The sequence below is a fragment of the Tropicimonas sp. IMCC6043 genome, assembly GCF_004146235.1.
In the GTDB taxonomy this organism is placed as follows: Bacteria; Pseudomonadota; Alphaproteobacteria; order Rhodobacterales; family Rhodobacteraceae; genus Tropicimonas.
The window spans coordinates 281,985-338,643 of the sequence record NZ_SELO01000003.1 but is presented as its reverse complement, the minus strand read 5'-3'; the positions used below and the strand labels follow the sequence as shown (position 1 = coordinate 338,643).

Genomic DNA, 56,659 nt, shown 5'->3' with positions numbered 1-56,659 from the left:
GGGCGGCAAAGACGCAATGGGCGCCCGCGTTGGTCGGGATCGCGCCGGCCGAGGCGTTGGCATCGTAATACCAGCGGAAGCCGTCATCCGGGAGCCCGTCGACATAGGCATAGACACATCCTGTCTGGTGGCGGGACAAGTGGCGCACCGGCGCCTCGACCATCCGGGCGACGGAGGAACGGCGTCCGTCGGCACCGATGGTGATATCTGCGGATACGCTGTAGCTCCTTCCGCTCGTGGATTTCAGCTCCACGCCGATGACACGGCCGGTTTCCGGGTCGCGCTGGAGGCCGCGGAGCGCGGTTTCATAGCGGATCTCGGCCCCGGCGGCGCGGGCGGAGGCGACCAGTGCGGCGTCGAGAACCGTCCGGCGCGGCGCGAGGAGGAAATCGACGCCGTGGCTTGGGCGGATGTCTAGTGGGAGGGATTGCCCGCCGTAGTGGAAGGTGGTCTTGCGGACCTTCGGCGTGCCGGCGGCGAGGAGCCCATCCACGAGGCCCCAGCGTGTCAGCTGCATCACCGCGCCGCGCATCAGAGCGTGGGTGGACATCGTGTCGGTGCCGGCGGCGTCCCTGTCAACGACCAGAACTTTCATCCCCGCGCGAGCGAGTAGCATCGCAGTGGCTGCGCCGGCACATCGGGCGCCGACGATCAGGGCGTCGAAATGGTCGGTTTGCTGGCGATTGGTCATTGTCTTTCTCCTGTTTCAGGCGGCGGCGCGGCCGGACCGGTCGAGATGCTGCGCGATCAGCGCGCCGATCTCGATCGCGTCCTGTCCGACGCCGTCGATGAAGGTTGAGTTGCGGCGCCGCATGAACGGCAGGCCGAGCGTGAAGAGGCCGGGGCAGGGGGTCACGCCGCCGGATTGAAGGATTTCGCCATGCCGGTCGAGCACCGGCACTTTCAGCCATGGGTAGTCGCGGCGGAACCCTGTCGCCCAGACGATGGAGCGGATCCCCCTTGCGCGCAGATCGAGCGCGGTATCGCCGGCGCGGTTGGGTGCAACGGCAGGTTCCGCCGGCACGGGCGGGGACGCCACGATGCCGTAGCTATTGATGAACGCGTCGACGCGCGCGAGGGTGCGGTTGCGACGGGTCTCGGCGGCGGCCATGTCGGCGGCGAGCGTGCCGGCGAAATGCGCGGCGGTGCCGTCAAGCCCGGCAAGCCGGCCGGTCACCCGCACGCCCAGCCGCGCCAGCGTCATCAGGTCGATGTCGCGCGGTGGCGTGCTGCCGACAAGTTGCAGCGATGGCTGGCGCAGCGCCTGTGCGCCGGGCACGCTCGGGTCGCGCGCCTCCGTCAGGCTGCCGCAGCGGTCCAGCCAGGCAAGGATGTCGCGCCCGCGATAGCGGCGCGGCAGCCGCGTGTGGGAGCCGGCGGCGAGGGTAACGGGGCGGCCGGAGCGGTGGATCTCTTCGGCCAGTTGCACGCCGGTGGCCGAGGCGCCGACCACCAGCACGCCGCCGTTCGGAAGCTGCGCAGGGTGGACGTAGTCCGCGGTCGTCACCTGGGTGAGGCCGCCAGACGCGGCTCTTGCGAAACCCGGCACCGCCGGGCGGTCGCAGGCGCCTGTGGCGATGACGACGGACCGGGCGGTCCACGTGCCGTTTTGCGTCGCGACCATGTAGCCGCGCGCGGTCTCGCGCAGCGACCTGACCGCGGCGAATTCCTCGACCGGCGCGGTAAAGGAGCGGGCGTAGCGGCTCAGCATGCCGATCAACTCGTCCTTGTGCATGAAGCCTTCGGGGTCGCGGCCGTCGTATTGCCATCCGGGCAGGCGGGTCATCCAGTTGGGTGTCAGCAGGTGCAGCGAGGCCCAGCGTTCCGCCCGCCAGCGTTGGCCGATGGCGCCACGGTCGAGCACCACGTGGTCGATCCCGCGATCGGTCAGGCAGCGGCTCATGGCGAGCCCGGCCTGTCCGGCGCCGATGATCAGGACGTCTGTGTTGCGGGTCATGCGGGGCTCCGTGAGGGTCAGCCGGAGAGAAGTCCGGCGAGGAAGTTGTTGAAACGGCTTGTTTTGCGGGCGGTCGCCCGAGATGCGCTGCGCTGCATCTCGATCCGGGCGAGGTGATTGCTTTTGGTGAAGCGGGCCATGTCGACGTATGGCTCAGAGAATCCAGCCGTCGCGGCGGTCTGGCAGGATGGCCGGGATTCCGAGGACGCGACCGAGTGAGCGGGAGAGGCGCGATCCGGCCGAAGGTGCCGAGACACCGGCGCGTGCGACGGTGGGGCGGGAACGAGAGCGAGACGGCTTGGGAGACATCGGGAAATCCTTGGGGTTTAAGGGAAGCGGCGGGGAGACCCGCCGCTTCCGACCGGTCAGGCCTCGATCGCGACTTCGACGCGCGTGCCATTGGTGAGCATGTCGAAGACGGCGGAGCGGGCGACGGACTGCTGGACGACCTTCTCGAGCTGTTCGGCGGAGGCATCGCCCTTGATCTTCACGGTGGCCCGGATGCCCTGGTAGCCGTTCCGGACCTCGTCATTCAGGCCGAGGAGGCCCTGAAGGTCGATATCGCCCTCGACGATGGTCTCGACCGACTCGAGGTCGATCTGGCGAACCGACGCGATATTGCCGACACCGGCCGTCAGGCAGGCTGCGAGCGCTGAGAGAAGATACTCGACCGGGGTGGGGGCCTTGTCCGCGCCGCAAAGAACGGCGGGATGGTCACCCTCGATCACGAAATCCTTCTCGCGGCTCTGCTCCTCGCCGGCACCGAAATAGCCGTTGATGGCGGCGCGGCTGTGGGTGCCGCTGACCCATTCGCCCCTGGCGCGGAACTGGAACTTCGCGGCGGCGGGCATATCCTTCACCACGCCGATGGTGGCGAGAAGGGTGGGAACGTTGACGCCGTTCTTGGCGATCTTGGCGGGCCTTTCCAGGGTGGCGGTGTTCATCTGATTGGTATCCTGTGTGATGTTTTCGTTTGGGTTTGGCGGCCGGTCTCGACTGGCCATGACCGGAGTTCTAGGGGCCCTGCGTTTCAGTTTTCGGTCAGGAAAAGGGCCACCGTGTATCAAGTGTTTCGAATGAAGGTCGCGCCGTAACAGGCTGAAATCATAAAAAATCCCGCCGATTTTCTCGGCGGGATCGAGGCGGGCCCGGGAGAGGCCGTGGGAAGGATGATGTCTGCTCAGCGGGGGTGCAACCAACCGGGCAGGAAGGAATACGCATCGCGGGTCATATCTGCGTCGAAAGCCACCGAGACACTGTTCAGCGCCGCCTGCAGCTTCCCAGAGTTGAAGGCGTCAAAGGTCTCGGTTGCCCCGCCAATATGGCTTCCGGCGACGAATATCTGCGGAATGGTTGGCGCTCTGGTGATCTCGCGCAGGGCGGCCCGATAGCGCGTTCCCTTGTTGTCCTTCTGGAAGGCGGCCGAGTCGAGGTCGACGCTCAGATAGGGGATTCCGGCTTCGGCGAACATGTTGCGCACAGACCAGCTGAACTCGCACCATTCCAGCGCGAAGATCACGACCGGGTTGGAGGCGACGATCTCCTCGATCTCGGCGACGAGCGACGGCTCTGCCGCCGGCGCAGGCGCCGCTGCCGGGGCAGGGGCCGGCGCGGTCACGTCGAAGCGGTAGTTCGGCGTGGAGCGCGAGAGCGCGATCTCTTCCGCGGTCATCTCCTCGGGCACGTCGGCGAAGAGCGGCGTCGAGAGATACCGCTCGCCGGTATCGGGAAGCATGGCCAGGATCTTCGATCCTTTCGGCGCGGTCTTGGCGATTTCCAGAGCCGCGGCAAAGGTCGCTCCGGCGGAGGTGCCGCAGAAGATGCCCTCCTTCGCAGCCAGGTCGCGCGCGCATTGCAGCGCCGCCTCGCCCGGCACCGGGCAGAAGCTGTCAATATGACCGGCATCCAGCACCTGTTGCGCCAGTTGCGAGATGAAATCGGGCGACCAGCCCTGCATCAGGTGCGGGCGGAAATTCGGGTGGCTGCCGGTCGCGGCGCCGTCCGGGCCGAAGCTCTGGGCGATGCCGGAGTTGAGGAGTTGCGAATTGTCCGGTTCGGCGGCGACGATGCGGGTCCTGGGGCTACGCTTCTTCAGCACGCGGGCGACACCGTTCATCGTGCCGCCGGTGCCAAAGCCGGAGACCCAGTAGTCGAGCCCGTCCTCGCCGAAATCCTCTAGGATCTCGACCGCTGTGGTGCGGGCGTGGATCTCGGAATTCGCCGGGTTGTCGAACTGACGGGTCCAGAACCAGCCGTGCTGCTCGGCGAGTTCCTTGGCCTTGGCGACCATGCCGGACCCCTTTTCGGAGGCCGGCGTCAGCACGACCTTCGCGCCGAGAAAGCGCATCAGCTTGCGGCGCTCGACCGAGAAGCTCTCGGCCATGACCAGCACCAGCGGATAGCCCTTCTGTGCGCAGACCATGGCGAGGCCGATGCCGGTATTGCCTGAGGTCGCCTCGACCACGGTCTGGCCGGGCTTGAGCTCTCCGGCCTTCTCCGCCGCCTCGATCACGCCGAGCGCCAGTCGGTCCTTGACCGAGCCGAGCGGGTTGAACGCCTCGCATTTGACATAGAGTTCAACCCCTTCCGGGGCGATGTTGTTGATACGAACGACGGGCGTATTGCCGATCGTGTCGAGGATCGAGGATTTGATGCCGGGCATGGAAAAGGTCCTTATGGGGTGTCGGGAAGTCGGGTCAGCGGACCGCGGAGGTGAAGGATGACTCCGGCGGCGTGGCGATCCGGTGGGGTGTGCGGAAGTGGCGGCGGCCCATCGTCGGTGCGGCCACGCCGCGGCGGGGAAGGATCACGTCCATTGCCGCGTCGATCGTGTAGGCGCTTCGGGCGTCAATCTTGCTGTGGGCGGTCATGGGTGTTTCCCTTCCTCTTGGTATCCATCGACGATGGTGTCGTCTGTCGATGGCATCACACTGCGCCCCGTCCTTTGCGGTTTCATTTCCGTTTTCGGGCAGCTGTGTTTCGAAGGCTTCAGCCAGAGAACGCCAAGGTTTCTTTCCAGTTTGCTGAAATATATTGGTTTTTCAGGAAGGGCTGGCCGCGGGCGAATTTCGGTGCTGTTACAATTGAAACGTTTCGCACGCGCCGTGAAAACGCGCTGAAACAACCGGGGGCTACGTGAGAATCATGAACCAACACCGCGCGACTCCCAACACTCCTGATGACATTGATGGCGGCTTCTTCCGGGAGGCCATGGAGGCACTTTCCGATGGCGTCGCGGTGTTCGATGCCGACCGGCGCCTCGTCGCCTGGAACGAGCGTTTCGGCGAGATGATGGAACCGATCCGCGAACGGATCGTTCCCGGCCTTCGCTGGGAAGACATGCTGCAGGCCTGTGTCGCCAGCGGCGTTTACGCCGATGCCGCGGATCGGGAACGGGAATGGCAGGCGAATATCGGCAGCGACGCGACGGGGGAGATGGAGATTCCGCTGTCGGACGGTTCCGTCCATGGCGTCCGCTACAACCCGACCGAGTCGGGCGGTTTCGTTCAGGTCCGCCGGGACGTCACCGCCACGCGGCGTGACAGCCGCTCGCTTCAGGACAGCGAGGCGCTCCTGCGCAACATCCTCGACACCAACCCGATGCCGGTGATCATGGCGCGGCTGCGCGATGGTCGGATCGTCTATCGCTCTCCAACGGCACGGGCGCTCTTCGGCGACACGGTCTTCGCGCAGGAGCACTATATCTCGCCCGCCGACCGCGACGCCTATGTCCGCACCCTGCGCCGCGAAGGGACGGTCGATGCACAGCGCATGATGTTCCGCGTTGCCGACGGAACGCCGGTGCCGATGTCGATCAACGGGCGGCTGACACAGTATCGCGGGGAGGCCTGTGTCGTCTCAACGCTGGTCGACCTGCGACCGCATGCGGAACGCGAGGCCATCATCCGCAAGGTTGTGGAGCATTGCCCGGCCCCGATCCTGATGACCGAGGCGGAGAGTGGGCGGGTCTTGTTCCGAAGCCCCGAGATCGACCGTCTCTTCGGCACCAACGAGAACACGCATGAGTTCTACGTCGATCCGGCCGACCGCGCGGGTTTCCTCGAAGCGCTGCGCCGGGATGGCACCGTGAGCGATTACAAGGCACGTTTTCGCGGCGCAGACGGAGCGCCGTTCTGGGGCGCAATCTCGGCCCGAATGTTCGAATATGAAGGGCGCGACGTGATCGTGTCCTACTCTCGTGACCTCACTTCCCAACTGGCACAAGAGCTTGACCTGTCACAGCGACGGGAGCGAATGTTCCAGAATGACAAGCTCTCGGCTCTCGGTGGCATGCTCGCGAACGTGTCGCACGCGCTGAATAACCCGCTTTCGGTGGTTATTGGACATGCGCTGATGCTGCGAGAGGAGAGCGACGACCCCGAGGTAATCCGTCAGGCGACGCGGATCGGAACCGCCGCCGAGAGATGCAGCGACATCGTCAAGACATACTTGACGGTGTCGCGCCAGGAACCGGTGGAACTGGGCGCCGCGGATGTCAACGAGATCGTCACGACGGCGCTGGAGTTTACCCGCCAGGGCCTGGACGAGGCCGGTTACTCCGTCACCACGCGGCTGGCGGAGGACGTCCCGGCAGTCCGGGCCGATCCCGACCAGATGGCGCAGGTGGTCATCAACCTCATCGAGAATGCGCAGGCGGCATTTGCCGATACGGGGCGCGTCGGGAACATCACTGTGACGACCGGCAGCACGGCGTCCGGCTGCGTCCGAATCGTGGTTGAAGATGACGGGCCCGGCGTCTCGAAGGACATCGCCGGGAAGATCTTCGATCCCTTTTTCACGACGCGCGGCGTCGGCGACGGAAAGGGGATCGGCCTGACATGGTGTAATCGTGTCGTCCAGACCCACAATGGCCGGATCTCGCTCGACCCCGCCCACCGCCAGGGCGCGCGCTTCGTGATCGAGATTCCGGCGCTGGACCAAGTGGCCGATGAGGAGGGGGCGCAGGCGAAAGAGCGGCCCGCCGCCAGGATCCTCGTGGTCGATGACGAGGCCGACGTTGCGGACCTGAACGGCGAGGTGCTGGAACGCGTTGGCTATGACGTAACGGTAGCCTATTCTGGCACCGAAGCGGTTGACGCCATTTCACGTCAGCCCTTTGACTGCATCGTGAGCGACCTGAACATGCCCGATATCGACGGGCGGGGCGTTCTCGACCATATCAGGCGGGTTCGCGCGGACGCGGAGCCGAAAACGGGGTTCCTGACCGGGGACACGATGGGCCGGGCCTCGCAGGCGTTCCTGCGCGAAGCAGGCCGGCCCTATATCGAGAAGCCGGTCTCGCCACAGGAATTGCGGGATTTCGTCGCCGGAATTCTCGCCGAAGGAGGCAGGCGATGACGGAAGGTTCGAACCCAAGGATCCTGGTCTGCGACGACGAAACCGATCTTTGCGAGATGCTGTCGGAATATCTCGGCAAGCGGGGCTTCGATGTCGTTGCTGCCCATGACCCGTCCCAGATGCGAGCCAGGCTGGCGGAGGAGGACGTGGACCTGATCCTGCTCGACGTGAACATGCCGGGCGAGGACGGCCTGACAGCGCTGCGCACGCTGCGGGCTGACAGTCGGGTCCCCGTGGTGATGCTGACCGCGGCCGGAGAGACGATCGACCGGATTGTCGGCCTCGAGATGGGGGCCGACGACTACCTCGGAAAGCCGGTCGACCTGCGGGAACTGGAGGCACGTATCAAGGCAGTGCTGCGCCGGGCGCCGTCGCAGGTCGAGGCTCCGGTGGCGATACCCGAGGGCGGGCGCGCAACCGTGCCCTTCGGTCCGTTCACCCTCGATATCGACGCCGCCAAGCTCTTTCGCGAGAGTGGCGAGGAGGTGACGCTGACGGCGATGGAATTCCGCCTCCTCAAGCTATTCGCCGAGAACCGTGCGCGGGTGCTCAACCGGGACCAGATCCTCGAACAGGCGCATGACCGCTCCTGGGACCCGTTCGACCGGAGTATCGACATCCGCATTTCGCGGCTCAGACGAAAGATCGAGACCAACCCGCAGAAACCGAGCCTTATCCGAACGGTCCGCGGGATAGGCTACGTCTTTGACCCCGAATAGCGGCGGCGGCGGTCACCGTTGTGGATGATATCGCCGGCGCAGCGGTGGTTTGAACGGACGATGGTCGGCGTGAGGTGCGGTCGGCCTTTGCCGCAAGAACCTGGATTGAGATGGCGCAGGAAGCCGGGTGCGGTGCTCGATTGAATACTCGCGGCCCGCGCCCCATCAGATGGTTGTCGACCTCTCAACACGCATCCAATGGTTCGCGGCGCGAACTGACATTCTCTCAGCCAACGTCGTCATGAAAGCCTGCCGTAGACCCGACGAATAATCGCGTCCCATCCTTGCTGCCCGTCAGGTCGTCAGCAGCATCAGAACGCAGAACGATTGAGAAACCGCGGCTTCAACCAGATCGGGCCGGACTTCCATTCATTTTGAGACCCCCGTAATCATGGAAACGATCTCGTTCTTGTCCGTCTGTGACGTCTCGCGGATGCCGATCTGCTGACCGCGCCGCAGCACGCATATCCGGTCCGACAGGCGAAACACCTGATCGAGGCTGTGCGAGATGATGAAGATCGCGAGGTTGCGGGCCTTGAGCGTTTCGATGGTGGCTTCCACCCTCGCAGTTTCCGCTACGCCGAGCGCGGCGGTTGGTTCGTCGAGCAGGATGATTTTCTTCGCCCAATGCGTGGCGCGCGCGATGGCGACGCCTTGGCGCTGCCCGCCCGAAAGGTCGCGGATCGTGGCCGAGGCGGACGGTATCCGCACGTCGAGTTCCTTCACCAGCGTATCGGTCTCGGCAATCATCCTCTTTCGGTCGAGCAGCCGCAGCGGCCCTTTGACTGGCTCGCGGCCGAGGAAGAGGTTCATGTAGACGGTTTGCTGATCGGCGAGCGCCAGGTCCTGATACACCACCTCGATGCCCCGCTCGCGGGCAACGGAGGCATCGGGGAAATCGGCCGGCTGGCCGTCGAGCAGCATGTCGCCGGAGGTCGGCGTGTAGACGCCCGAGATCATCTTGATCAGGGTCGACTTGCCGGCGCCGTTGTCACCGACGAGGGCCACCACTTCGCCCGCATGGATATCGAGCGAGAAATCCTGAATGGCGGTGACACCACCGAAAGACTTGCGAATGTTCTTGAGTTGCAGGACGGGGGTCATCGCGTGGCCTTCCGGATATGGGGCCAAGGTTCCGCCTGGCCGAAGATGTTTTCGATCGAAACCACACGCGGCTGACCCTGCGACACGCCTTCGATACCGACGGAATAGGCCCGCGTCACAAATGCCTGGCCGCGGAACCCGAAGACGACCGTGTCCCCAGTCGAGGGCGGGCGCGCGCCCGATGCATCGATCATGCCATAGTAGTCGATCGCCGAGGGGGGAGGGATCTCGACGCTCCTGAGGTCGCTGACCTCGACGGTCGGCGACGGGGAGACGAGGGCCTTGATGTCGTAGTCCGGAAAGACCGGATCGACGTAAAGACCTCCGCCGAAGCAATAGGCGCGGCCGCCGTGCAGGTGGCTGACCTCGCTCAGGTAGAGCACAGCCGGGCGTTCCGGCAGGTCTTCCACCGCGTGCAGCGGCGTCGTTCCGTGCAGGCCGTTTCCGGGTTCGACCTGCGTGGCGCCGGCCGCTGCCAACGCCTCCAGCGTGACGAGCGACGTCGTTCCGGGGGCGTTGATCTCGAAATCCTCGAAGCCGGCCTGGCGCAGGGCGTCCGCCGTACGCTGCAATGTCGCGAGGTTTGGCGTGTGCCGGATCCGGCGGGTCTCGTGATCGTAGAGTTGCGCAGGGAAAGTGGTGATGCCGCCAAAGCGCGCACCGCGCAGATCGGTGATCCTACGCGCGGCAGCGACGGCCTCCTCGGCCGGGAAGCCTCCTTCGTGACCGCGATAGAAGGTATCGCCCGCGGTCTGGACCCGGGCGAGCAGCGACTGTTCCCGTCCGGCGGCATGGGCAGCATTGGCGGCCTCTGCTGCCTTTTCCTCGGAGAACACGGTCCAGAAATCGGGCGCAAGGTCGCGCGCAGCGACATCCGCTTCCGCACGCGGCACCTGGACGAGATGGCCCAGGTGACCGACCTTGAGGCCCGCGTTGTGGCAGGCGATCGCGCAGGCCATGTCGACGGCAACCGCGCGGTCGATGCCACCCGCCATCACGGCGCGGCAGAAACCGGAGTTGCGGCTCACCTGTTTGGTCATCGCCAGAACGGTCAGCCCCAGCCTGTCGGCCTCGGTCCGGATCAGGCGGGCGTTTTCGCGCACGGCATCCAGATCGAGGACGTAGGAGTTTGCCGGGATCTCTCCGTTCCTGTGCAGCGCCTGCGCGGCAAGGACGAACTCGGAATTGCGGCGACGAAGGACATCGAGAAACATGACTGGCTCCTTTTCAGCGATTGGGATCGCGCAGAGAGACGGCAACGGCCGCGAGAACGATCAGCCCCTTGATGATCATCTGCCACGAGACGGAGAGCCCCATGAGGATCAGGCCGTTCGACAACATTCCCATCATCAGGCTTCCCACCAGCGCGCCAGGAATCGTTCCGCGGCCGCCGCTGAGGGCTGTGCCGCCGACGATGACCGCCGCGATGACCGTCATCAGGTCGCTTTCTCCCAGGGTGTATCGGGCCGCCTGGAGACGGCCGGCATAGAGCAGCCCGGCAAGGCCCGCGCAGGCACCGGAGACCACCAGCACCGAGAGGCGGAGCCGCGCCACCCGGATGCCCGACACGAGCGCGGCGCGAGGATTGTCGCCGGTGGCGAGAATGTGGGCGCCGTAGCGCGTTTCGCGGAAGACAAGATGGCCGATCAGGAGCGCCAGAACGGTCCAGATCACCAGCGAAGGAATCCCGAGCAACTTGCCGCCGCCAAAGATGCCGATGAAGGTATCCGCGGTCACCGGGATCGACTGAAGGTTGGAGAGTTCGCGCGCGATTCCGGCCACGACGCCCATCGTTGCAAGGGTTACGAGGAAGGAGGGCAGGCGGACATAGGCGACGATGGCACCGTTGACGAAGCCCACCGCCATACCCGTGGCCAGCCCGGCGGCAACGCCGACCGGCCAAACCGTGACCCGCATCACCATCGCGGCCACGATGGCCGACAGGGCGACGGCGGCGCCGAAGGACAGGTCGATTTCACCTGCCGCAAGAACGAAGACCAGGCCAACGGCAAGCACGGTCGCGGGCGCTGTCTGGAGAACGATGTTGGTCAGGTTCTGGGCCGAGAGGAAGCCACGATCCCAGAGCATGACAGCGAAGAAGAGGAAGATGAGCACGAAACCCGCGTAGACGATAAGTCCTTGCAGAACGGCCCGGTTGGGGAGGGAAATAGACATGGCGCAGGTCCGTATGCGGGTCGAGGGATCGGGCTGCGCCGGGCGGTGACCCGGCGCAGCGGGGAGGGGGTCAGTTCAGCGCATCGACCACCGACTGCGGCGGGTCGACGTTGAGAGACGCGCGCCAGCCGTCGACGAGGTTGTCGCGGTCCACGATCCCCGCGCCCACCACAAGGAGGGGGGCGACAGGCTGCTCGAGCAGCGACGCGGCCCCGGCCCGGGCTGCTGCAACGCCGATGCCGTAGGCCTCATCGGCGATCAGTGCGGCCACCGATCCGCCACGGGCCATGTCGAGGGCGGCGGGTTCGTTCAGGTCGATGGACACGATCTTCACGTCCTCGCGGCCCAGCTGGCGAAGGACGGCCAGCACACCGAGGGCGGGTTCCGTCCAGGGAACGTAGATACCGTCTATCTCAGGATGCTGAGTGAGCATCGCGTTCGCGATGTCCTCGATACGGGCAGGGTCCGCCATACCGGCCTTGGCAACGATCTCAAGTTCCGGGAACCGCTGTTCGATGTTCCACACGAAGGCCTGGTCACGCTGGTTGGTGACCTGGAAATCGGCGTCGTGGAAGATGTAGCCGATCTTGCCCGCGCCCTGCAGCGCCGTGTTCATGGCCTCGGCGGTGCGCGCACCAATTGCGGCGCGATCCGAGGTCACCGTCGTCACGAAGTCCGTGCCCTGGGTCAGGCCGGCGGGCGCGTTGTCAATGAAGACCAGCCGCGTTCCACTCTGGGCAACCTTGCCGTAGGTCGCGCGGCCGGCGCCCTCGTCGACCGGAAGCGAGATCAGGATGGAGGGTTTGAGGGTCAGAACCGTTTCGACATCCGCGGCCTGCCGCGCCGCGTCGAAGCCCGCGTTGGTTTCGGCGACGACCTCGATGCCGAGGCGCTCGAACTCGTCCCGGGCGCCGCGCGAGACTGCGGACGACCAGTCATAGAGCTCGTGCCAGGCGAAGGCGGCCGAGTGGTTGCCAGCGATCAGAGCCTGCACATCGGCCTCGGACAATATCAGCTCGTCGACTGGGGTCGCGGGTTCGCCATTGGGCCCGGAGGTTACCGGCTCTTCTGCCGAGGCGCCGAAGCCGAAGGCGAATGTGCTGCACAGGGCGAGAGGAAGGAGGAGTTTGTGTGACATGGAAGCCATCCGGTTGCGAGAGGGTTGCAGGAGGGTGCCGCGCCCGGAACGGTCCGGACGCGGCCAGGGAGGAACCTATTGCAGCGCGTCGAGAACCGATTTCGGCGCATCGAGATGAAGCGAGGTGTTCCAGCCTTCATTGACGTTCTCGGCCGTGACCGAAACGGCTGGCGCGACCACGAAGGGCGGGGTTTCCAGACCCAAAACGGCACGGCCTCCGGCGGCAGCCATTGCGCGGCCAAGTTCGTAGGCCTCGTCGGCGACGATTCCGACGACATTGCCGCCCTTGACCATGTCGAGCGCGATCGGCTCGGAAAGGTCGAGCGTCACGATCCGGGTCGTCTTATTGCCGTTTGCGCGAAGCGCCGCCAGCACGCCTTCTGCCGGACCAGCCCAGGTCACGTAGATGCCGCCGAGATCGGGGTTCTGGAGCAGCATGGCGTTGGCGATCTCTTCGGCCCGTGCCGGATCGCTGATGCCGGCTTCGGCAACGATCGTCATGTCCGGGTAGTCGGTTTCGATCGTGGTCTTGAAAGCGTTGTCGCGTTGGTTGGTGACGTAGTAGGCCGCGTCGTGGTAGATCCAGCCGACCTCACCCGTGCCTTCCATCGCGGTCGCGAGCGTGTCGGCGGCCTGCTTGCCCATCTGGAAAAGATCATCAGTCACGATGGCCGCGTAATCCGAGGGGTGTTCGTAGCCCGAGGGTAGGTTTGACAGGAAGACGAGCTTGACGCCCGCGGCGCTGGCCTTTTCGAAAGCCACTGCCGACGAAACCGGGTCGAGCGGCAGCGAGAGCATGATGTCGGGCTTCAGGGCGAGGGCGGTTTCAATGTCGGCCAACTGGCGCGCGCTGTCGAAACCGGCCGAAGTGGTTGCAACGACCTCGATGCCGAGCCGAGCGAACTCGTCGGAGGCGCCCGCTGTAACCGCATTCACGAAATCTGACTGATCGTGCCAGAGAAGAGCCGCCTTCAGGCCGCGGCCCTGGAGTTCGCTTGCCTGTGCCTCGTCCAGGGTGACTGAGGAGGAGGGCGTTGCCGCTTCGCCCGACGGCCCGACGGTCTGCGCCGAAACGGGCATGGCCAGGAACGCGAGCACCGAAAGCGACGCGAGCAGGTTTCGAGATGTGCAAGTCATGGTCTTTCTCCCTGATGAGGCCCCGGTTTTACGTGGGCCGGATTCCGCAAGTCAGCGCGATGAAGGTGGCAAAGGCGACGATCCCGTCGAAGTAGTCCTTGAGCGGAACGCGTTCGTAGTTGGTGTGGCAGATGCTGATGTCGCCCGGAGCGCAGTAAACGGCCGGGATTCCGAGCCTGTCGGTCAGGAAAGGAAGCTCCGACCAGAACGGTGCGCCTTCGATCCCGCCGCGGTCCGCGCGGACAGCGGCGATCGATGCGGAGAGGCGCTGTACCAGGTCGTGATCCGGTGCGATGCCTGCGGGAGAACCACCAAGCGGGTGGTCCCGTCCGGCGGGAAATCTGATCTCGACATCGATGCCGGCAGGAACGGCTGACCGGACGACGGCTTCAAGATCGGCTGTTGCGGCGTCAAGGCTGTCGCCGGGCAGAAGCTTGCCGATCAGCGAAAGGCGGCTTTCACCCGGCACGGCGATCAGGCCCCCCGCCGCAAGCGACGTCACCAATGTGAAGGCGCGTCCGAGAAGCGGGTGCTCCCTTGAAGCGGCCAGTTGGTCGGAGTGATCCCAGATCGCTTGCAGCACCTGGTGGGCAGCCTTCAGCGCATCGCGCCCAAGTTCCGGGCGACCGAAATAGGCGGACTCGCCCGTGAGTGTGATATCCGCGATGTAGAAGCCGATCTGGACCGGAAGCACCTGCAACCGGGTCGGTTCGACATAGATGGCAAGGTCCGGACGCGCGATCCGACCCTCGAGGGCCGCGTCTGTCCAATGGCGCATACCCGCGCTGATACCACTGCCGGCCTCACCGCTTTCCTCGTCGCCGACGAAGGCGAACGAAACGCTGCCCTCGAGCGCAATCCCGGCCCTGTCGAGGAGATCGAGCGCGGCGAGCGATGTGCAGATGCCTGCCTTCAGGTCGGCAGAGCCGCGCCCCCAGAGCTCTCCGTCAATGATGGCTGCCCCGAACGGGTCTTCCTGCGGCTGTCCGGCCCAATGGGCGCTCCAGTCAGCGGGGTGAACGACATCGGTATGCCCCACAAAGAGAAGGTCCGCGCCGGTCCCGGATCCCTGCCTGCGCCCGGTGATGTTGGGGCGACCGACCCGAAACTCCTCCGTTTCTGGCGAAAGGCGCAACCGCTCCATCTCTGGCCGGAGCATTTCGACCATCGCTGCCTCCGATCCGGTCACGGACGCGGCGCGCACCGCCTGTGCCAGCAGGTCGGTCGCGGCCTGTGTGTCGAGATGCGGGCGGAGACGGGCGGCGAGGGAGTCTGGCGTTGTCATTCCACCGCCTCCGCGAGTTTCCCCTGCTTCGGAGTGGGAAGTGTCACGACCGCACCCGGCGCGGACTTCGCGAAGAGTTCCGTGTGCAACTCGGTAAGGCCGATCGCCACGGCACCACTGAGCGCCGCGTGGCTGCCCAAAAGGCCCGTCTCCACGCGGATCGGGAATGGGAAACAACGCTTGAGCTGCGCCTTGATGCCTTTGAGGATCTCGGGACGCGCGCCGATCGAGCCACCCAGAAGCACGAGTTCCGGGGCGACTACGGCGCCGAGTGCCGCCACGGCGCGGGCGAGTTGCCGCGACAGGTCGTCAAGCACGCTCCGAGCAGCTTTGTCGCCGGCCTCCGCAGCGTGAAAGATCTCCGGCACCAGCAGGTCTTTTCCTGTCGCCTTGCGGTAGGCTTCGCGGATTCCATGCGTGGCCGAAACGCGTTCGAAGGCGCCCACCCGCAGCGACTCCTCTTCGAACGGGTCGGCGCCGAACGGCAGGTAGCCCAACTCGCCGGCCGCCCCCGTCCCGCCGCGCAGGAGGCCACCGTTCAGGATCAACCCGGCGCCGATGCCCGTGCCCAGTGCGATAAGGGCAACCTGATCAATGCCCTGCGCCGCGCCCAGCCAATGCTCTCCGAGAACCGCAAGATTGACGTCGTTCTCTAGCAGCGTCTGCGTGCCGGTGGCCGCGGCCACGGCCGAGCGAAAGTCGATCTGGTCGATCCCCGCGATATTGGGCGCGAAGTTTATTCGACCTGATTTCTGATCCGGCACGCCCGGGCAGCCGACTACGGTCTGCCGCACCTTGGAGCGATCCACGCCGGCCTCAAGGACGGCCTGTTCGACAAGCTCTCCGATCTGGGCGGCAACGGAATGCCCACCCTTGGAATGGGTGGGCGCGACCACTTCGGAAACAAGGGTGCCGGCGAGATCCACGATCGCAACGCGCACCTTGGTTCCTCCGAGGTCGACTGCCGCCATGAATGCGCTGTCGTTGACCAACTCGTAGGTCGTTGCCGATCGGCCGACATGGCCCGAAGTCCTGCCGGTTTCCCGGACCCAGCCATCCGCTTCAAGAATGCGCACCAGTTCAGAGACGGTCTGCTTGGAGAGCCCGGTCTGTTTGGAGATGGATGCCCGCGAGATCGGCCCGCAATGGATGATGCTCTGCATCACGGAATACAGCGACACTTGCCTGGAAAACGAGGGCTGCAGAGTCGGATCCATGAATCACCTATTAGTTCGTTCTGTTACCGAACAAATAGATCCAATCGGGTTCTGTCAAGACTCTTGGATCGATCTGGCTGTGTCAGAACGCATTCCGTTGAGCGGGGCGGTGTGGTCTCCTGGCGTCTCGTGATTCCGGATCGTGATCCCTTCAAACGCCTTCCGACCGGCCCGCGGATCGTCCTTCCGGCGGTCAAAACGGCTGTGCGCTTCCCTCTTTGACTGTTGGAAGTCGAGGAACTGCTGGATGATCGAGGATCGATGCCAGCCACGAGTCGGCAGGCACTGGTGCCGGTGCTCACGTCCAATGCTTGCGTCCGAGATCCGCAAAAACGCGCCGCGTTTTCATTCATATCCCTGACGGCTTCGGTCTCTCGACGAGATTTCCGCGAAGATAATTGTCGCGCGGCCTTCCTTGTGGCTGGCCTTCAACCAAGAGGGCAAGGCACTGGAGAGGCTCGGGAAAAAGACTTGGGACAAGTAAGCGGCGCTTAAAGAGGTCAGCGCGGATGATTGGCGAGAAACCGGCCGCTGGCAAAGCAACCGGAGGCGATAGCGCACCTGCCAATCCAAAGACGAGAGCACCCGACGAAACGCGTCCGGTGGCGCGAGTTCTGCAGATCCTCGTCGTCCGCGCCGGCTGGCCCCAACTTGGCGAAGCTCAACGGGCAGGCCCGCCTTGTGCATTCGGACATGAGTTCGAGTTGGTTGGTCGGCACCTCTCAGGTGCTGTGTTTACCCGCCGGCATGCTCGGCCAGTGCCGCGGCGCTGTCGTGCTCCGGCACGTCGCCGATCTCGGCCATGCGTGCATCGAGTTTGGCGAGCATGTCGGCGAAGACGTCCGCATAGGCCGGGTCGCCGGCGAGGTTGAACAACTCGAGCGGGTCTTTCTCGCAATCGAACAGTTCCCACTCGGGCGGTTCGTCGGGACCGTGCGCGCCGGGCTGGCCGAGATCGGAATTGTACCAGTAGATCAACTTGTAGCGATGTGTCCGCAGACCGTAATGCGCCCAGGCGTTGTGATGCTCGTCCTTGTGCATCCAGTAGCGGTGATAGGCGGCATCGGGCCAGTCCTCCGGCGTCCGTGCCTCAAGGATCGGCCTCATTGAACGGCCCTGCATGTAGGAGGGCGCCGGCAGGCCGGCATAGTCGAGGAAGGTCGGGGCGAAATCCACGTTGGTGGCGATTTCGGTGCAGGTGGTGCCGGGCTGGATCGCCTTCGGATAGCGGATGAGGAAGGGCATCTGCAGCGACTCCTCGTACATGAACCGCTTGTCGAACCAGCCATGCTCACCCAGGAAGAAACCCTGGTCGGAGGTGTAGATGACGATCGTGTTTTCCGAGAGGCCCTGTTCGTCCAGCCAGTCGAGCATCCGGCCGACATTCTCATCGATTGCGTTGATCGTCGCGAGATACCGCTTGAGATATCTCTGGTATTTGAACAGTGCGAGTTCTTCCTCAGTTTCGAAGGTGAAATTCTCGCCGGTATGTTTGTCGATCAGCACCATCCCGCGCGGGTCCTCGGGGTGCGGGACGCGGCGCGTGGACCAGTAAGGCACGCTCAGCTCGCCGACTTCCGAGCCGCCTTCGGGCTGGACAAGGCCGAGATCGGTATAGGTCATGTCCATCCGCACGCGCATCCGCGCGGCCTCGGCGGCGCGTGCGCGGTTCTCGTAGGTGTCGTTATAGGTCTCGGGCACCTTGATGTCCCGGCCCGCGAACATGTCCCTGTCGCGCGGATGCGGCTCAAACGGGCGGTGCGGCGCCTTGTGGTGGCACATCAGGAAGAAGGGGCGGTCGGGGTCACGCTCTTCCAGCCATTTGAGGCTCTTGTCGGTGATAACGTCGGTGGCATAGCCCGGCTCGACGATCTCCTCGCCCATCTCGATCATCACCGGATCGAAATAGACGCCTTGCCCCGGCACGACCGACCAGAAATCGAAACCTGTTGGCTCATGCGGCTTGCCTTCGCCGAGGTGCCACTTGCCGATCATCGCCGTCTGGTAGCCGTCGCGGCGCAGGTGCTTGGCCACGTTCGGCCAGCGATTGTCGATATGGGTGTCAAGCGTGGTGACGCCGTTCACATGGTTATAGGTGCCCGTGAGGATGGTCGCGCGCGAGGGCGTGCAGATGGAGTTCGTCACGTAGCAGTGGTCGAGCCGCATGCCTTCATTCGCGATGCGGTCGAGGTTGGGTGTTTTGTTCAGTCCGTGTCCATAGGCCGAGATCGCCTTCGATGCATGATCGTCCGACATGATGAAGAGGATATTTGGTCTCATCGGAGGCTCCGTCCCTGAGGGTCCCGTGGCAAAATCGTTGACCCATTTCTCAAATATGGTAGTAACAAAATCAAATACGGGATTCAAGCATGTCCGGATCGACAAAGAGGGTAATCGCGATACTGGAGGCCATGAGGGTCACCGGCGCCAGCGAGTCCGATGGCGGCATGACGGCACAGGAGGTGATCGAACGCTCCGGGCTGCCGGCCTCGACGGGCTATCGCATCCTCACCGAGTTGCAGGACATGGGCCTCGTGCACCGCACGGCGCACCGCAAGCTGCTGGCGAACTTCGTTTTCGAGCGCCGGCTGTCCGGCACGGTGCTGGACCCGGAGCAACTGGCGCTCGCATGTTCACGTCTGTCCGACAGGCTTAGATCGGCGGCGGAAGCCGTCGTTCTCAGCGGACAGAACATCCTGTGGCATATCGTCGAGCAGCACCCCGAACAGGCGATCCGTCTGCGTGCCTATCCCGGCTTCACGCGCACGGCCCACGAGCTCGACTCGATTTCGCGGCTGGCGCTGGCCCATGTCCCTCTGTCGGTGCTGGAGCGGTCCTGGGACATGCACGCGTTCTACACCACGGGGATCGACCGGCGGCCGCTCGACCCGGAGGGAGCGCGCGAGATGCTCGCCTCGGTCGATCCGCGCGAGATGCAGTTCGACATGATGGGGAACTCGAAGGGGGTCCGACGCTTCTGTGTCGCGATCCATGATACCCAAGGTGGACTGGCCTGCCTGCTGACGGTGGCCGAGGCCGCCACGCCGGTACGCGACGAGGCCGCCCATATCGAGGAAATTCGCGCGCTTCTGGAGGAGCAGAAGCGCTGCATCGAAGAGCCCGTAGACCAGGCGGCGTTATCCGGCTGATCCGTGGGCGCACTTGGCGTTTCACAAGGGAGGAAACCATGAAGCTCAAATCACTCGCACTGGCAACCGCAGCGGCAATGATCGCCGTTCCGGCCATTGCCGAAGACCTTGTCCTGTCCATTGGGTCGCGCGGCTACGGTCCTGCCGTGGAGCGCAACCTGGCGCGGTATGCCGAAGCGAACCCGGACATCAACATCGAATGGAACAAGGTGTCGGACGTTCCGGGCGAAACGCGCAAGCTCTACGTCACCGGACTGACCGCCAAGAGCCCGACGCCGGATGTCTATGCGCTCGACGTGATCTGGGCGGGCGAGTTCGCCCAGCGTGGCTGGCTGGAGCCGCTGAACGGACTGCTGTCCGATGAGACCATCGCGACCTTCAACCCGTCGCTGCTTTCGGCCTCCACGGTCGATGGCGAGGTTCATGCGCTTCCGCTCTATGCCGACGGCATCCATTTCTTCTATCGCACCGACTTGCTGGAGAAATACGGGCTGGACGTGCCGCAGACCTGGGAGGAGGTCCTCGCCGCCTCCGAGGTGATCGCCGATGGCGAAAAGAACCCGCAATTCTACGGCTTTGTGTCCATGTGGGCCAAGATCGAAGGGTTGTTCATGAACTGGCTGGCCTTCGTCAATGGCAACGGCGGCGGCATGTTCGACGCCGACGGAAACCTTGCGGTGAACCAGCCGGCCAACATCGAGGCCACGCAGTTCATGGTGGACCTGTTGAACGAGCACCGGGCGGCACCGGACTCGATCCTCAACATGAAGCCCGACGATGCCCGGACGCTGTTCCAGCAGGGGCGCGCCGCCTTCCTGATGGTGCAGGACTTCGTCTACGCCCCGCTTTCGGCCGATGACAGCCCTGTCGCCGACAAGTTCGACTTCACGCGGGTGCCGTATTTCGAAGGGCACGCGGACGCCAACAGCACCACGATGGGCGGCTGGTTCCTCGGGATCAACCCGAACTCCGAGAACAAGGAGACCGCGGCGAAGTTCCTCGAATTCTTCACCGCCTATGACCAGCAGCTCGCCGCAGCCATCGACGACAACCGTGCTCCCACCATCCCCGCGGTTTACGAGAACCCGGACATGGCCGGGGCCGAGGTGCTGGCCAAATTCGGCTCCAACTACGATTTCGGTGTTGTTCGCCCGTCCGCGGAGACCGGCAGCAAATATCCCAAGGTTTCCGAAATCATGCAGCTGGAAATCACCAATGCGCTTCATCAGCAGAAGACCGTTGAAGAGGCTCTGAACGACGCCCAGACACAGATCGAAGCCGTCCTCGCCGAGTAAGCCCCGAACCTCCCACGGGCGCACCCCGGCGGCGCTGGCCGTCGCCGGGGACCTTTCCAACCAACAGGCACGTCATGACCGTCCGTTACTCCCGGCTCGACCAGCGCCGTCAGGCGGTGGCCTTCGGCTTCGTCTCTCCGACGTTGTTGGTGATCACGCTGATCCTGGTCTACCCGATCCTGCAATCCATCGTCCTTAGCTTTGGCGATTCCAGTATCGACGGCTCGGAGCCATGGCGTTTCGTCGGCCTAAAGCACTATGCGACACTGGCGCAGGATTCCCGTTTCTGGAACTCGCTCTGGGTGACGCTGACATTCACGGCACTGTCGATTCCATTGGAACTGATCCTTGGCATCGCGCTCGCCGTGCTGATGAACGAGCATTTCCGCGGCAAGGGTCTCGCCCGTCTCGCGGTGCTGTTCCCCTGGGCGCTGCCCACCGCGCTCAACACTCTGATGTGGCGGTGGATGTACAACACCGACTATGGCCTCTTCAACGCCGTGGCGCTGCAGTCCGGGCTGGCGGACCGGCCGATCAACTGGCTGGGCGACGAGACGCTGGCGATGATGTCGATGGTCATCGTGTCGGTCTGGAAGACCTCGTCCTTCATGGCGCTCATCATCCTCGCCGGTCTGCAATCCATCCCGCGAGAACTCTACGAAGCCGGCCGCATGGACGGCATGAGCAGATGGCAGGAATTCCGCGAGATCACGCTGCCCCTGCTGCGTGGCCCGATCATGGTGGCGCTGATCGTGCGCTCGATGGACGCTCTGCGCACGTTCGAGTTGCCCTTCAACCTGACCGACGGCGGGCCGGTGACGGCGACCGAGAGCCTGTCGCTCTATGCCTACAAGGTGATTTTCGACTTCATCGACTTCAACTTCGGCGCTTCCATCGTCGTGGTGCAGTTCCTGGTGATCTTCGCGATGTCGCTGCTCTACATCGTCACCTTGCAGAAAAAGGACTGAGCCCATGAAGAGACTTCCCCGCTTCGGCCTCTATATCCTCGTCGTGATCTCGGTAATGATCTCCTTCCTGCCGATCGTCTGGCTGATCCTGACCTCGCTCAAGACGACCGCCGGCATTTATGCCTGGCCGCCGCAATACTTGCCGCAACCGTTCACGCTGGCGAACTACACCAAGATCGTCACCGAGTCGCCCGAGCTGCTGCTCTATGTGCTCAACAGCTTCATTGTCGGGGTGGGCTGCACCGCCCTGACGCTGTCCATCGGCGGGCTGGCCGGCTATGCGCTGTCGCGGCTGCGGATGCCCCGGGCCACGGTATTGATGGTGTTCATCCTCGCAGTGTCGATGTTCCCTCCGGTCTCGCTGCTGCCGTCACTGTTCCAGAACTTCCTGAACCTGGGGCTGCTGAACACCTATCTGGGTCTGATCATCGCCCATACCGGGCTGTTCCTGCCCTTCACCGTGTGGATGCTGGCCAGCTACTTCGCGACGTTGCCGCCCGAGATCGAGGAGGCCGCGCGGATGGATGGCATGGGATTGATGCGGATCTTCCTGAGCATCGTCATCCCGCTCAGCTGGCCCGGCTTCGTGGCGACAGGGCTGATCGTCTTCATCTTCTCGTGGAATGAGTTCCCGCTCGCGCTGGTCCTGATGACCCAGAACGCCATGCGCACCGCGCCAGTCGGCATCTCGCTCTACCCGGGCGAATATGCCTTCCCCTGGGAAACCATCTCTACCGCTACCGTGATCGCCATCGTGCCGATCCTCGTGATCACGGCCATCTTCCAGAAGCAGATCGTCGGCGGGCTAACCGCTGGCGCCGGAAAGTGAGACCTGTCCAATGACCGAAGTGAAACTGGAACGCATCGGCAAATCCTACGGCGCGGTTAAGGCCGTGCAGGAGTTCGACCTGACGATCGAGGATGGCGAATTTCTCGTCCTGCTCGGACCGTCGGGTTGCGGCAAGTCCACGACGCTGCGGATGATCGCGGGGCTGGAGAGCATCACCACGGGCGACCTGATGATCAGCGGACAGCGTATGAACGATGTCGACCCCAAGGACCGGGGCGTGGCAATGGTGTTTCAGAACTATGCGCTCTATCCGCACAAGACCGTGTTCGACAACATGGCCATGGCGCTGAAACTGCAGAAGGTGCCTGTGGCCGAGATCAGGGAGCGCGTCGGCCGGACGGCGGAGATGCTGGGCCTGACGGAGTATCTCGACCGCAAGCCCGCGGCCCTCTCGGGCGGCCAGCGCCAGCGGGTCGCAATCGGTCGGGCTATCGTCCGCACGCCCAAGGTGTTCCTGTTCGACGAGCCGCTCTCGAACCTCGACGCCAAGCTCAGGGTGAAGATGCGCATGGAGCTACAGGAACTGCATGACAGCCTCGGCGTGACCTCGATCTATGTCACCCACGATCAGATCGAGGCCATGACGCTGGCCGACCGTATCGTGATCATGAACGGCGGCGTTGTCGCGCAGGTGGGCACGCCGCGCGAAGTCTATGACAGCCCCGCCGACGAGTTCGTGGCGGGTTTCATCGGCAGCCCGTCGATGAATTTCATCGACTTGCGGCGGGACGCATCAGGGCTCTGGGTCTCGGTCGATGGCGGCCTGTCCTTTCCGTCGCTGCCCTTCGCCTCGGGGGACCGTAACGAGATCCGGCTGGGGATACGGCCCGAGCATGTCGAGGTCGCGCCGCTTTCCGACGCAGAGCCGAAGTCGGGCGACTTCACGGCTACGGTCCGTCTCGCGGAACTGCTCGGTGCGGATGCGCTGTTAAGCCTCGATATTGGTGGCTGCCGGCTGACAGCGCGCGTTGGTGGAACAGGTCACCCGCGGACCGGAGACGTTCTCCGTGTCGCGCTGCCCGCGGCGCTCCTGCATGCATTTGACACCGGCAACGGCAGGGCCTTGGAGCGAGCTTCGACGTGAGAAGCCGGGAGTGCTTCGGCAAGTCCATCGCCAGTTTATTCGGGACACGAACGGCTGACGTCGAATGGAGAAATCCGCTCGTTGGGGTTTCCATTCCCACTGCAATCGGTCGAGGAAGCAATCGGCGCGTCTCGATGGTCTCGGCGCGGGCGGAGATTTCAATCGTCACACAGAGTCCACGTCACGTCGGGATCCGAGAGGAAGCCTGTGAAAACAGGTTAGCAGGGCAAAGCAGGGCACCTGATCGCCAGTCAGAAGCGTTGAGGGCGAGTCGGCGTGAGAGCCTTTCCATAGTCCGAGAACGCATCCGTCCGATCGTTCGGATCCGCGAACCGGAACACCTCCGTGGCCTCTCTGTCCGAATTGCTGTCAAAAACCGGTCTACTCACCCGGTCGCGAGCCGAAGGCTGAAGAACAGGATACCCGAGAGGAGGGCGGCAGCAGGCACGGTGACGATCCAGGCGGCGGCGATGGTCATCATGTGTGCCCGACGAACGAGCTTTCTCTGGCGCCGCTCGCTCGGCGTGTGATGTGGGCGGTCTGGCACCACCTCGCGCGCGCGAAGCAGCCTCCGTTCGGCATACCACTCGCGGAAGAATCCGACGCCGAAAATGCCGCCGACCGCGATATGGGTCGAGCTGACCGGCAATCCCAGCCAACTCGCAACGATCACCGTGATCGCGGCGGACAGCGCCACGCAGAAGGCGCGCATCGGGTTGAGCTTCGTGATCTCGCTGCCGACCATCCGGATGAGCTTGGGGCCGAACAGGAAGAGCCCAAAGGAGATGCCGAAAGCTCCGATCAGCATCACCCAGAAGGGAATGCCGATGGCAGAGGTGTAGTCGCCGGTCGAGTTGGCATGGACAATCGCCGCCAGCGGACCGACGGCATTGGCCACGTCGTTGGCGCCATGCGCAAAGCTGAGAAAGGCGGCGGAGACGACCAGCGGAATCGAGAACAGCACCTTCAGGGACTTGTTCCGGTTTTCGAGCCCACGCGACTTCCTGCGGATCACCGGTATCAGGATCAGCCAGACCGCGACACCGATGACGAGCCCGGCGCCGAGGGCTGTTGCGAAGTCGATCTTCACGATCTTCTTCAGACCCTTCAGCGCCAGATATGCGGAAAAGGCGCCGGCCATGATCCCGACGAGTACGGGCACCCAGACCCGCGCGGCCGCGATCTTGTCGGGCTGGTAGATGATGCGTGCCTTGATGAACCAGAGGAAGCCGGCGGCGATGATCCCGCCCAGGAGCGGCGAAATCACCCAGCTCGCCGCGATTGCCGCCATCGTCGGCCAGTTGACCGCGCCGAAGCCGGCGGCCGCGATGCCGGCCCCCATGACGCCACCGACGATAGCATGCGTCGTGGAGACCGGCGCACCGATCCATGTCGCAATATTCACCCAGAGCGCGGCAGCGAAGAGCGCGGCCATCATCGCCTCGATGAAGATCTCCGCCGATTGCGTGGAGGCCGGAGAGACGATGCCCTTCGCGACCGTGGAAACAACGTCGCCGCCGGCGATCAGCGCCCCGGCACTCTCGAAGACGATGGCGATGCCAATGGCGCCGCCCATGGAGAGGACCTTTGCCCCGACAGCCGGTCCCATGTTGTTGGCTACGTCGTTTGCGCCGATGTTCACGGCCATGTAAGCGCCGATCGCCGCGGCCAGAACGATGATCAAGGCACCGCTCGTGCCGTTCATGACGAATGCCGCGAGAAGTCCGGCAAGCAGGATGAAGGCGGCTGCCAGGGTCGGGGCAACCAGCCGGCGGGCGACAAAGGCGTTGCCGGCTTCAAGGCTGGATAAGCGTTCGAGATCCCGGTCCAGCGTCTCGAAATGCCGCGGCTCATAGTTCTTGTCAGACACGCTGCAACCCTATGTCTCGTGCGTTTTCGCGCTCCCTACAGGTGTTCGGCGGCTCGATCCATGTAACATTTTTGTAACGACAATGTGACGCACGGAGCGTGCCCCCCGCGGAGGATGCCAATTGGGCAAAGGGACGACGCTGTCACAGTCCCGCGTGCAGCCAATGCGATCGGTTGTGCATGCCCATTCTCGCTCGCGGCTGGCTCGTGTCGGGATCGCCCACTTCACCGGAGGGACGGGGGTGCTGGCCGAGAAGGACAAAACGAAGGACGCGGCCTGGGCGTTTAGTCGCCGAGAAGGGCCTCGCCATCGGGGCTGTCAATCACGTATTTCCACGTGCCGTCCGACTGTTTTCGGGCAACTTCGACGCTCACGCCCTTGACGGTGTCGCCACCGGTTGTCGTCAGTGTCCATCCGTTCTGGACAAGGGCAATGTCGCCCGTCTCGAAGGCGACCTGGCGGTTGAATTCAATCGTGGCGCCGGAGTCGATATAGCCTTGCAGGACAGAGCGGATCTGCGCAGCGCCTTTGAATGCGCCATGATGGTTCGGAAACACCGCGTCCTCTTCGTAAAGCGCCATCAGGCCGTCGATGTCTCCTGCGGAAAAGCAATCCGAAAAGATCTTGATGAGCTCCGTCGCGCTATGTGCCGCCATGTCTCTCGCTCCATTTCCTTTGAAAGATGTGTGGGGAGGGTGTCTGTTCCAACAACACAATCAGGACGGCCTCCGACCCAGACTTCGCACACCTCCCATGTGCGCACCTTGGTCGTCGCTGCGGACGTATCGTCTGTCCGCTCCCGGTACAAACTGCCGCCAAGTCAAGAGTCTGTCTATGGGTCCTGACACCGGATCAACCGTGCCCCGTCAGTCCGCAGCCAGAGCTGCCTGCTGAGGGCCACGATCGCGACTGCAAGCGCATGCACGGTCGCGGCCGCCTCGAACAGGGTAGCGAAACCCGAATAGAACCACCCCAGAATACTGGCAATCCGGATGGTGATCGGAGCGGGATTGCACTGGGACGTCAGGACCGAGCGCGCATCGGCCACCGGTTGTCTTACGCGGACTTGTCCACTTTTGCCCGGAACATCTTCTCCGGAGCCTCGAAAACAAACTGCGTCGCGCGGCCGAGATGTTTCCGCATCTCGGCCTCGGCCGTCGCCGGATCCTTTTGGAGGATCGCCGTTGCAACAGCCCGGTGCTCCTTTTGCGATAGCGTCAGCACTTCGGGTGTCAGGGCTTCCCGCAACTGGGACATGATCAGGGAAAGGCGCAGTTTTCTGGCAAGATCCAGCAGCGTGTCGTTGCCTGCGGCGACGAAAATTGCGCGATGGAATGCCTCGTTTTCGGAGATGTATTCCATTGCACCGGACAATTGCGGTTTGCCGAGGAGCGGCGTCACGCTCGCCTCGAACGCAGCTGCGACGCCAGGTAGTCTCATCCGTCCCGCCGCTCTGCGTGCTGCCAGAACCTCGAGTTCGGTCCGGATCTCGAAGAGTTCCAGCGCTTCGCATTTGGTGAGACGTCGCACCTCGGCGCCGCGGTTCGGGACGAGTTCGATGGCTCCCTCCGCCGCCAGGTGGCGAAACGCTTCGCGCAGCAAGGCCCGGCTGATCCCGAATTCCTGTGTCAGATCGGCTTCGACAAGACGTTGCCCGGAGACCAGCACCGCGCTTTCGATGCGGGAATCGAGCTCTGCCACCAGCGTCGCCAATTTTCCACTCACCGCCATGAACCGACCTTTTGCATGAGCGCGCACACGATATCTGCAAATGCGCTTGACGGGGCGCATTGTCAGACAATATTGTTCTGCAATCAAGGGGGGGATTTTATGAAAATCGGCAAGCAAGGTCGGGCTGTCACATCGATTTCGGCGGCAGATCCCGAGAGCATCACGGTGCGCGGGTTTGATCTTGCGACCGAACTGATGGGGCAGATCAGCTTCACCGAATATTTCTTCCTTCTGACGACCGGAACAAAACCGACGCAGGAGCAGCGGTTTTTCCTCGATCTCCTGCTTGTCTCGATTGCCGAACACGGGCTCGTGCCGACCAACCAGGTCGCCCGAATGACCCATGCAGCGGACCCGGATTTCCTGCACGGCGCCGTCGCCGCGGGTCTTCTCGGCTGCGGGAAGGTCATCCTGGGCACGACCGAGGTCGCCGGAAAGTTTTTGATCGAGACGGGGAAGCGGATCGAGGCGGAAGGGCTGAGCACGGACGACATTGTCGCGCAGGCGCAGGAATTGGGGCGCCGGCTGCCGGGTTTTGGCCACCCGCTTCACAAGCCCATCGACCCGAGGGCGCAGCGTATCCTCGAGCTTGCGGCGGAGCGGGGCCTGTCGGGGCCCTACATCCGACTCGCGCGCTCGCTTGAGGACTCCGTCAACCGCATCTGGCGCAAGCCGCTGCCGATGAATGTCTCCATGGCGATACCCGCGGTCCTGCTCGACCTCGACTTTCCGCCTTCGGTGCTAAAGGGGATTCCGATCCTCGCCCGCACGGCGAGCCTGCTGGCCCACCTTGCCGAGGAAGTGGACACGCCGATCGGGTTCGTCCTCGCGCATCATGCCGAAGAGGCGATTTCCTACGAGCCCGGCTCATGACGATGCATGCTGTCGCCCTCGAGACTGCGCCCTGGGCCGAGCAGGCACAGCGGGACGATGCTGCTTACCGGGCTCAGATCGCCTATCTTCTCGAGCATTCCGCATTCTACCGTGACCTTCTGCGGCATGCCGGCGTCTCGAGCCCTGAGGACGCAGGCGGGCTCGACGCGATCGGTGCGCTGCCCTTCACCGAAAAGGATGACCTGCGCGCGACGCGAGACGAAACGCATCCGATCGGAACGCATCTGACCGCGCCGATGTCGGACATTGTGCGGATCTATTCCACCAGCGGAACGACCGGCACGCCGAGCTACATTCCGTTGACGCAATCGGATCTCGAAGACTGGATCGAGATCTCGCAGCGCTCCTATGCCGCCTCCGGCGTCATTGCCGGAGAGCGGATGGTCACGACCTACAATGCCGGCCCCTTTGTCGCCGGCGTCACGCTCGACGCCTTTGCGCGGCTGGGCTTGTGCCATATCCCGGTTGGCGCCGGAAATACGGAACGCCTGATGGCGGCGGTTCAGTTGCTGAGGCCGACGGTGCTGGGGTGCACGCCGTCCTATGCGCTCCACCTGTCGGAGTGGGCGGCGGACCGAGGTATCGACACGGCTGCCTCGTCAGTCAGGAAGATCCTGGTGGCCGGGGAACCCGGCGGCGGTGAACCGGCCATGCGGACCCGCCTGCAAGAGGCCTGGGGCGCCGCCGTGACGGAGGCCATGGGGATCGGGGACATATCGGTATCGCTCTGGGGCGAGTGCGCGCACCGGGATGGCATGCATTTCTCCGGGCGTGGCCTGGTGCATTTCGAGCTGATCGACCCCGCGACCGGTGCGCCGGTTGCTGTCGAGGACGGGGCTGAGGGCGAGTTGGTCTACACGCATCTGCGGCACCGCGCGGCACCCTTGCTGCGTTTCAGATCACGGGATCGGGTGCGCGTGAGCACGGCTTCCTGCGCTTGCGGCCGCACCGCGCCCCGCGTGCGTTGCATCGGTCGAACCGATGACCTGCTGATCGTCCGCGGCGTGAACCTCTTCCCGACGGCTGTCCGGGAAGTCGTCGGTGACTTCGGTGAAATGGTGAGCGGTGTCATTTCCATCCGTCCGCTCGCGAAAGGGGTGAAACAAACCCCGCCACTGCCTGTTCGCGTCGAACTGGCCGAGGGTGTGACGGGCGGAAAAGACCTGGCCGACAGGATCCGCCAGCGCATCCGCGACACGCTTCTCGTGACGACCGAGATCGAGCTCGTCCCGTGGGGAACCCTGCCGCGATCCGACTACAAATCGAAGCTCGTCGACTGGTCTGCAGCGAATTAAAAACTGAAGGGAAACAGAACCATGCCGGACAAGGACGCCATCAGAAAGATCCAGGTACAGGGCGTTCATCATATCACGATCGTGGGCGCCGACCGCAAGACGTCGATCGATTTCTGGGAGGGCCTCCTCGGCATGCCTTTCATCTTCGATCAACCCAATCTCGACAACCCGAACGAGGGCCACCTCTACTTCGATCCGGGCGACGGGCGGCTGATCACGATCTTCACCAACGAAGACCGTAAGCCCGACCCGACGCGGACCTCGACCGAACAGGGCTCTGTCCATCACCTCGCGTTCAGCGTCAGCCAGGCGACCTTCCGACAGGTCGTCAAGCGGCTCGATGACCGCGGGATCAAGCATTCCGGCCCAAAGGATCGCGGCTTCATGGACTCGATCTATTTCGAGGATCCGCTCGGGCTTCTCATCGAACTGGCCTCCTACCGCTTCGAGCCGCCGGAAGGATGCCGGCATGCGGACGTGATGATCGAGGCGCATCGCATCCGCGTGGAACGCGGCGACTACAACATCCAGGAGGAACACCTGGCTGACGCCATCGAACGACTCGTCGAACGCACGCAGCAAACGCTTTCGGCGGACCGTTCGCCCCGCAACCCCTACTGACCGATGTCTTGAAAGGAAAACCCCGATGAAACTGCATATGCATCCTGCGTCGATCACCAGCCGCCCGGTCCGCCTGTTCATGGCCGACAAGGGGATCGAGGCCGAAGAGGTCGTGGTCGACCTCATGACAGGCGCGCACCACCAGGACCCGTTCATGAGCTTCAACCCGAACCGGCTCGTGCCGGTTCTCGAAGACGGCGACCTCAAACTGACCGAAAGCTCCGCGATCCTGAAATACCTCGCGGACAAATACGATCTCCCCGAATACCCGAAAGACTTGAAGGCGCGCGCCCGCGTCAATGAGATGATGGACTGGGTGAACACCAACTTCTATCGCGACTGGGGCTACAACCTCTGCTACCCGCAGCTTTTCCCCCACCACCAGCGCCCGTCGGCGGAAGGTCAAGAGGTCACGGTCCGCTGGGGCAGCGAGAAGAGCAAGTTCTGGTTGCAGGTCCTCAACGATTACTGGCTTGGCGACGGTCGTGAGTGGCTGACCGGTGACGAGATCACGATCGCGGACTATTTCGCTGGCTCAGTCGTCGCGCTGGGCGACATGATCCGCTATGACTTCTCCGCCTATCCCAACGTGTCGGCCTGGCTGGCACGCGTGAAGGCGCTTCCGAACTGGAAGCCGGTCAGCGAAGCGCTCGACGGCTTCGCGGGATCGCTGTCGGAGAAGGAGTTCATCTCGGCGTGAGTGTCGCTGGACGAACCACCTTCCTCGGTGGTTCGTCCACGATTGCAGACGCCGATATCTGCCGGGGGAGAGGGGGGCTGGTTCGGTCGAACCGATGCCTGTCATTCCCGGCAACCACGCCACGAAGGTCCGCCATCACAATGGGGATATTTCGCTCGTCCGGGCCGTGCCCGGGGGCCGATAGATCCCGCAGACCAGCTTGCCAGCGGTCTTAACGCTGCTTTCTGGGTCACTCAGGGCCGGCGAAGACCGGACCGCTTCGCGATCAGCACCGCTGCCGGGACCGCGTCCTCCTCATGGCTATGCCGACCCCGATCGTGTGCATCGCCTTCGTCAATAGGTTCCCGGATAGCCGCCGCCGTCGATCAGGATGTTCTGGCCGGTGACGAAACCCGAATGCTGACTGCAAAGGAAGGCGAACCAGGCGCCGATTTCCTCGGTGCGGCCGAAGCGGCCGGCAGGGTTGGCCTCCGCCCGGGCGCGCCACATCTCGTCGAAGCTGGGGCCGTCCGGCTCCACCATGGCCGCTAGGTGCTCGCGTTGCGCATCGCTGTCGATGATGCCGGGGAGCAGGTTATTGATGGTGACGTTTGCCCGCACCGTCTGCCGCGCCAGCCCGGCGGCGAAGCCCACCAGCCCCGAGCGGGCGCCGTTCGACAGACCGAGCTCGAGCTGCGGGATCTTCACGCTGCGCGACACGATATTGACGATCCGGCCGAAGCCGCGCGCCATCATTCCGTCGACGGTGGCGCGCATCATCAGGATCGGCGGCAGCATCATCAGGTCGACCGCCTCGATCCATTCCTGCCGCCCCCAGTCGCGGAAGTCGCCGGGCGCCATGCCGCCGGCGTTGTTGAGCAGGATGTCGGGCTCAGGGCAGGCGGCGAGGATCGCGGCGCGGCCTTCCTCGGTGGTCACGTCGGCGACCACCGGCGTCACCTTCCGCCCGGTCTCCTCCCGGATCGCCGCCGCCGTCGCCATCAGTGGCCCTTCGCTCCGGGCAGCGATGGTGACATCGGCGCCCTCGCGGGCGATCGCCAGTGCACAGGCGCGGCCCATGCCCTTGCTGGCGCCGGTCAGGAGCGCCTTGCGGCCATGAATGCCCATATCCATCAGGCGTTTCCTTCCGTTTCCTACGCGATGCCCGTGGTCGCCCCGAGCGGTTCGACCCGCACCAGCGCGCTCAGCGCCGCGCAGGCCTGGCCAAGCTTCGAGCTGCGACGGTCCGATGTCAGCACGTTGGGGTTGCCGTTCCGCTCGATCCCGCTCTCCGGATCGGGCGCATACCAGGCGCCCGTGGCCATCACCACCACCCCGGTCCGCAGCGTCGGGTCGAGCTTCGCGACGGCGCGACAGGCGCCACGATGGTTGTGGACCCGCACCAGCGCGCCCTCGGCGATGCCCCGGGCGCGGGCGTCCGCGGGGTTAAGGCGCACCGGCGCGGGGCCCGCGTCCTGCCGCGCCTGCCAAAGCTGGCTGTGGAGCTGTTTCGCGGGCTGGTTGGTGATGAGGTGCAACTCGTCCGGTTCGGCATTGCCGAGCCATTCCTGCGGCGCGATCCAGGCGGCATGGGGCGGACAGTCGGGTTGGCCGAAGCCATGGATGCGCTCCGACCAGAGCTCGATCCGCCCCGACGGGGTGGCGAGCGGCTGCGCGTCGGGGTCGGCCCGGAACTCCTCCAGCAGCACCTCGGGCATCGCGGGCAGGGGCACCTGCCAGACGCCGGCCTGCCAGAACGGGTCGAAGCCGGGGACTGAGATGCCCTCTTCGGCGCCCCGCGCCTCGGTCTGCCGCCAGAGCCGGCGCAGCCATCCGGACTCGTCCAGTCCCTCGTCGAATGCCGGTCGGACACCCAGCCGGTCGGCGAGGGCGCAGAAAATGTCGAAATCGTTCCGGGCCTCGGCCAGGGGCTCCACCAGCTTCGGCATGGCGAAGACCGAGGCATCCCGCGAGCTGCCGCCGAGGTCGTTGCGCTCAAGCGGCGTGGTCGCCGGCAGCACGATATCGGCCCGTGCCGCGGTGGGCGTCCACCAGGGCTCATGGACCACGATCGTCTCCGGCCGGCGCCAGGCCGCGTCGACCATGCCGAGATCCTGCGCGTGGTGGAATGGATTGCCGCCCGCCCAGTAGACCATCCGGATATCGGGGAACGTCACCTCTCTGCCGCCGAAGGATATCCGGTGGCCGGGCTTCAGCATCGCCTCGGCAAAGCTCGCCACCGGGATCGCCAAGCCGTGCGGGTTGGGCAGGCCAGGCAGCGACGGCACGTAGCCGTTGCGCGCATCCGCACCAACCGCGTTCATTGACCCGTAGCCGAAGCAGAAGCCGCCCCCGGGGAGCCCGATCTGGCCCAGAACCGCGGCAAGCGCGACGAGCGCCCAGAACGGTTGTTCGCCATGCTCGGCCCGCTGCAAGGACCACGCGGCGGTCAGCATCACGCGGCCCGTCTCCATCGCCTGCCAGAGCCGCTGGAGTTCGGCCACCGGCACGTCGGCGATCCGTGCGGCCCAGTCGAGAGTCTTGGGCGTCCCGTCGGTCTCGCCGAGCAGGTAGGAGATCAGCCGCTCATGGCCGGTGGTGAAGCGGGCGAGGAAATCCATGTCGGCACGGCCGGTGACGACGGCCTCGTGCGCGAGCGCCAGCATGATCGCGGTGTCCGAATTGGGCCGCGGCCGGATCAGCTCCGCCTCGAGGCCAGGCGGGATGTCGTCGGCCATCGGCGAGAGCAGGATGAACCGGGTGCCCCGCGCGGACGCCTTTGCGACCGCCTCGGCCATGTGGTGCGCTCCCGCGCCGCCGGAGGTCACGCGCCAGTTCTTGGGGTTGAGCCCGCCGAAGGCCACCACGAGGTCGGTCTCGGCGGCGATCGTCTGCCATGAAGTCGCCGTGCGGGCGACGGCATCGAAGGATCCCAGAACATGCGGCAGGATCGCCTGCGCAGCGCCCCAGCTATAGTTGCCGATCTGGTCGGTGAAGCCGCCCGCCGCCGCCAGGAACCGCCGCACCTGGCTGCGCGCGTGGTGCAGGCGCCCGGCGCTTGACCAGCCATAGGACCCGCCGAAGACGGAGCGGGGACCGTGCGAGCCATGCACCCGCGTCAACTCTCCCGCCACCAGATCGAGCGCAGTGTCCCAGTCGACCGGGATCATCTCCTCGGCACCGCGACCCGCCCCGCCGGCACGCGGCCCCAGTTCAAGGAAGGACTTTCGTACGTGCGGCCGGTCGATCCGCCGGTCGGAATAGAGCATCTCCGGCCAGGCGCCGATCATGTCGGCATTGGCGCCGCTTCCGGCCAGCGGCCGGGTCTCGACCAGCCGGCCGTCGCGAACGGTCGCCTCGAACGGCCCCCAGTGGCAGAGAGAGATCCGGCGCTGCTCCATCACGCTACTCTGCGGCGGCGGCCGAGTTGACCGACAGCCCGTATTTCTCAGCCAGCCCCAGATCGGAGAAGGCCTTGAGGCCCTGCGCCATCACTTCCGGCGATGCCGGGCGCAGCGGCTTGCGCAGCGGTCCGGCGGGCAGGCCGACGGCGCGCATCAGCGTCTTGATCGAGACCGGGTTGACCGCCGCATAGGCGAAATGCAGCATCGGCAGGTTGGTGAGCCACGCCTCCCGGCAGGCAAAGGCATCCTCGCCACTCTCCCAGGGCTTGGAGATCACCGCCATCTCGCGCGGGATGATGTTGCCGGTCATGTTCGCCGTGCCGTGGCCGCCGAGCGCCATGGTCGGGATCACCAGACCGAGATTAGGCGAGCAGCAGCACATGATCGACATGTCGGGCTTCGCCGCGCAGACCTGCGCCACTTGCCCGACGCGGGTCGTGGATTCCTTCAACACCACCATGTTGGGGTGTTCGGCCAGTTTCAGCAGGTCGGTCCAGTGCAGATCGGTCTTCACCCGCGGCGGGTTGTTGTAGAAGCCCATCGCGAGGTCGGTGCTGTCGAGCACCTCGAAGGCGTAGTCGGTGATCGCGGCGTTGTCGGCGCAGATATAGGCCGGCGCCGCCATGATCGCACCGTCGGCGCCCTCGGCCTTGGCGTAGCGGGCATAGTCTATAGTCGTCGCGGTGTTGTTGCCGGTGACGCCGTAATACATCAGCATCTTGCCCGGCTTCATCTTCACCGTTTCCGAGATGATCTTCTTGCGTTCCTCGGGTGAGAGCATCGAGACCTCGCCGGTGGAACCCATGATCAGAACCGCCGTGGTGCCGTTCTCGGCATGCCAGTCGAGCAGGGTGCGGAAGCCCTCGTAATCGATGCTTCCATCGGCGTTCATCGGGGTGACGAGGGCAACGAACGAGCCCAGGGGCTTTGAATGTGCCATCAAGTTATCCTCCAGTTGCAAAGAGTTCCGGGACCAGCAGCTTGGGCAGGCCCAGGACGATATCGGGGATCCAGATCGACAGGATGGCGACCAGGATGGTGAGGCCGCAGATCGGCGCTGCGGCGAGCATGGAGCGCCCGAGCGGCGCGTCGGCGATCTGGGTGGCGATGAGCAGGCAGATGCCATAGGGCGGCGTGACCAGCCCGACCGACAGGACGATGGTCGAGAGCACGCCCATGTGGACCGGGTGCAGCCCGGCGGTGTCGCCGAGGGCCTGGATGATCGGCAGGAAGATCAGCGTCGCCGAGATCGGGTTTAGCACCATTCCCACGAGCAGCAGGAAGCCGATCAGCAAGAGCATGATGAGAAAGCCGTTCGAAGTGACCCCGAGAATGAACTCCACAACGATCTTCGATGCGCCGAGATAGGCGATGAGCCAGCCGAAGATGCCAGCGCCGGCCACCGTGAACATCGGGATCGCGAAATCGATCACCGCATCGGCCAGCAGTTTCGGCAGCGCTGCTGGGCGGATGTCGCGATAGACGAAGAGCGACAGGAACAGCGCCCAGAGCACTGCGGCGATCGCGCCCTCGGTGGGGGTGAAGAAGCCGCCGACGATGCCCCCCAGCACGATCACCGGGATCAGAAGCGGCGGAGCGCCCCGCACCAGCACCCGTCCGGCCCGGGCGAAGCCGGGGAACGGGTTCGCCGGGTAGCCGTATTTCACCGCAAGCATGTAGGTATAGGTCATCATGAAGAGCCCGATCAGCATGCCGGGAACGACGCCGCCGACGAACAGCGCGCCGATCGAGACATTGCCGAAGGCGCCGTAGATGATGAGGATGATCGAGGGCGGGATGATGACGCCGAGCGTCGAGGAGGCTGCCGTCAGCGCGGCCGCAAAGGGCGCGGGGTAGCCGGCCTTCTTCATCGCCGGGATCAGGATCGAGCCGACGCTGGCGGTGTCGGCCGCCGCCGAGCCGGAGAGGCTGGCAAAGACCATCGAGACGAAGACGTTGACATGGCCGAGCCCGCCCCGGACATGGCCGACGGTTGCATCGGCGACCTCGAGCAGCCTCTCGGTGATCGAGCCGGCGTTGAGGATCCGGCCAAGCAGCATGAAGAATGGCACCGCCATCAGCGTGAAGCTGTCGATGCCGGCATACATCTGGTTGACCACCGAAATGAGCGGAAGATCCTGCAGCAGGATTACGAAGCCCGAGGACAGGATCAGCGAGAAGCCGATATTCACCCGGAGCGCGATCAGCACGAAGAAGCTCAGCAGCAGCGTGACGAGCGGGTTCATGTTGCCCTCCGGGCCATGCCGGCGGCCATCTCGAGCAGGTAGAGCGCCATCAGCGTACCCGAGACCGGCAGAGGCAGGAACATCCAGAACCGCGAGATGCCGAGAGACTGGACCTCGGCGGTTGCCCGGACGATCGCAAGCTCCCAGCCGTGCCGGATCAGCAGCCAGGAGACGCAGGCGCCGGCGACGAGGCTGATGATCTCCACACTCCGCGCCACCGCCGGCCGGTTCATCGGCAGCAGGTCGACGTCGTAATGCGCCCCGGTCCGGAGGCCCACGGCCGCGCCGACGAAGATCAGCCAGGTGAAGAGAAGCTGCGCCAGATCGCTGGTCCAGATCATCGGTGTGGTCAGAAGGTTGCGGGCGATGACCTGTAGCGCGACGGTTGCGATCAGCGCGGCGAAGCCGATCCACATCAGCAGGCGCGCGACGACCGTCACGCGGTCGCAAAGGCGGTTCAGCATGTCAGATCCGTGAGGGGGCCGCCCCGGCGGGCCGGGGCGGCGGCCAGGGGGGTTACTGCTTCAGCAGTTCGTATTCCTCGGTCAGGTCGAGCTCCTTGGCGAGCTCCACCTGGATCGGCGCCAACACCTCGATGAAGGGCGCCTTGTCCGGCCGGGTGACGGAAACGCCGTGCTCGGATTGCAGGGTGTCGACCAGCCCGGCATCGTATTCCTTGGCCTTCTCGACGCCGAAGGCATTGGCGGACACGGCTGCCTCCTTGACGATCTTCTGAAGATCTTCCGGCAGCTTGTCCCAGCTTCGCTGCGACATCGATGTGTGGTTGATCTGGATCGTGTGCTCGGTCAGCGCCAGGTTCGGCGCCACTTCGTAGAGCTTGGAGCCGGTATAGCCGGGCAGGGAGCTTTCCATGGCGTCGGCGACGCCGGTCTGCATCGCGGCGTAAAGCTCGCCCCAGGCGACAGTGACCGGGTGCATGTCGAAAGCGGCCCAGGTCTTGGCGTCCATCGGCGAGGGCGGCGTGCGCATCTTGAGCCCCGCGAGGTCGGCCGGTCCGCTCACCGCGACGCTTGCGGTCGCCATGTTCCGGGTGCCCGAGGCACCGAGCGCCAGCAGCTTCATGCCGACGGCCCGGTCGGCATAGACCTGCTCGAAATGGGCCTGCACGGCGCTGCCGGGGCCGACCGTTTCCAGCACCTCGTCCATGCTGCCGAAGAGATACGGCATGGTGAAGATCGAATATTCCGGGATCTGCTGCGCGGCGTTCGAGGTGGTCGAGATCATCAGGTCGATCGTGCCGAAGCCCATCTCGCCGATCACCGCCGGATCCTGGCCGAGTTGGCCGGAATCGAAGATCTCGACGGCAATCTGCCCGCCGCTCTTCTCCTCGATCTCGGCCTTTATCGCCTGAGCCATGTCGTTATAGGGATGGGGCGACTTGACCAGGGTGTGAAGCCTGAGCGTGTAATCCGCCGCCTGGACTGATCCGGCCGCCGCGAGGGCGATCCATCCGGTGGTGACGGCAAGCGTGGCGCGTCGCGTGAAGGTCATCGCATCTATCCCTGTCGTTGTTGGTGTTTCTCTGAGCCTCACCCCTTGGGGCGATCAAATCAAATACAAAATACCGAGGAGGTCATGCCAAAACCTTATGATATCCGCCGCCCATATTGCGGCCGGAGCGCGATGGCGGCGAGAAGTTCCTCGAAGAACTCCATCGCGGCGCGGCTCAGCGGCAGGTCGGCCGGCTTCATGATCTGGTATTCGAAAGGGATTTCCGGCGCGAAAGGGACCGAGCGCAGTGCCGCGCCGAAGATGCCCGGCGTGATCGGGTCGACCAGCGCGATGCCGGTGCCGAGCGCGGCCAGCCCGCAGGCGGAATAGGAGGGCTGAGTCTCGGCCACCACGCGCGGGCTCACGCCCGCCTGGGCAAAGCATTGCGTCATGTAGCCGTAGGTAATCGTGCGGAAATTCAGCGCCACCAGTGGTTCGTCGGCGAGGTCCTGCGGCGTCAAGACCGCGCGTCCGGCCAGCGGGTGGTCGGGCGCCATCACACAGACGCAGTCGGTCCGGAAACTCGCCAGCACGTCGACATCCTGCCGCTCGGGCGAGGTCTGGGCGACGCCGAGGTCGATCTGGCGCGAGGCCAGGAGGTCAAGGATGCGGGCCGAGGTATGGACGTCGTGGGTGAGGCCGACGCCGGGATGTCGGTCGATGAAGCGCTTCACGGTACGCGGGATGATTTCGAAGCTGACCATCGGCATGGAAGCGATGCGAAAGGTCGCCCGCTGCATCGTGCGGATATCCGCGGCGACCTGTGAGAGCCGCTCGAGGCCGTAGAACATCCGCTCGACCTCGGCGAAGAAGTCATAGGCTTCGGGCGTCGGCTGCACCTTGCCGCCGGGCCGCAGTAGCAGCGGGAAACCGATCGAACTCTCCAGGTCCGCGATCAACCGGCTCACCGCAGGTTGCGACACGTTGAGCGCATGCGCGGCCGCGGTGATGGAGCCGTGCCGCATCACCATCCGAAAGGCGTTGATTTGTTTCTGGTTCACGTCTGCGCGTCCTCCATCCGGCCGGCAGCGTCCATTGTTCGGAACCGTCGCGTAACGCTTCCGCGTTGAATCGTCCGCCCGCCCTGGGGCTCAGGGCCGGGGCGTTGCCCCGGACCCCGGGGACATTTGTGAACAGAAGAGGGGGCGGGCGGCAAGAGCGGAAAAGCCCGCGCGCCCGGAGCTGGAGCGCGGCGAGCGGCCTCTCAGGCGACGTCCCGGTCCAGGTAACGCGCCGAGTGGTCTTCCACGCCGTAGTCTGCGGCCCAGAGCGACCCGTTGCGGCTCACCTCTGCCACCGCTTCGAGGATGCGGTCGACCTCCCGCTCGTCGTGCAGGAAATGCAGCCCGAGCCGGGTCCAACCGGGTTTCTCCCATTCGTCGCCGGCCCGGACCCTTGCCCTCAGCCGTTCCGACAGCGCCTCGTCCACACCCATGAGGCGGTGGCCGTAGGGGCCGGCGCAAGCGCATCCGGCGCGGGCCTGCACGCCGAAACGGTCGCTCAGGATCTTGCTGACGATCTGGTGATGGATCGGCGCCCCGTCCTCGCCCAGTACCAGCAAGGAGAAGATCGGCAGGGCCGGCGCATTGCTCCGCCCCAACAGGCGTAGGTTCGGCAGGTCGCTCCACGCTTCCAGCGCCTGCTGCCGCAGCGCCGCGTCACGCTCGGCGATGTGTTCTTCTCCGGCGGCTTCCTTCACGAGGAGCGCCAGGGCGGCGCGAATGTCGCCGACCAGGTTGGGCGTGCCCGCTTCCTCCCGCGCGACGATGGAGTCGAGATAGTCATGCGCCCAGGGCGAGACGAAACTGACCGTACCACCGCCGGGCGCGGTCGGGGTCGTCCGGTCGACCACCGCGTTGCGCAGGATCAGAAGGCCGGATGCCCCCGGCCCGCCGGCGAACTTGTGCGGCGAGAGCGCGATCGCGTCCTTCGGCGCGCCGTCGCCTTCCATGTCGAGCGGCAGGTAGGGGCCGCCGCCCGCGTAGTCCCAGAAGGACAGCGCACCGTACCGCTTCAGGAGCCGTGTCACCGCGTCGGGGTCGGTGAGGATGCCGGAGACGTTGGAGGCCGCCGAGAAGGTGCCGATCTTGAGATCCGCACCCTGCGCGTCTTGAAGCGCAACCTCCAGCGCGGTGAGGTCCGGTCCGCCCGTCTCCGCCTCGGGGATCTCGATCACCTCCGCGCCGCTCTCGCGCCACGGCAGGATGTTGGAATGGTGCTCGTAGGGGCCGGTCATGACGACCACCTTCTTCCCTGCGCGCAACCGCTCCGGAATGTCGAGCAACGCCACCAGCCGGTTCAGACCCGAGGTCGCCCCCGCGCCGGTGAAGATCACGCTGCAGTCCGGCCCGGCGGCGGTGATCCGCGCGATCTCGGCCCGCGCGCCTTCGCGCAGGCGGCCCATCTCCTGGCCGCAATAGGAGGCTTCGGTGTGGGTGTTGGCATAGATCGGAAGCACGCTCTCGGCGATGAACTCCTCCACCTGGCGCAGTGCACGCCCGGAGGCGGTGAAGTCGGCGTAGAGCAATTGCTGCGTGCCGAAGGGAGTCTCGAAGGCCATGTCGCGGCCAATCAACCCGGACCGCAGGCCGTCGAGGCCGTGGGAGCGGATCATGTTCTGGAAATCGCGATATTCCTGCATCGGGGCCTCCTGCGCTTCTGAGAACAGAGTCTATCTGTCTTTCCGCAATTTCATCTCTCGATTTCACTGTCACTCCGATTTGATCGATAATATTGATAGACCTATGTCCGTTTCCTTCGATCAGATCGACATCTCCATACTGCGCGAGCTTCAAACCCGTCCCGGCCAGTCACAGCGCGAGCTGGCAGAGCGGGTCGGGCTGTCGCAAAACGCCTGCTGGCGGCGGTTGAAGCGGCTGGAGACCGAAGGCATCCTGAAAGGCACGACGGCGGTGATCGACCGCCACGCGCTCGGGCTCGACCTCGTGGTTTTCATGATGCTGAAGACGCGGCACCACTCCGCCGCGTGGCTGAAGCAGTTCCACGGTTGGGTGACCGCGATACCCGAGGTGGTGGATGTCTACCGGATCGCCGGCGACTACGACTACATGCTGCGCATCGTCACCCGCGACATGGCGGGCTACGACCGGGTCTACCGTCGACTGATCGAGAAGCTGGAGCTCGACACCGTGACCTCCTATTTCGCGATGGAGGCGCTCGCCGAAGGCAGACCTCTGCCGCTCGATGGCGCTTAGGGCGCAGGCGGGCGCCGGCCTTTCGGCTTGGGGACACACGTCAGGACGGCATATCGCCTTGCAGTTCCTTTTATGGCGTCACCCGATCCCTCAACGGGGGCGGGCAGGGGGGTGGCCGTCTGATCTTGAACACCGCCCCGCCTTCTTTCCAAAGACCAGCTAGGCTCCCGAGGCACGACCGACACCGTCGCTCGCCCTTTTGGATCGCTCCTGATGCTCCGAAAGCCCGGGCTCTTCGGATCGGTCATGCTCCAGCTCGAACGTGCAGTTGAGCGTGTTGCTGACCGTGCAGATCGATTTTGCGTGTCGGATCACTTCGGACGCCAGGCCGGCCTCATCCGTCAGCCGTCCGATGACACGGATGCCGATCGTGCCGAGCCGGTTGGGCAGGTCCGTCGCCTTCGTTCCTGTAACGTCGACCGCGAAAGGCTCAAGCGGCTTCACGCGTTGGTCCGCCGCGATCTTGAGAGATTTTGCGATGCAAGCGCCAACGGACGCGAGAAGAATGTCGACGGGCGTGCCGCCCGGTGATGCGGCGCCATGGTCCTCGCCCGGCCCGCGGTACCGCAACTCCCCATCACCACCATATAGGACAGTGATCGGTCCGAAGACCTTCGGTTTGATCCGCATCGCCATTCACGCACTCCCGGGCTTGGACATTGTAGGTCACGGATGCTGCGCTCCATTCCCTTGCGCGTCAATCAGCCCCTCTCGTCCAATTGATCAACCGGCCTCACGGTCGCACCGGGCAACGTCTTGAAGGCCAACTCGCGGGTGGTCGTGCCTACGAATGCACTTTCGCAATCTTCGGTCAGGAACTACAACATCGGACAGACGAGGACCCCGCCGGCACCCGGCAACGATGAACGACATCCAGGAGGAAAGATGATGAAACGCCTGATCGGTAGCCTTACCTTGGGAGTAGCGCTCTCCGTGTCACCAGCGGTGGCCGAGGAATGGCGGGTGAACAACTTCCTGCCGGAGACCCGCCCGGAATCCGCGGAGCTCGAGCAGTTCGTCGCCGAGGCGAACGCGGCCCTCGGTGGCGAGACCGAGCTGAAGCTCTACAGCGGCGGATCGCTGGGATTGCCCAACACCGACACACTCCGCTTCCTGCCCAAGGGCGCCGTCGAGATGAGCCTGATGTGGGCGAACTACCTCGGCCGTGACGCGCCGGCGCTCAGCTCGGTCGTCGTCCAGGGCACTATCGGCTCGATCGACGAGTTCGAGAAGGCAATCCCCGTGGTCAAGGAGATCTACGAGGAAGAGTTCGCCGACTGGGGCGTCTCCTCGGTGGGCTACGTGGCGATCCCGATGCTCATGGTTTCCGTGTTCTGCAGCGAGGAGCCCGTCAACACGCTCGAAGATCTGAAGTCGAAGAAACTGCGGGTCTGGGCGCGCGACCAGGTCGAGACATTTACCAAACTTGGTGTCTCCGCCCAGATCATCCCGCAGGAAGAGCTTTACGTGGCGATGAAGACCGGTGTCGTGGACTGCGCGCTCTACCCGGCGCTCTATGCCCACACCGTCTCGCTTCAGGAAGTGTCGAAATACGCCTCCTTCCTCTACCCGATGGCGTCGGGCCCCTACGTGATCGGTGTCGCAACCGACCGTTGGGAAGAGGCGGACGACTCGTTCAAGGAAGCCGTCACCAAGGCGGCCGACGACCTGTGGGAACGCACCAACCAGTATGACGACGATATGGACCGCGAGATGGCCGCGCGCGAAGAGCTGGTTTCCCAGGGGCTCGTCTGGGGCGAGGACTTCCCCGAGGCCGACCGTGCGCTTTTCGTCGACTCGGTGACCGAGGTTTGGGCCGATCTCGCCGAAGAGGCCGGCGGCAACGCCGTGGCGTATCGCGAACGCGTCCTGGAGGCGCTCGGCCGATAAGCGGGACCGATACGATGGCCCGATCTCCCGGTGTCCTCGTGGCGCAAGCCTTGCGCGGGCTCGCCTTTGCCTGCGCCATCGCGGCCTCGCTGGGGATCGCGGCCATCGTCTGCATCATCACGGCCAGCGTCGTGATGCGAAAGCTCGGTTCGCCGCTGCACATCACCGAGGAAGTGGTGGGTCTGCTGCTGAGCGTCTCGCTCCTGCTCGCCCTGCCCATGGTGAGCCTCCGCTCCCAGCACGTCCGGGTGGCGCTCCTCGTCAACGCGGTCGGTGGCCCATGGCTGCGGGCGCTGCTTGGGCTCGGCCTGCTGATGACCCTGTTCTTCTTTGGCTGGCTGATGCTCGACATCATCCCATGGTTCGAGTTTGCCTTTGACCGCAACCTGAAGACACAGACCTCGCGGCTGCTGCTCTATCCGTGGATGGCCGTGATGCCAGTTACGATCCTGTTGACCATGGCGATCCTGTTCGCCCGGCTGGTCGGCCTTCTGCCCGAAGAAAAGGCCGAGCCACAGCCGGGCTTCACCGATCGAAGCGAGACGACGCCCTGATGTTCTGGACGACCCTGATCGGTGGCCTGGTCGTCACCGCGGGCACGGGAATGGCGCTCGGCGCCGCGCTCGGGCTGACCGGCCTCGTGATTCTGTATTTCTTTTCCAACGGCGCGACCTCGCTGGCCGTGGACGCGATCTGGAACGTCTTCAACTCCTTCACGCTCAGCGCCGTTCCCGTGTTCATCCTTCTTGGTGAAATCCTTCTGCGCAGCGGCGTCAGCGAGCGCGCCTACACGGCGTTCTCGCCGCTGTTCCGCCGGGTCCCGGGCGGGTTGCTGCACACCAATATCGCCGTCTGCACCCTGTTCGGTGCGGTCAGCGGCTCGAGTCTTTCCACTGCGGCGGCGGTCGGCTCCGTCGCCTATCCGGAAATGGCGAAGCGCGGCTACAACAAGGACATGGTGGTGGGCAGCCTCGCCGGAGGCGGAACGCTCGGCCTGCTGATCCCACCGAGCCTTTCGTTCCTCATCTACGGCGCGCTGACTGAAACCTCCATCGGCCGGCTCTTTGCCGCAGGCATCGTGCCGGGGCTGATGGTCGGAAGCCTCTTCATGGCCTACCTGTTGGTCCGGTGTTCCCGTAATCCGTCCCTTGCCCCGCGGGACCAAAGCCAGGCGTCCCTGCTCGAGATCATAATCGGGTTCCGACAAATCTGGCCCATTCTCGCGCTCATCGCGGCGGTCATCGGCAGCATTATCGGCGGGCTCGCAACCCCAACGGAATCGGCCGGCCTCGGCGTGATCTTCGCGATCGTCCTGACGTCGATCTGGGGCGATTTCACCTTCCGCAAGCTGCTCGACGCGGTCTACCACTCGGCGCTGCTCTTCGCATCGGTCGGTTTCCTGGTGCTCGGCGCCACGATTCTGGCGAAGTCGGTGAGCATCCTCGGCGTGCCGCAGCAAATCCTCGAGGCCGTCGCCGACAGCGGCCTGGGCGCCTATACGGTGCTCCTGATCGTCGTGCTGATCTACCTGTTGCTGGGATGCTTCTTCGATGGCCTGTCGCTGATGATCATGACTCTGCCGGTGGTATTTCCGCTGCTGACGGGGCTCGGCTTTGACCCGATCTGGATCGGCGTGATCATCACGATCGTCATAGAAATCGGCCAGGTGACGCCACCGGTTGGGCTGAATCTCTCGGTTCTGACGGCGCTGACGAACAACGAGGTGAGTCTCGGCCGCGTGGCCATCGCCACGGTGCCCTACTGGTTGATCCACCTCTTCGCGATCATTTTGCTGAGCCTCTTCCCGGCCCTTGCGCTGTTCCTGCCCAACCTGCTGTTCTGACCGCGCTCGATGTCGGTGTGAGAGCGAGTGAAGTCGAGCGGGGCAGGGCGCGGAGATCTTATCGGGAACTCCTCGACTCGATAGCGTTATACCTGACCCAGTCGTTCTGCATGCCCCTAGATCTCCCCGAAGGGGTCTGACGTCAGACAGGCCCGGATATGCCGGATGAATAACTCCGCGATCTGCGACAATGGCGTGTGCCGGCTGTGAAACAGCCGCAGGGTAAAGCCGGCCTGTTCTTTCAGCGGGATGACCTTGACGCGATCCGATGGCGCCTCGCCAACGGTGAAACTGTCCAAGAGGGCCACGCCGGCGCCGTTTGCGACCATGAAATAGGCCGAGACTGTCAGCCGGACCCGAAGGAACGGCCGCAGGCGCACGCCGGCCTGCTCCAGCAGACGTTCGATCATCGCCTGTTGGAACTGGGACTGGTTGAACCCGATGATGTCCTCGGTCTGGAGATCTGCCAGCGCGATCACGTCGCGATGGGCGAGCCTGTGGTCGGCCGGAACGAGACAGACCAGCCGCCCGGCGTCGATCGGCACCGAGTCGATGCGCGGATCGTCCACGTCAAAGATCGCCATAGCGAGGTCGACATTCTGCAAGAGGAGCTGGCTGGCGAACTCGTCGCGGTGGAGGACATCGAAGGTCAGTTCGACATCTGGCAGTTCGCGATACATCGCCTTGATTGCCCGGGGCACGAGTGAGACGCCGAGCCCGGGGGAGGTTCCGATGGCCAGCTTGCCGCCGATCGGACGCTGCGCGGCCTCGAGCCGGCGGTTGACCCGCAGGATACCATCATGGACTGCCTCCAGGTCGGTCAGAAGCTCGGCAATTTCCGGCCGGGGAACGAAACCATTGGCTGTACGGTCAAAGAAACTCATCCCGACCAGCGATTCAGAATGCTTCAGCATCCTGCTGACGCTGGGCGGGGAGACATTGAGCATGCGTGCTGCACCGGTAATCGACCCGGACAACAGCACGGCGCGGACGGTTTCGATCTGACGCAGGCTGAGCATGGCAACAGATTAACATGAAGCTAATCCGAGAAGAACGAATATTAATTGTCACCTTCGCTCCAGATCAACACACTGGCAGGAGGAGGCGGACCCACTGGAACATTGCATCGAAACGGATGTCTGTGTCGTCGGCGGCGGAATGGCCGGAACGGCGGCTGCGCTGGCGGCGGCGCGACGTGGCGCGCGCGTGGTGCTCGTAGAGCGCGCGGGCTTTCTCGGCGGCGCGGCCACCGCGGGCGCGGTGTCGCAATTCGTCGGCTGGCACACGCGGGCGGGGCGCAAGGTCGTCGGCGGGATCGGTGATGACATCGTGGCGGAACTGACGGGGCTTGGCGGCGCGGACGGGTTCGACTGGTTCACGATGTCCACCGGTCACCGGATGGACCGAATTGCCTACGCCCCAGAGATCCTGAAGGTGGCGCTCGACCGGCTGGTGCGGCGCGCCGGGATACGGGTCATGTTCCATGCGACTCTGTGCGGCGTCACTTCTGAGGCCGGCCGGATCGAGTCGGTCTCCGTCGCCACGTCCGGCGGGACGTGGCAGATTACCGCGCACAGCTTCATCGACAGTTCGGGGGACATGACCCTGCTTTCCGAGGCCGGTGCGGAATTTCTCGCGGAGGCGGAGAGCGGCCGGCAGCCGGCGACGATGATGTTCGCCATGGCGCCGGTGGATTTCGAACGGCTCGGGAACGTCACGCGCGAGGCCAAGGCCGAGATCGTTGCCCGCGGACTAGCCAGCGGTGACCTGCCTCGCGCGGCGCTGCACTACAGTCCGGTGCCCGGTGCGGCGACTGCCTGGTTCAATATCTCCCGCGTGAGCGTGGACCCGACCGACCCGTTCTCGCTCGCCGCCGGCGAGATGGAGGGGCGCGAGCAGGCGCTGCAGATCGCCCGTTTCCTGACGGCCAACCTGCCGGGCTGTGAAGCGGCACAGCTGATGATGATGGCCCCGGCGCTCGGTGTGCGCGACACGCGGCGCATCCGGGGAGAGCATGTGCTCACCGCCGCGGAGCTGCGCGAGAGCACGCCCTTCACCGATACCATCGCCTGCGGTGCCTACCCGATCGACATCCACCACGCCGACAGCGCCGAGTTGACCATCGAGGAATTCGGCGAAACCCATTTCTACCGCATCCCCTTCCGGTCGCTGATCCCCAAGGGGCTCGTCAATCTCGCGGCGGCCGGTCGCGGGATTTCTGCGGAGGCGGAGGCCTTTGCGGCGGTCCGTGTCATGCCGACGGCGATGGCGACCGGGCAAGCCGCGGGCCTTGCCGCGGCGATGGTCGCCGGGAGCAATAGCGGCGATTTCCGTGCGATCGACAGCGCCGTGCTCCGGGCCGGCCTGCGCGATGCCGGCGCCTTCCTTGGAGATGGCTGACATGGCTCTGACTGCGCTTTTCATCATCTTTTTCTTCATGATGCTGCTCGGCGCGCCCGTTGCGATCGCCATGGGCGTGGCATCGATGGGCTACATGGTTCTCTCCGACATACCGGCGACGGTGATGATCTTCTCGATGGTCGACAGCCTCGGTGGCATCACGCTTCTGGCGATCCCGTTCTTCGTGCTCGCAGGCGAGATCATGAACGTCGGCGGCGTGACGCAGAGGATCTTCTCCTTCGCCAATCTCCTTGTCGGCCATGTCCGCGGCGGGCTGGCGCATGTGAACATCCTCTCGAGCATGTTCTTTGCCGGCATCTCGGGCTCGGCGGTTGCGGACACTGCCGGTCTCGGTCGCATCGAGATCCGGGCGATGACCGAGGCGGGCTATCCCAAGCCGTTCTCGGCGGCCGTGACCGCAGCCTCGAGCTGTATCGGCCCGATCATCCCGCCCTCGATCCTGATGGTGCTCTACGGCACGATGACAGATGTCTCGATCCCCGCGCTCTTTCTCGGCGGACTGGTGCCCGGGGTGCTGCTCGGGGTCATGATGATGATCTATGTCTATATCGCGGCCTCGCGCCACGTCGCGCCACGTCCGCGCGCGAGCGTCCGGGAGGTTGCGCGCAGTGCAGTGCAGAACGTCCTGCCGCTGATGACACCGGCGGTGATCCTCGCGGGGCTGGTTTTCGGTCTCTTCACTCCGACCGAGGCCGGCGTCGTCGCCGTCGCCTATGCCTTCGTCGTCTCGAGCCTGATGGGCGATCTCCGGCTCCGCGATATCGGCCCGATGCTGGTCTCGACGCTGGAGACCTCGACACAGATCCTGTTCATCCTCGCGATGTCCTCGCTCTTCGGCTGGCTGGTGACGACCAACCAGATCCCCGATGCGCTTTCGGCCTTCTTCGATGGCACCGGCTACGGTCGCATCGCCTTCCTGTTCTCGGTCAACATCATCCTGCTGATCCTGGGAACCTTCATGAGCCTGACCTCGATCCTCGTGATCTTTACGCCGACGCTGGTCGGCATGGGAACGGCGCTCGGGGTCGACCCTGTCCACCTTGGCGTCGTCGTGGTGCTGAACCTGACCGTCGGGCTGATCACCCCACCGCTCGGCTGGGCGCTCTACATCGTGACCGAAATCGCCGAGATCCGCTTCATCGACACTGCGCGGGCGATCGTTCCGTTCCTGCTGCCCATTCTCGCGGTGCTTTTCGTGATAACCTATGTGCCCTGGCTGGTGCTGTTCCCGTCCGAACTGCTGCTGCAGGGGTATTGACCCGACCTGAAGGAGGAGACGACATGAAACACCTACAGACATTCCTGACCATCACCGCGCTCGGCGTGATCGCCAACGCCGCGGAGGCAGCTACAACACTGCGCCTTGCCTGCCCGTCGGCGGCAACCAACCCGACCTGCATGGCGGCCGAAGAGTTCGCGGCAAAGGCGAACGAGCTTTCCGGCGGTTCGCTCGATGTGCAGGTGTTCCCAGCCGGCCAGCTCGGCCGCGGCGCCGAGGCGATCCAGCAGATGCAAGCCGGGATCATCGACCTCGTGGTCGAGGACATCACGAATTACGGGAACTTCGTCACCGACTACAACGTCATCTCGTGGGGCTTCACGTTCCGCGACGAGGCGCATTTCAAGGCATTCCTGACATCGGATGTCGAGGCGCGCATGGCGGATCAGCTGCGCGAGCAGTTCAACCTGCGCTTCCTGTCGGTGGAATGGGCGAAACTGCCGCGCGTCGTCGTCTCGACGAAACCGGTCTTCACCCCCGATGACCTCAAGGGGCTGAAGTTCCGTGTCCCCGGCATCCCGTCCTACATCAAGACCTGGGAAGCTCTCGGGGCCAACCCGACCTCGGTTCCCTGGGGCGAGGCCTTCCAGGCGCTCAAGACCGGCGTAACCGATGCAATGGAATCCCCGCTCGACTCGATCGTGGCGCAGAAATTCCACCTCGCCGCGCCCTATGTCACCCTGACCAACCACGTCTTCCCCTCGATCACGCTGGCCATCAACGAGACGCGCTTTCAGGGGCTCACCGCAGAGGAGCAGGCGGCGCTGACCGGCGCGGCGGAACTCGCCGCGGAGTATTCCGAGGTGCTCGCCGCGGAGGTGGCCGAGACTGCTGCGAAGCAGATCACCGATGACGGCGGTTTCGTCATCATGGTCAATTCCGAGCCCTTCCAGGCGAAACTCGCCGACCAGACCGCTGTTCAGGAACAAGAGGGTCTCTGGGCCGCAGGGCTGATGGACGAGATCCGGGCGATGGAGTGACACCACGCGTGGCGGGCCTCGGCGGCCCGCCAACGCCGCGGCAATGGAGAGTGACGTGACACGGATCGACAACCTGCTTGGCTGGATCGCGGCGATCTACACCCGCATCGCGCAGGCGATCCTCGTCGCCCTCGTGCTGGGGGTATTGACGCAGGTCGTTTACCGCTACGTCTTTGGCCGCTCGATCATCGGCCTGGAGGAACTGACGAAGCTGGGCCTGATCTGGCTGACCTTCCTGACTGCCGCCGTGCTGCACCGGCGCCGGAGGCATATATCGGTTTCCGCGCTATATGACGTGATGCCGGCCAGCAGCCAGCGGCTCGCCGAAATCCTGACCAGCCTGGCGACGATCGTGCTTGCGCTGTTCCTCTCCTACCAGATGAATGCGGTCTGGGGCTTCATGATGCTGAAGTCGCCGGTCTACCACATCCCCGACACATGGTTCCGCTCGGCCCCGCTCGCGGCCTTCATTCCCATCCTTCTGCAGGAATGCGTGAACCTCGCCCGCGAGGTCCGGGCCCGCGGCTAAGCGATCCATGCCATGCGATCACCATCGGCTGACGGGCAATCGACTGCCACTGTTCGCGGCTGAGACGCAGACTGTGGCAGCTACAGTTTCATCCACGGCTCTGGGCAACGCAAAGACGTCGACCAATGTCCCGTTCCGTGAACAGGGATTGACTGGCTATTCGCACCGGACATAGCCGTAGGGTTCAAAAATTCCGTCAAACTCCCACAGAATGCCGTCTTCGCTGATCATCAGGAGCCGTTCGTCGTCGTAGGTTTCACCTTCGCCGGTGCATGTCAGGACGAGGCGCCACGCCGGAAGGTCGCCGACACGGTCCGAGCTTGCGATGGCGCAGCGATTTTCGAGCCCCACGAATTCGGTGCCGGAGTAACGTATGGGGGTCGGGTCGTGTTCACCCAACTGATCCGCGTATTGGCAGATGCTGGGGTCCGCTGCCCAGACACCTTGCCAGTCTTCGGCCCAACCAATTGCCGGCATCAGGCTCGCGGCCAGTATCGAAAGCAGTTTCATGTGATGTTCCCTTCCGTTCCCAAAACACGACCCCAGCCCCAAGACCCTATTCCAGCGCGCGCCAGGGTTTCGGCATGAACACCCACCGGTCATTCACGAAGATCAGCCCATCCGATGCGAGGCCGGTGGTCTGGCCCTGCTCGACGAATTTGAACCGGACGATCGGGTGCCCATCCTTCATGAAGTCCAAGACATCCTTGTAGCCGCCGGGAAACTCGCCCAGAACCGGCGCTCGTGATCGCAGCTCGGTCGTGGTGGTATAAACGACGAGCACTGCGTTCTGGCCCTGCTTCGGTCCGAATTGGGCCTTGGGCGAATATTGCCGCTCATATTGCTCGATCAACAGGCTCGCCAGTGGTTCTGCATAGACCGCAGAGACATCCGCGGGCGTGGGCTTGAGCGCTGCCGTCAGCGCAATGAGATCGGCGTTCGGATCAAGAAATCGCTCAAGCAATGCTGTCGCTTCGGCCTCGGTGCCCGGCCCGCCGACAGGAAGCGAGTGCAGCGCGTCCGGTAGGCGCTTCTCGGCCAAAGCAAGAAAGGACAACGCCTCATCGGCGCGGCAATCATCGAACATCTGTTCCAGTAACCGTATGCTCGCCGAAAGGTCGACCTGCGCCGGGCGTTCGCCCTTTCCGGCGATATAGCCGAATGTCCAGGCCGCAATCGATAGTTTCAGAGCGTCATCTGCCCTGCGCAGAACCTCTCCGCACGATGCCATCGGGTCAAATTCTTGCGCGTTGGCCGTAGGTCCTGCCGCCGCAAGCAAAAGGACCAGTCCCATTCGAATAGGCCGCACGGGTCGCCTCCAAGTCGAAGAGCCGGCTCGGCTCCTCGTTCAATGATGCCGACGCAAGCCCATTGCCGCAACAATTCTTCACGGCGACGTGGAGCGCGGCAGGACGTCCGTCTCCTCCCGTCAGGGCTGCGGCAGCGCCTCAGTCGCCGCGTCTGGCGGGCAGGTTCGAAACTGGGCTCTCCTCGCGATCCAGACCTGAACCAGAAATAGGTAGGGGATGTAGAACGCGAAATTCTGTACCCTGTCGAACGCTCCCGTGAAGTCCGGCGTCGACCAGATTCCTCCCGTTGCCAGGTACCAAAGAACGTAGTGGAGCCGATAGAGCCAGGAACCGATGGCCAGCCAGAAGAAGCGCAAGGACCATCGCCAATGGCCTGGCCGGTCACCTTCCATGGCTGTTTGGAATAGCCGTGCCGCTGCAAAGAGCAGACAGAGCCCATACAAAGCAAAGCCGATCGACATGACCGGACCGCCGACCGTTCCCCGAATGGCTATGTAGGCCAGGCCGCCAACCGACGCAAAGAGCGTGCAGCCGAGAAGCAGGACACCCATTGCCCGGTGCAGCATGGTCATGTTCCTTCGTACCACGCCGACGAGTTGAAGTGGCACCAATGCTGTCAGGATGACACCAGCCGTTGCGTGCACGACCATTGCCGAGTTTCCGAAAAGGTCAGCTTGTACGAACAGATACGGCTTGCCGGCCGGCTCTCCGCCGAGCCCCGCGGCAACGATTTCGACGGAGTGGACCAAAAACGGACTGATCATCAGATACATCAGCAGGAGAGAGCCTGCCTGCGCTGCCTCCCACCTCCAGCTTCGTCTTGATGCACGTCCTGCCATGCACTCCTCCAGAAGGATTATGGAATGTATAGCACGGTCGCTTGGTCACGCCCCACGGCCGGACGTCTTCAGTCTGGCAATGTCTTTTGCCGGAAGTCCTTGTGAGCGGTTGCACATGACGAACGAGGCGTCCGCCATGTGCGCCGAAGAGCTTTTTGAGAAGGATGCGCCCGCGGGCGCGCGTTCAGGCGATCCCGTAGGTGTCGATGCTGATTCCTTCATAGACGTAGACGCTCGGATCGTAATCGACATAGGCCACGTCGTAGCCCAGGTCCTGAAGCGACATGACCGATGTGTAGGAAATATACGCGCCGTCGTCGATGTAGCCGGTCATCAATTCGTCTGCGCCGTCATACACGTCGCCATCGGTTTGCGTGATCGTTCCGAACTTGAACTCGTCCCAGTGACCGCCTGCGGTGCCCGCGCCGCCATCACCTTCGACCTCGATCTCGACAACCGTACCGGAGGTTTCGAACTCGGCGTTGTACGCCGCCAAGCCCCAGGTGCCGGTGTAATTGCCAGTCGATACGTCCAGCAAGCTCTTGCCATAGGGGTTCAGCAGGCTTGGATCGCCCCAGAGCGTGCCAAAGCCAAGCGCATGCATCATTTCATGGAAAGCAATTTCGTCGGCGATACCGAGATATTGTGACCCGGTGCCGAAGTCCGCAATGTCGAAAGTGATCGATCCCTGGGCCGGCAGCCCGATAGAGCTGCCCCAGAAGCCCGTCGGTCCAGCCTGAGCGAGCACGTTGCCGGTTCCGTCAATGTCTTCAAGGGCGACTTTCAGGTAGAGGTCGTCCCATACCAGCTTTTCGCGGCGGGCGGTGATTTCGGATGTCCCGTCGAGGTCCCAGTCGTCCTGGATGACGGTTGTCAGATAGTCCGCTGCGACTTTGAAGGCATTCATGAGCTGATCCGTCCAGCCCGAGCCTTCGAACTCGAGCAGAATGTCAAAGCCCGCAAGTCCGTCATCCTCTCCGCTGAGGTAGAACACGCTGCCGCTGCCGCCCTTGCCACCGCCGCCACCGCCGCCGCCGCCACCGTCGTTGCCACCGCCGCCGGGACCATCCTTGGGACGGGCGGAGAAGTCGCCGCCGAAATCGATGGTGAAATCCGAGAGCACGCTCGACGAAGCGATGGCCTCCGGTTCGGCAATCATCTCGAAGAAGTCACCGTGCTCCTGGCCAACGGTCACTCCAAAATGGTTTTCTTCGATTTCATCTGAAACGTCCGGGGGGAGGATCGAGTGATCGAACGGTCCGCCCTTCACAACGTGAGCAAGCCCTGCGCCGTTCGCCGGAATGTCGGCTTCGGGAGGAAGCTCCGTTCCAAACAGGGTTTCGAGTGCAAGTTCATCGCTACCGAAAACTTCGGGTAAACTGGGAAAATGTCTCATTCTAAAGTCCTTTCGCGCGGTCCCCCGAAAGAAGATTACCTTACGTTATCCTCCTGCGCCGAGCGATTTCAGCCATTTGGCACGTCTGCGAGACAATGTTCGGACCTGAGTTCCGTTGTATCCGATTTCCCGGCCCGCAGATGCGCAAACTCCCGTTCTTTCCGCCGTGTGATGCCGGATATCCGATTCGAGCTTCACGTCTGCCGCGTCATTTCGGGGGCGGGCGCTGATGCAGCAGGTCTCGTTGCGTCGACCACGCGGGGGGCGCTTGCGGGACTTTTTCGATCGCTCGTTTGCCGCTCTGGCGCTCCCGTTACGAACCCGACCCAGACTGCGTCCTTCCATTCGATCGCATGGGCCGCATCATCGAAACCGGGGATCAAACGTCTAGGTCATCGCGGTTCGCTCCGCGCCCAGCACCTCCTTAATGAGCGGGTTCGGGAACTTCCGACCGATCGTGACCGCGGCGAAGACCTCCCTGACATCGTCGAGGCGGGCATATTCCTTGAGCCTTCCAGCGTTCAACTCGTCCTGCACGACAATGGACGGAATGACCGCGATACCAGCGTCTGCCCGCGCCAGAAGCCGCAGCATGGCCATGTCGTCGGCTTCCGCCGCGATCCGCGGAATGATTCCGAGAGTTTCCAGTAGGGCGTCGAAACTTGCGCGGATCGATGTCTCCGGGGTCGGAAGCACGAGTGGCTCGGAGGACAGGATCTCCACGAAACCGGCCCGATCGCCGATGGACCGATCGGGCGTGCCGATGAGGCTGACCGGTTGGTCGGCGAGGTGATGGACCAGATAGGGGCTGGCAGCGTCCCGCGCCGGAACAAGATTGGTCAGCACGATGTCGAGTGAAAGCGACTCCAAGCCACGCAGCAGCATCTCCTGTGTTCCGGACCGAAGGACCACTTCCACGTCTTCCCGTCCGATGAGCGGGGCGACGAAGGAAATCTGGAAATTCCGAGACAATGTCGCCAATGCGCCGATCCTCAAGACCCGGCGCCTCGTCGCGGCCTGTTTCAAGGTTCCGGTCAGGTTCTCCGCGGCCCGAAAGATTTCGTCTGCATGATCGAGCGCGATGCGGCCGGCCTCCGACAGGACAAGGTTCCGCCCGCGACGCTCGAAGAGGTCATGGCCGAGGGCGGCCTCCAGCGACTTTATCTGTGTCGAAACAGCCGATTGAGATATGTTGAGCGCCCGCGCGGCTCCCGTCAGCGTTCCGTCGCGCGCGACGGCCCGAAACAGGCGCAGGTGATGAAGGTTGAGCGTCGACATAGTTCTGTTTGATAGAATGATTTCTCTCATTTTGTGAATTTTTATTGAAGGATTCAATCGCGTATCTGCGGTGCTGAACACGCCCCGGAGATATGTCATGATGGTTTCGTTCTCTTTCCTTGCACCCTGCGTCCTGCTCGCAATGGCGTTTCTTTCCTGGCGCCGGCCCGGACGTCGCCCCGGTGCCCTGCCACAGCTCTCGGATTTGCCGCGCTTGCGGCTCTCGGTTTTGCTCTGCTCGGCGTCGTCCAGTTCGCGGTCGCAGGCCCCGCGACGCTGTCCCTGCTCGACGGTTTCGCGGCCCTGACCTTCGAGGCGGGGCTGGTAAATGTCACTCTCGTCCTCCTCGTCGCCTTCATCGGCTGGGTCGTGATGCGCTACAGCCGTTCCTATCTTGACGGCGAGGCGCAGGAAGGGCGGTTCCATGCGCTCATGCTCGCAACGCTGGCCACCGCGCTGTTCTTCGTGCAGTCGGGCAGCCTGATAGCGCTCATCCTATCATCCGCGTTGGTCGGGCTGGGACTGAAGCGGCTGCTGCTGTTCTACAGCGCCCGCCCGGAGGCCCGCCGGGCGGCCACCAAATTCGCATTGGTCTGGCACGGCGCCGACGCGGTGCTGGTGCTGGCCGCTCTGCTTCTGGCCGCGAGCTACGGCACAGGGAACGTCGCATCGATCGTGATGGCTTCTGCCGATCTTGGCCTGACGCCGATCGCGTCGCTCGCTGTTGCCCTCATCGTTCTCGCCGCCGCCCTCAAGACCGCGGCCTTTCCGCTGCACGGGTGGCTCACCGAAGTCATGGAAGCGCCGACACCTGTTTCCGCGCTCCTTCACGCGGGGATCATCAACTCGGGGGGCGTTCTCCTGATCGTCCTGGCAGGGCTCGTCCAGCAAAGCCCAGGGGCCATGGCGGCGCTGGTGATGATCGGCGGGTTCACGGCGCTGTTCGGGGCGGCCGTCATGCTGACTCAAAGCGCGGTCAAGACATCGCTGGCCTGGTCCACGGTCTCCCAGATGGGGTTCCTGCTTTTGCAATGCGGGCTCGGGCTCTGGGCGCTCGCGCTTCTGCACATCATTGCGCATTCGCTCTACAAGGCGCACGCATTCCTGTCCTCGGGCGGCGCGGTTCAGGCCGTCGCAGGCCTGCGTCGCCCCGGCCCGATCGCGGTTCCGAGCGTCGGCGCGGTGCTCAGGTCCTTCGCCCTCGCACTTGCCCTCTATCTGGTGATCGCGACCCTCTTCACCGTGCTGATAGGGCCCAAGACGGCGCAGGCGCTGGCGCTCGGAACGATCCTGATCCTGGGCGTCGCCTATCTGGTCGCTCAGGGGCTTGCCGATCATGCGCCGGCGGAACTGACAAAGCGCACGGTGCTGGCATCGCTGGGTGCGGCCGTGACGTATTTCTCCTTCCAGGCTGCCGCGCAGGCCATCTGGGGGCCGGCCCTGCCGCCGGCTCCGGCCCCGGGCCCCCTGGAATGGGCGCTGCTCGTGCTCGCAGTGGCCTCCTTCGGGCTCGTCGCCTTCGCACAGGCACTTTTTCCTCTCTGGGCGCATCACCCCTCCATGGCTGGGCTGCGGGTGCACCTCGCGAACGGCTTCTATCTGAACGCCCTGCTGGACCGCGCGATCGGCGGCTTCCGCAACGCAAAATCCAACTGACATCCCGGAGACCGACATGTTCCTCAAACACTCGCAGATCGCTCCGACGCTGATGTCGGGGATCCTCAAGGCCGCCGAGAACGCAGCGCGGCGTATCCCGCCGGCCTTTCCGCTGGAAGCGACCGTCGCGGTCAATCCCTTCCTGGGGCAGACCGGAGACGACCTGGCGACCGCCTCGGCGCGTCTGCAACGGGTCGCGGGCGTCCGTGCGACGCAGTCTGGCGTTGCGTATGCCGCCATGATTGAGACCGGTCGCCTGACGGACGACGACCTGGTTGCCGCATTGTCAGCTTCGACGTCGCCGATCCGGCCGAAGGACCTCGCGGCATTGAAAG

53 protein-coding genes and 1 pseudogene (2 of these 54 only partly in view) are annotated in these 56,659 nt (G+C 64.3%); 21 read left to right on the top strand and 33 right to left on the bottom strand.

Translation table 11 applies throughout. From position 1 onward, the window contains the following. From EU800_RS05875 to EU800_RS26725, 7 genes and pseudogenes are all read right to left on the bottom strand, one after another. A protein-coding gene (locus EU800_RS05875) for an NAD(P)/FAD-dependent oxidoreductase (RefSeq protein WP_129629523.1) crosses the window boundary here: on the bottom strand, nt 1-691 show its 5' portion. Its footprint begins 485 nt before the window's first position; only the first 691 of its 1,176 coding nucleotides appear in the window; its start codon is at nt 689-691; the stop codon falls past the left edge of the window. Between the two features lie 15 nt (nt 692-706). Further along, on the bottom strand, nt 707-1,957 hold the full coding sequence (locus EU800_RS05870) for an NAD(P)/FAD-dependent oxidoreductase (protein WP_129629521.1): 1,251 nt from the start codon (nt 1,955-1,957) through the stop codon (nt 707-709). Between the two features lie 17 nt (nt 1,958-1,974). Next, on the bottom strand, nt 1,975-2,097 hold the full coding sequence (locus EU800_RS27890) for a hypothetical protein (RefSeq protein ID WP_256369753.1): 123 nt from the start codon (nt 2,095-2,097) through the stop codon (nt 1,975-1,977). A gap of 225 nt (nt 2,098-2,322) precedes the next feature. Further along, nucleotides 2,323-2,901 (bottom strand): OsmC family protein, encoded by a 579-nt coding sequence (locus tag EU800_RS05865; protein ID WP_129629519.1) that lies wholly within the window; start codon nt 2,899-2,901, stop codon nt 2,323-2,325. A gap of 236 nt (nt 2,902-3,137) precedes the next feature. Then, nucleotides 3,138-3,476 (bottom strand): glutaredoxin domain-containing protein, encoded by a 339-nt coding sequence (locus EU800_RS27495; protein WP_256369757.1) that lies wholly within the window; start codon nt 3,474-3,476, stop codon nt 3,138-3,140. 105 nt (nt 3,477-3,581) lie between these two features. Continuing rightward, a pseudogene (gene cysK / locus EU800_RS05860) lies at nt 3,582-4,619 on the bottom strand (cysteine synthase A); the annotation flags it as partial. A 34-nt stretch (nt 4,620-4,653) separates the two neighbouring features. Beyond that, nucleotides 4,654-4,827 carry a hypothetical protein gene (locus EU800_RS26725; RefSeq protein WP_165354574.1) on the bottom strand — a complete coding sequence of 58 codons (174 nt, stop codon included), beginning with the start codon at nt 4,825-4,827 and terminating at the stop codon, nt 4,654-4,656. A gap of 274 nt (nt 4,828-5,101) precedes the next feature. Here EU800_RS26725 and EU800_RS05855 point away from each other — a divergent pair, with 274 nt between their 5' ends. Continuing rightward, nucleotides 5,102-7,315, top strand: a complete 2,214-nt coding sequence (locus EU800_RS05855; protein WP_129629515.1) for an ATP-binding protein — start codon at nt 5,102-5,104, stop codon at nt 7,313-7,315. Beyond that, nucleotides 7,312-8,034, top strand: coding sequence for a response regulator (locus EU800_RS05850; protein ID WP_129629513.1), 723 nt, complete (start codon nt 7,312-7,314; stop codon nt 8,032-8,034). Before EU800_RS05855 ends, EU800_RS05850 begins: the two co-directional genes overlap by 4 nt. 369 nt (nt 8,035-8,403) lie before the next feature. Here the strand turns inward: EU800_RS05850 and EU800_RS05845 are convergent, their stop codons facing one another. The 8 genes from EU800_RS05845 to EU800_RS05810 form a co-directional block, all read right to left on the bottom strand. Next, nucleotides 8,404-9,138: an ATP-binding cassette domain-containing protein gene (locus tag EU800_RS05845; protein WP_129629511.1), complete on the bottom strand. Its 735-nt coding sequence runs from the start codon at nt 9,136-9,138 to the stop codon at nt 8,404-8,406. Further along, entirely contained in the window at nt 9,135-10,352 is a 1,218-nt protein-coding gene (locus tag EU800_RS05840; RefSeq protein ID WP_129629509.1) for an alanine racemase, read from the bottom strand. The genes EU800_RS05845 and EU800_RS05840 overlap by 4 nt, the downstream gene beginning before the upstream one ends. Nucleotides 10,353-10,365: 13 nt before the next feature. Beyond that, nucleotides 10,366-11,313: an ABC transporter permease gene (locus tag EU800_RS05835; protein WP_129629507.1), complete on the bottom strand. Its 948-nt coding sequence runs from the start codon at nt 11,311-11,313 to the stop codon at nt 10,366-10,368. A gap of 70 nt (nt 11,314-11,383) precedes the next feature. Continuing rightward, nucleotides 11,384-12,451 (bottom strand): substrate-binding domain-containing protein, encoded by a 1,068-nt coding sequence (locus EU800_RS05830; RefSeq protein ID WP_129629505.1) that lies wholly within the window; start codon nt 12,449-12,451, stop codon nt 11,384-11,386. Between the two features lie 75 nt (nt 12,452-12,526). Beyond that, entirely contained in the window at nt 12,527-13,588 is a 1,062-nt protein-coding gene (locus EU800_RS05825) for a substrate-binding domain-containing protein (RefSeq protein WP_129629503.1), read from the bottom strand. A 28-nt stretch (nt 13,589-13,616) separates the two neighbouring features. Continuing rightward, nucleotides 13,617-14,873: a M20 family metallopeptidase gene (locus tag EU800_RS05820; RefSeq protein WP_129629501.1), complete on the bottom strand. Its 1,257-nt coding sequence runs from the start codon at nt 14,871-14,873 to the stop codon at nt 13,617-13,619. Continuing rightward, nucleotides 14,870-16,036, bottom strand: coding sequence for an ROK family transcriptional regulator (locus tag EU800_RS05815; protein WP_207209858.1), 1,167 nt, complete (start codon nt 16,034-16,036; stop codon nt 14,870-14,872). Before EU800_RS05815 ends, EU800_RS05820 begins: the two co-directional genes overlap by 4 nt. 789 nt (nt 16,037-16,825) lie before the next feature. Next, on the bottom strand, nt 16,826-18,370 hold the full coding sequence (locus EU800_RS05810; RefSeq protein ID WP_129629497.1) for a sulfatase: 1,545 nt from the start codon (nt 18,368-18,370) through the stop codon (nt 16,826-16,828). A gap of 89 nt (nt 18,371-18,459) precedes the next feature. Here EU800_RS05810 and EU800_RS05805 point away from each other — a divergent pair, with 89 nt between their 5' ends. The 5 genes from EU800_RS05805 (at nt 18,460) to EU800_RS05785 (ending at nt 23,436) form a co-directional block, all read left to right on the top strand. Next, nucleotides 18,460-19,239 (top strand): helix-turn-helix domain-containing protein, encoded by a 780-nt coding sequence (locus tag EU800_RS05805; RefSeq protein WP_129629495.1) that lies wholly within the window; start codon nt 18,460-18,462, stop codon nt 19,237-19,239. 38 nt (nt 19,240-19,277) lie between these two features. After that, nucleotides 19,278-20,534 (top strand): ABC transporter substrate-binding protein, encoded by a 1,257-nt coding sequence (locus EU800_RS05800; protein ID WP_129629493.1) that lies wholly within the window; start codon nt 19,278-19,280, stop codon nt 20,532-20,534. Between the two features lie 74 nt (nt 20,535-20,608). Next, nucleotides 20,609-21,502, top strand: a complete 894-nt coding sequence (locus EU800_RS05795) for a carbohydrate ABC transporter permease (protein ID WP_129629491.1) — start codon at nt 20,609-20,611, stop codon at nt 21,500-21,502. Nucleotides 21,503-21,506: 4 nt separating this feature from the next. Next, nucleotides 21,507-22,331: a carbohydrate ABC transporter permease gene (locus EU800_RS05790; protein WP_129629489.1), complete on the top strand. Its 825-nt coding sequence runs from the start codon at nt 21,507-21,509 to the stop codon at nt 22,329-22,331. Between the two features lie 10 nt (nt 22,332-22,341). After that, nucleotides 22,342-23,436 carry an ABC transporter ATP-binding protein gene (locus tag EU800_RS05785; RefSeq protein WP_129629487.1) on the top strand — a complete coding sequence of 365 codons (1,095 nt, stop codon included), beginning with the start codon at nt 22,342-22,344 and terminating at the stop codon, nt 23,434-23,436. 385 nt (nt 23,437-23,821) lie between these two features. On the opposite strand, the gene EU800_RS05780 is transcribed toward EU800_RS05785, so the two are convergent. From EU800_RS05780 to EU800_RS05770, 3 genes are all read right to left on the bottom strand, one after another. Next, nucleotides 23,822-25,306: an inorganic phosphate transporter gene (locus EU800_RS05780; protein WP_129629485.1), complete on the bottom strand. Its 1,485-nt coding sequence runs from the start codon at nt 25,304-25,306 to the stop codon at nt 23,822-23,824. Between the two features lie 284 nt (nt 25,307-25,590). After that, the gene (locus EU800_RS05775; RefSeq protein WP_129629483.1) at nt 25,591-25,962 is read right to left on the bottom strand and encodes a nuclear transport factor 2 family protein; all 372 of its coding nucleotides are present in this window, start codon (nt 25,960-25,962) and stop codon (nt 25,591-25,593) included. Nucleotides 25,963-26,362: 400 nt separating this feature from the next. Beyond that, nucleotides 26,363-27,037 carry a GntR family transcriptional regulator gene (locus tag EU800_RS05770; protein WP_242500414.1) on the bottom strand — a complete coding sequence of 225 codons (675 nt, stop codon included), beginning with the start codon at nt 27,035-27,037 and terminating at the stop codon, nt 26,363-26,365. 15 nt (nt 27,038-27,052) lie between these two features. On the opposite strand from EU800_RS05770, the gene EU800_RS05765 reads away from it, so the two are divergent. The 4 genes from EU800_RS05765 to EU800_RS05750 are packed head-to-tail and all read left to right on the top strand — an operon-like array spanning nt 27,053 to nt 30,547. Continuing rightward, complete coding sequence (locus EU800_RS05765) at nt 27,053-27,910, top strand: citryl-CoA lyase (RefSeq protein WP_371685575.1); 858 nt, start codon at nt 27,053-27,055, stop codon at nt 27,908-27,910. Then, nucleotides 27,907-29,226 (top strand): phenylacetate--CoA ligase family protein, encoded by a 1,320-nt coding sequence (locus EU800_RS05760; protein WP_129629477.1) that lies wholly within the window; start codon nt 27,907-27,909, stop codon nt 29,224-29,226. Before EU800_RS05765 ends, EU800_RS05760 begins: the two co-directional genes overlap by 4 nt. Before the next feature lie 39 nt (nt 29,227-29,265). After that, nucleotides 29,266-29,847: a VOC family protein gene (locus EU800_RS05755; RefSeq protein WP_129629585.1), complete on the top strand. Its 582-nt coding sequence runs from the start codon at nt 29,266-29,268 to the stop codon at nt 29,845-29,847. Between the two features lie 25 nt (nt 29,848-29,872). Next, nucleotides 29,873-30,547, top strand: coding sequence for a glutathione S-transferase family protein (locus tag EU800_RS05750; protein ID WP_129629475.1), 675 nt, complete (start codon nt 29,873-29,875; stop codon nt 30,545-30,547). A 333-nt stretch (nt 30,548-30,880) separates the two neighbouring features. Here EU800_RS05750 and EU800_RS05745 read toward each other — a convergent pair whose 3' ends face one another. The 8 genes from EU800_RS05745 to EU800_RS05710 all read right to left on the bottom strand — a co-directional run bounded on the left by EU800_RS05745 (nt 30,881) and on the right by EU800_RS05710 (nt 40,329). Next, on the bottom strand, nt 30,881-31,660 hold the full coding sequence (locus tag EU800_RS05745; RefSeq protein ID WP_129629472.1) for an SDR family oxidoreductase: 780 nt from the start codon (nt 31,658-31,660) through the stop codon (nt 30,881-30,883). A 20-nt stretch (nt 31,661-31,680) separates the two neighbouring features. After that, nucleotides 31,681-33,927: a molybdopterin-dependent oxidoreductase gene (locus EU800_RS05740; RefSeq protein WP_207209857.1), complete on the bottom strand. Its 2,247-nt coding sequence runs from the start codon at nt 33,925-33,927 to the stop codon at nt 31,681-31,683. A 4-nt stretch (nt 33,928-33,931) separates the two neighbouring features. After that, nucleotides 33,932-34,870, bottom strand: coding sequence for a dihydrodipicolinate synthase family protein (locus EU800_RS05735; RefSeq protein WP_129629468.1), 939 nt, complete (start codon nt 34,868-34,870; stop codon nt 33,932-33,934). Between the two features lie 4 nt (nt 34,871-34,874). Further along, nucleotides 34,875-36,176: a TRAP transporter large permease gene (locus tag EU800_RS05730; RefSeq protein WP_129629466.1), complete on the bottom strand. Its 1,302-nt coding sequence runs from the start codon at nt 36,174-36,176 to the stop codon at nt 34,875-34,877. Then, complete coding sequence (locus EU800_RS05725) at nt 36,173-36,640, bottom strand: TRAP transporter small permease (protein ID WP_129629464.1); 468 nt, start codon at nt 36,638-36,640, stop codon at nt 36,173-36,175. Before EU800_RS05725 ends, EU800_RS05730 begins: the two co-directional genes overlap by 4 nt. A 52-nt stretch (nt 36,641-36,692) precedes the next feature. Continuing rightward, nucleotides 36,693-37,688, bottom strand: a complete 996-nt coding sequence (locus EU800_RS05720; RefSeq protein ID WP_129629462.1) for a TRAP transporter substrate-binding protein — start codon at nt 37,686-37,688, stop codon at nt 36,693-36,695. Between the two features lie 95 nt (nt 37,689-37,783). After that, nucleotides 37,784-38,689 (bottom strand): LysR substrate-binding domain-containing protein, encoded by a 906-nt coding sequence (locus tag EU800_RS05715; protein WP_129629460.1) that lies wholly within the window; start codon nt 38,687-38,689, stop codon nt 37,784-37,786. A 203-nt stretch (nt 38,690-38,892) separates the two neighbouring features. Beyond that, on the bottom strand, nt 38,893-40,329 hold the full coding sequence (locus EU800_RS05710) for an aminotransferase class V-fold PLP-dependent enzyme (protein WP_129629459.1): 1,437 nt from the start codon (nt 40,327-40,329) through the stop codon (nt 38,893-38,895). A 103-nt stretch (nt 40,330-40,432) separates the two neighbouring features. Here EU800_RS05710 and EU800_RS05705 point away from each other — a divergent pair, with 103 nt between their 5' ends. After that, the gene (locus EU800_RS05705; protein ID WP_129629457.1) at nt 40,433-40,903 is read left to right on the top strand and encodes an Lrp/AsnC family transcriptional regulator; all 471 of its coding nucleotides are present in this window, start codon (nt 40,433-40,435) and stop codon (nt 40,901-40,903) included. Between the two features lie 159 nt (nt 40,904-41,062). On the opposite strand, the gene EU800_RS05700 is transcribed toward EU800_RS05705, so the two are convergent. After that, entirely contained in the window at nt 41,063-41,539 is a 477-nt protein-coding gene (locus tag EU800_RS05700) for an OsmC family protein (protein WP_129629455.1), read from the bottom strand. Nucleotides 41,540-41,791: 252 nt separating this feature from the next. Here EU800_RS05700 and dctP point away from each other — a divergent pair, with 252 nt between their 5' ends. From dctP to EU800_RS05685, 3 genes are read left to right on the top strand one after another with little or no spacing between them, the layout of a single operon-like run. Next, entirely contained in the window at nt 41,792-42,793 is a 1,002-nt protein-coding gene (gene dctP / locus EU800_RS05695; RefSeq protein WP_129629453.1) for a TRAP transporter substrate-binding protein DctP, read from the top strand. Nucleotides 42,794-42,807: 14 nt separating this feature from the next. Next, a complete protein-coding gene (locus tag EU800_RS05690; protein ID WP_129629451.1) occupies nt 42,808-43,347 on the top strand; it encodes a TRAP transporter small permease in 540 nt (179 codons plus the stop codon). Next, nucleotides 43,347-44,636, top strand: coding sequence for a TRAP transporter large permease (locus EU800_RS05685; protein ID WP_129629449.1), 1,290 nt, complete (start codon nt 43,347-43,349; stop codon nt 44,634-44,636). Before EU800_RS05690 ends, EU800_RS05685 begins: the two co-directional genes overlap by 1 nt. Before the next feature lie 116 nt (nt 44,637-44,752). Here the strand turns inward: EU800_RS05685 and EU800_RS05680 are convergent, their stop codons facing one another. After that, nucleotides 44,753-45,655: a LysR family transcriptional regulator gene (locus EU800_RS05680; protein WP_129629447.1), complete on the bottom strand. Its 903-nt coding sequence runs from the start codon at nt 45,653-45,655 to the stop codon at nt 44,753-44,755. Between the two features lie 40 nt (nt 45,656-45,695). On the opposite strand from EU800_RS05680, the gene EU800_RS05675 reads away from it, so the two are divergent. Genes EU800_RS05675 through EU800_RS05660 form a run of 4 tightly spaced genes read left to right on the top strand, consistent with a single transcriptional unit; the run spans nt 45,696 to nt 49,845 of the window. Then, the gene (locus EU800_RS05675; RefSeq protein ID WP_371685580.1) at nt 45,696-47,036 is read left to right on the top strand and encodes an FAD-dependent oxidoreductase; all 1,341 of its coding nucleotides are present in this window, start codon (nt 45,696-45,698) and stop codon (nt 47,034-47,036) included. A 1-nt stretch (nt 47,037) separates the two neighbouring features. Continuing rightward, nucleotides 47,038-48,315, top strand: a complete 1,278-nt coding sequence (locus EU800_RS05670) for a TRAP transporter large permease (RefSeq protein ID WP_165354573.1) — start codon at nt 47,038-47,040, stop codon at nt 48,313-48,315. 23 nt (nt 48,316-48,338) lie between these two features. Beyond that, on the top strand, nt 48,339-49,316 hold the full coding sequence (locus EU800_RS05665) for a TRAP transporter substrate-binding protein (RefSeq protein WP_129629442.1): 978 nt from the start codon (nt 48,339-48,341) through the stop codon (nt 49,314-49,316). 55 nt (nt 49,317-49,371) lie between these two features. Then, nucleotides 49,372-49,845, top strand: a complete 474-nt coding sequence (locus EU800_RS05660; RefSeq protein WP_165354572.1) for a TRAP transporter small permease — start codon at nt 49,372-49,374, stop codon at nt 49,843-49,845. A 156-nt stretch (nt 49,846-50,001) separates the two neighbouring features. Here the strand turns inward: EU800_RS05660 and EU800_RS05655 are convergent, their stop codons facing one another. From EU800_RS05655 to EU800_RS05635, 5 genes are all read right to left on the bottom strand, one after another. Beyond that, nucleotides 50,002-50,355, bottom strand: coding sequence for a hypothetical protein (locus EU800_RS05655; RefSeq protein ID WP_129629438.1), 354 nt, complete (start codon nt 50,353-50,355; stop codon nt 50,002-50,004). Nucleotides 50,356-50,401: 46 nt separating this feature from the next. Next, nucleotides 50,402-51,076 carry a hypothetical protein gene (locus EU800_RS05650; protein ID WP_129629436.1) on the bottom strand — a complete coding sequence of 225 codons (675 nt, stop codon included), beginning with the start codon at nt 51,074-51,076 and terminating at the stop codon, nt 50,402-50,404. Between the two features lie 198 nt (nt 51,077-51,274). Continuing rightward, nucleotides 51,275-51,994: a DUF2306 domain-containing protein gene (locus EU800_RS05645; protein WP_129629434.1), complete on the bottom strand. Its 720-nt coding sequence runs from the start codon at nt 51,992-51,994 to the stop codon at nt 51,275-51,277. Nucleotides 51,995-52,178: 184 nt separating this feature from the next. Next, entirely contained in the window at nt 52,179-53,390 is a 1,212-nt protein-coding gene (locus EU800_RS05640; RefSeq protein ID WP_129629432.1) for a leishmanolysin-related zinc metalloendopeptidase, read from the bottom strand. Between the two features lie 387 nt (nt 53,391-53,777). Continuing rightward, nucleotides 53,778-54,668 carry a LysR family transcriptional regulator gene (locus EU800_RS05635; protein WP_129629430.1) on the bottom strand — a complete coding sequence of 297 codons (891 nt, stop codon included), beginning with the start codon at nt 54,666-54,668 and terminating at the stop codon, nt 53,778-53,780. Nucleotides 54,669-55,040: 372 nt separating this feature from the next. Between EU800_RS05635 and EU800_RS05630 the strand changes: the two genes are divergently transcribed. Next, nucleotides 55,041-56,324 carry a proton-conducting transporter membrane subunit gene (locus tag EU800_RS05630; protein WP_371685573.1) on the top strand — a complete coding sequence of 428 codons (1,284 nt, stop codon included), beginning with the start codon at nt 55,041-55,043 and terminating at the stop codon, nt 56,322-56,324. A 16-nt stretch (nt 56,325-56,340) separates the two neighbouring features. Continuing rightward, nucleotides 56,341-56,659 carry the start of a YbcC family protein gene (locus EU800_RS05625; RefSeq protein ID WP_129629428.1) on the top strand. 2,060 nt of this gene lie beyond the right edge of the window, so 319 of the gene's 2,379 nt are visible here — the first part of the coding sequence; the start codon lies at nt 56,341-56,343; its stop codon lies off the right edge, out of view.

Bases quoted from the DNA above. Each gene is read 5' to 3' on its own strand.
- EU800_RS05845 (WP_129629511.1), bottom strand. From the start codon at position 9,138: ATGACCCCCGTCCTGCAACTCAAGAACATTCGCAAGTCTTTCGGTGGT.
- EU800_RS27890 (WP_256369753.1), bottom strand. From the start codon at position 2,097: ATGGCCCGCTTCACCAAAAGCAATCACCTCGCCCGGATCGAGATGCAG.
- EU800_RS05720 (WP_129629462.1), bottom strand. From the start codon at position 37,688: ATGACCTTCACGCGACGCGCCACGCTTGCCGTCACCACCGGATGGATC.
- EU800_RS05680 (WP_129629447.1), bottom strand. From the start codon at position 45,655: ATGCTCAGCCTGCGTCAGATCGAAACCGTCCGCGCCGTGCTGTTGTCC.
- EU800_RS05815 (WP_207209858.1), bottom strand. From the start codon at position 16,036: ATGCAGAGCATCATCCATTGCGGGCCGATCTCGCGGGCATCCATCTCC.
- EU800_RS05870 (WP_129629521.1), bottom strand. From the start codon at position 1,957: ATGACCCGCAACACAGACGTCCTGATCATCGGCGCCGGACAGGCCGGG.
- EU800_RS05685 (WP_129629449.1), top strand. From the start codon at position 43,347: ATGTTCTGGACGACCCTGATCGGTGGCCTGGTCGTCACCGCGGGCACG.
- EU800_RS05830 (WP_129629505.1), bottom strand. From the start codon at position 12,451: ATGTCACACAAACTCCTCCTTCCTCTCGCCCTGTGCAGCACATTCGCC.
- EU800_RS05790 (WP_129629489.1), top strand. From the start codon at position 21,507: ATGAAGAGACTTCCCCGCTTCGGCCTCTATATCCTCGTCGTGATCTCG.
- EU800_RS05735 (WP_129629468.1), bottom strand. From the start codon at position 34,870: ATGGCACATTCAAAGCCCCTGGGCTCGTTCGTTGCCCTCGTCACCCCG.
- EU800_RS05745 (WP_129629472.1), bottom strand. From the start codon at position 31,660: ATGGATATGGGCATTCATGGCCGCAAGGCGCTCCTGACCGGCGCCAGC.
- EU800_RS05775 (WP_129629483.1), bottom strand. From the start codon at position 25,962: ATGGCGGCACATAGCGCGACGGAGCTCATCAAGATCTTTTCGGATTGC.
- EU800_RS05730 (WP_129629466.1), bottom strand. From the start codon at position 36,176: ATGAACCCGCTCGTCACGCTGCTGCTGAGCTTCTTCGTGCTGATCGCG.
- EU800_RS05705 (WP_129629457.1), top strand. From the start codon at position 40,433: ATGTCCGTTTCCTTCGATCAGATCGACATCTCCATACTGCGCGAGCTT.
- EU800_RS05635 (WP_129629430.1), bottom strand. From the start codon at position 54,668: ATGTCGACGCTCAACCTTCATCACCTGCGCCTGTTTCGGGCCGTCGCG.
- EU800_RS05800 (WP_129629493.1), top strand. From the start codon at position 19,278: ATGAAGCTCAAATCACTCGCACTGGCAACCGCAGCGGCAATGATCGCC.
- EU800_RS05690 (WP_129629451.1), top strand. From the start codon at position 42,808: ATGGCCCGATCTCCCGGTGTCCTCGTGGCGCAAGCCTTGCGCGGGCTC.
- EU800_RS05770 (WP_242500414.1), bottom strand. From the start codon at position 27,037: ATGGCGGTGAGTGGAAAATTGGCGACGCTGGTGGCAGAGCTCGATTCC.
- EU800_RS05795 (WP_129629491.1), top strand. From the start codon at position 20,609: ATGACCGTCCGTTACTCCCGGCTCGACCAGCGCCGTCAGGCGGTGGCC.
- EU800_RS05740 (WP_207209857.1), bottom strand. From the start codon at position 33,927: ATGGAGCAGCGCCGGATCTCTCTCTGCCACTGGGGGCCGTTCGAGGCG.
- EU800_RS05865 (WP_129629519.1), bottom strand. From the start codon at position 2,901: ATGAACACCGCCACCCTGGAAAGGCCCGCCAAGATCGCCAAGAACGGC.
- EU800_RS05785 (WP_129629487.1), top strand. From the start codon at position 22,342: ATGACCGAAGTGAAACTGGAACGCATCGGCAAATCCTACGGCGCGGTT.
- EU800_RS05710 (WP_129629459.1), bottom strand. From the start codon at position 40,329: ATGCAGGAATATCGCGATTTCCAGAACATGATCCGCTCCCACGGCCTC.
- EU800_RS05820 (WP_129629501.1), bottom strand. From the start codon at position 14,873: ATGACAACGCCAGACTCCCTCGCCGCCCGTCTCCGCCCGCATCTCGAC.
- EU800_RS05760 (WP_129629477.1), top strand. From the start codon at position 27,907: ATGACGATGCATGCTGTCGCCCTCGAGACTGCGCCCTGGGCCGAGCAG.
- EU800_RS05640 (WP_129629432.1), bottom strand. From the start codon at position 53,390: ATGAGACATTTTCCCAGTTTACCCGAAGTTTTCGGTAGCGATGAACTT.
- EU800_RS05765 (WP_371685575.1), top strand. From the start codon at position 27,053: ATGAGCGCGCACACGATATCTGCAAATGCGCTTGACGGGGCGCATTGT.
- EU800_RS05805 (WP_129629495.1), top strand. From the start codon at position 18,460: ATGTCCGGATCGACAAAGAGGGTAATCGCGATACTGGAGGCCATGAGG.
- EU800_RS05725 (WP_129629464.1), bottom strand. From the start codon at position 36,640: ATGCTGAACCGCCTTTGCGACCGCGTGACGGTCGTCGCGCGCCTGCTG.
- EU800_RS05645 (WP_129629434.1), bottom strand. From the start codon at position 51,994: ATGGCAGGACGTGCATCAAGACGAAGCTGGAGGTGGGAGGCAGCGCAG.
- EU800_RS05850 (WP_129629513.1), top strand. From the start codon at position 7,312: ATGACGGAAGGTTCGAACCCAAGGATCCTGGTCTGCGACGACGAAACC.
- EU800_RS05670 (WP_165354573.1), top strand. From the start codon at position 47,038: ATGGCTCTGACTGCGCTTTTCATCATCTTTTTCTTCATGATGCTGCTC.
- EU800_RS05655 (WP_129629438.1), bottom strand. From the start codon at position 50,355: ATGAAACTGCTTTCGATACTGGCCGCGAGCCTGATGCCGGCAATTGGT.
- EU800_RS05835 (WP_129629507.1), bottom strand. From the start codon at position 11,313: ATGTCTATTTCCCTCCCCAACCGGGCCGTTCTGCAAGGACTTATCGTC.
- EU800_RS05825 (WP_129629503.1), bottom strand. From the start codon at position 13,588: ATGACTTGCACATCTCGAAACCTGCTCGCGTCGCTTTCGGTGCTCGCG.
- EU800_RS05810 (WP_129629497.1), bottom strand. From the start codon at position 18,370: ATGAGACCAAATATCCTCTTCATCATGTCGGACGATCATGCATCGAAG.
- EU800_RS05665 (WP_129629442.1), top strand. From the start codon at position 48,339: ATGAAACACCTACAGACATTCCTGACCATCACCGCGCTCGGCGTGATC.
- EU800_RS05630 (WP_371685573.1), top strand. From the start codon at position 55,041: ATGCGCTACAGCCGTTCCTATCTTGACGGCGAGGCGCAGGAAGGGCGG.
- EU800_RS26725 (WP_165354574.1), bottom strand. From the start codon at position 4,827: ATGACCGCCCACAGCAAGATTGACGCCCGAAGCGCCTACACGATCGAC.
- EU800_RS05840 (WP_129629509.1), bottom strand. From the start codon at position 10,352: ATGTTTCTCGATGTCCTTCGTCGCCGCAATTCCGAGTTCGTCCTTGCC.
- EU800_RS05750 (WP_129629475.1), top strand. From the start codon at position 29,873: ATGAAACTGCATATGCATCCTGCGTCGATCACCAGCCGCCCGGTCCGC.
- dctP (WP_129629453.1), top strand. From the start codon at position 41,792: ATGAAACGCCTGATCGGTAGCCTTACCTTGGGAGTAGCGCTCTCCGTG.
- EU800_RS05650 (WP_129629436.1), bottom strand. From the start codon at position 51,076: ATGGCATCGTGCGGAGAGGTTCTGCGCAGGGCAGATGACGCTCTGAAA.
- EU800_RS05700 (WP_129629455.1), bottom strand. From the start codon at position 41,539: ATGGCGATGCGGATCAAACCGAAGGTCTTCGGACCGATCACTGTCCTA.
- EU800_RS05855 (WP_129629515.1), top strand. From the start codon at position 5,102: ATGAACCAACACCGCGCGACTCCCAACACTCCTGATGACATTGATGGC.